Source organism: Mycoplasma sp. AC1221 (assembly GCF_054353815.1).
Window position 1 is genome coordinate 1 of the sequence record NZ_JBTHHH010000007.1, and the last position, 53,396, is coordinate 53,396.

The 53,396-nt window shown below is 27.4% G+C and carries 36 protein-coding genes; 21 read left to right on the forward strand and 15 right to left on the reverse strand.

Annotated elements, in window-relative coordinates; translation table 4 throughout:
- Positions 1-583, reverse strand: a 583-nt coding sequence (locus tag ACXYRK_RS01660) for a hypothetical protein (protein ID WP_458617769.1), incomplete at its 3' end; no start/stop codon positions are given.
- Positions 584-762: 179 nt separating this feature from the next.
- Between ACXYRK_RS01660 and ACXYRK_RS01665 the strand changes: the two genes are divergently transcribed.
- The 4 genes from ACXYRK_RS01665 (at position 763) to asnS (ending at position 5,134) form a co-directional block, all read left to right on the forward strand.
- Positions 763-2,178, forward strand: coding sequence for a hypothetical protein (locus ACXYRK_RS01665; protein WP_458617771.1), 1,416 nt, complete (start codon positions 763-765; stop codon positions 2,176-2,178).
- Between the two features lie 346 nt (positions 2,179-2,524).
- Positions 2,525-2,920: a hypothetical protein gene (locus tag ACXYRK_RS01670; protein ID WP_458617772.1), complete on the forward strand. Its 396-nt coding sequence runs from the start codon at positions 2,525-2,527 to the stop codon at positions 2,918-2,920.
- Positions 2,921-2,947: 27 nt separating this feature from the next.
- Entirely contained in the window at positions 2,948-3,679 is a 732-nt protein-coding gene (locus ACXYRK_RS01675; protein WP_458617773.1) for a hypothetical protein, read from the forward strand.
- Between the two features lie 102 nt (positions 3,680-3,781).
- The gene (asnS, locus tag ACXYRK_RS01680; protein WP_458617775.1) at positions 3,782-5,134 is read left to right on the forward strand and encodes an asparagine--tRNA ligase; all 1,353 of its coding nucleotides are present in this window, start codon (positions 3,782-3,784) and stop codon (positions 5,132-5,134) included.
- A gap of 28 nt (positions 5,135-5,162) precedes the next feature.
- Here asnS and ACXYRK_RS01685 read toward each other — a convergent pair whose 3' ends face one another.
- The gene (locus ACXYRK_RS01685; protein WP_458617777.1) at positions 5,163-6,896 is read right to left on the reverse strand and encodes a GIY-YIG nuclease family protein; all 1,734 of its coding nucleotides are present in this window, start codon (positions 6,894-6,896) and stop codon (positions 5,163-5,165) included.
- A gap of 243 nt (positions 6,897-7,139) precedes the next feature.
- Between ACXYRK_RS01685 and ACXYRK_RS01690 the strand changes: the two genes are divergently transcribed.
- The 6 genes from ACXYRK_RS01690 to ACXYRK_RS01715 all read left to right on the forward strand — a co-directional run bounded on the left by ACXYRK_RS01690 (position 7,140) and on the right by ACXYRK_RS01715 (position 15,849).
- The gene (locus ACXYRK_RS01690) at positions 7,140-8,663 is read left to right on the forward strand and encodes an MAG3090 family protein (RefSeq protein WP_458607418.1); all 1,524 of its coding nucleotides are present in this window, start codon (positions 7,140-7,142) and stop codon (positions 8,661-8,663) included.
- A 100-nt stretch (positions 8,664-8,763) separates the two neighbouring features.
- The gene (locus ACXYRK_RS01695; protein WP_458607419.1) at positions 8,764-10,131 is read left to right on the forward strand and encodes a glycine--tRNA ligase; all 1,368 of its coding nucleotides are present in this window, start codon (positions 8,764-8,766) and stop codon (positions 10,129-10,131) included.
- Positions 10,132-10,142: 11 nt separating this feature from the next.
- The gene (dnaG, locus tag ACXYRK_RS01700) at positions 10,143-12,062 is read left to right on the forward strand and encodes a DNA primase (protein WP_458617779.1); all 1,920 of its coding nucleotides are present in this window, start codon (positions 10,143-10,145) and stop codon (positions 12,060-12,062) included.
- Position 12,063: 1 nt separating this feature from the next.
- Positions 12,064-13,482, forward strand: a complete 1,419-nt coding sequence (locus tag ACXYRK_RS01705) for an RNA polymerase sigma factor (RefSeq protein WP_435129426.1) — start codon at positions 12,064-12,066, stop codon at positions 13,480-13,482.
- Complete coding sequence (locus ACXYRK_RS01710) at positions 13,482-14,273, forward strand: Nif3-like dinuclear metal center hexameric protein (RefSeq protein ID WP_458617781.1); 792 nt, start codon at positions 13,482-13,484, stop codon at positions 14,271-14,273. Before ACXYRK_RS01705 ends, ACXYRK_RS01710 begins: the two co-directional genes overlap by 1 nt.
- Positions 14,263-15,849 carry an APC family permease gene (locus tag ACXYRK_RS01715; RefSeq protein WP_458617783.1) on the forward strand — a complete coding sequence of 529 codons (1,587 nt, stop codon included), beginning with the start codon at positions 14,263-14,265 and terminating at the stop codon, positions 15,847-15,849. Before ACXYRK_RS01710 ends, ACXYRK_RS01715 begins: the two co-directional genes overlap by 11 nt.
- Before the next feature lie 11 nt (positions 15,850-15,860).
- Here ACXYRK_RS01715 and ACXYRK_RS01720 read toward each other — a convergent pair whose 3' ends face one another.
- The 5 genes from ACXYRK_RS01720 to pyk all read right to left on the reverse strand — a co-directional run bounded on the left by ACXYRK_RS01720 (position 15,861) and on the right by pyk (position 22,007).
- Positions 15,861-16,982, reverse strand: a complete 1,122-nt coding sequence (locus ACXYRK_RS01720) for an HNH endonuclease family protein (RefSeq protein WP_458607423.1) — start codon at positions 16,980-16,982, stop codon at positions 15,861-15,863.
- Positions 16,963-17,922 (reverse strand): adenine-specific methyltransferase EcoRI family protein, encoded by a 960-nt coding sequence (locus ACXYRK_RS01725; RefSeq protein ID WP_458617812.1) that lies wholly within the window; start codon positions 17,920-17,922, stop codon positions 16,963-16,965. The genes ACXYRK_RS01720 and ACXYRK_RS01725 overlap by 20 nt, the downstream gene beginning before the upstream one ends.
- 325 nt (positions 17,923-18,247) lie before the next feature.
- Positions 18,248-18,988 (reverse strand): hypothetical protein, encoded by a 741-nt coding sequence (locus tag ACXYRK_RS01730; protein WP_458617785.1) that lies wholly within the window; start codon positions 18,986-18,988, stop codon positions 18,248-18,250.
- Complete coding sequence (locus ACXYRK_RS01735) at positions 18,981-20,408, reverse strand: Eco57I restriction-modification methylase domain-containing protein (RefSeq protein ID WP_458617787.1); 1,428 nt, start codon at positions 20,406-20,408, stop codon at positions 18,981-18,983. The genes ACXYRK_RS01730 and ACXYRK_RS01735 overlap by 8 nt, the downstream gene beginning before the upstream one ends.
- Before the next feature lie 165 nt (positions 20,409-20,573).
- Positions 20,574-22,007: a pyruvate kinase gene (pyk, locus tag ACXYRK_RS01740; RefSeq protein ID WP_458597865.1), complete on the reverse strand. Its 1,434-nt coding sequence runs from the start codon at positions 22,005-22,007 to the stop codon at positions 20,574-20,576.
- A 256-nt stretch (positions 22,008-22,263) separates the two neighbouring features.
- Here pyk and ACXYRK_RS01745 point away from each other — a divergent pair, with 256 nt between their 5' ends.
- The 4 genes from ACXYRK_RS01745 to ACXYRK_RS01760 all read left to right on the forward strand — a co-directional run bounded on the left by ACXYRK_RS01745 (position 22,264) and on the right by ACXYRK_RS01760 (position 26,343).
- The gene (locus ACXYRK_RS01745; RefSeq protein WP_458597863.1) at positions 22,264-23,106 is read left to right on the forward strand and encodes a MurR/RpiR family transcriptional regulator; all 843 of its coding nucleotides are present in this window, start codon (positions 22,264-22,266) and stop codon (positions 23,104-23,106) included.
- A 79-nt stretch (positions 23,107-23,185) separates the two neighbouring features.
- Positions 23,186-25,180 (forward strand): PTS fructose transporter subunit IIABC, encoded by a 1,995-nt coding sequence (locus ACXYRK_RS01750; RefSeq protein ID WP_458615222.1) that lies wholly within the window; start codon positions 23,186-23,188, stop codon positions 25,178-25,180.
- Positions 25,167-25,448: a hypothetical protein gene (locus tag ACXYRK_RS01755; RefSeq protein ID WP_458597859.1), complete on the forward strand. Its 282-nt coding sequence runs from the start codon at positions 25,167-25,169 to the stop codon at positions 25,446-25,448. Before ACXYRK_RS01750 ends, ACXYRK_RS01755 begins: the two co-directional genes overlap by 14 nt.
- A complete protein-coding gene (locus ACXYRK_RS01760) occupies positions 25,441-26,343 on the forward strand; it encodes a type I phosphomannose isomerase catalytic subunit (RefSeq protein WP_458615221.1) in 903 nt (300 codons plus the stop codon). Before ACXYRK_RS01755 ends, ACXYRK_RS01760 begins: the two co-directional genes overlap by 8 nt.
- Positions 26,344-26,369: 26 nt before the next feature.
- On the opposite strand, the gene ACXYRK_RS01765 is transcribed toward ACXYRK_RS01760, so the two are convergent.
- The 3 genes from ACXYRK_RS01765 to ACXYRK_RS01775 all read right to left on the reverse strand — a co-directional run bounded on the left by ACXYRK_RS01765 (position 26,370) and on the right by ACXYRK_RS01775 (position 39,913).
- Positions 26,370-27,377, reverse strand: a complete 1,008-nt coding sequence (locus tag ACXYRK_RS01765; protein WP_458617789.1) for an ABC transporter ATP-binding protein — start codon at positions 27,375-27,377, stop codon at positions 26,370-26,372.
- Positions 27,377-35,386, reverse strand: a complete 8,010-nt coding sequence (locus tag ACXYRK_RS01770) for an ABC transporter permease (RefSeq protein ID WP_458617791.1) — start codon at positions 35,384-35,386, stop codon at positions 27,377-27,379. Before ACXYRK_RS01770 ends, ACXYRK_RS01765 begins: the two co-directional genes overlap by 1 nt.
- 180 nt (positions 35,387-35,566) lie before the next feature.
- On the reverse strand, positions 35,567-39,913 hold the full coding sequence (locus ACXYRK_RS01775) for a hypothetical protein (RefSeq protein WP_458617793.1): 4,347 nt from the start codon (positions 39,911-39,913) through the stop codon (positions 35,567-35,569).
- Between the two features lie 122 nt (positions 39,914-40,035).
- On the opposite strand from ACXYRK_RS01775, the gene ACXYRK_RS01780 reads away from it, so the two are divergent.
- The 4 genes from ACXYRK_RS01780 (at position 40,036) to ACXYRK_RS01795 (ending at position 44,491) form a co-directional block, all read left to right on the forward strand.
- Entirely contained in the window at positions 40,036-40,749 is a 714-nt protein-coding gene (locus ACXYRK_RS01780) for a hypothetical protein (protein WP_458617796.1), read from the forward strand.
- Positions 40,750-40,907: 158 nt separating this feature from the next.
- Positions 40,908-42,338, forward strand: coding sequence for a hypothetical protein (locus tag ACXYRK_RS01785; protein ID WP_458617798.1), 1,431 nt, complete (start codon positions 40,908-40,910; stop codon positions 42,336-42,338).
- A gap of 7 nt (positions 42,339-42,345) precedes the next feature.
- Positions 42,346-43,482, forward strand: a complete 1,137-nt coding sequence (gene thiI / locus ACXYRK_RS01790; protein ID WP_458617800.1) for a tRNA uracil 4-sulfurtransferase ThiI — start codon at positions 42,346-42,348, stop codon at positions 43,480-43,482.
- 1 nt (position 43,483) lies between these two features.
- Positions 43,484-44,491 carry a hypothetical protein gene (locus ACXYRK_RS01795; protein WP_458617802.1) on the forward strand — a complete coding sequence of 336 codons (1,008 nt, stop codon included), beginning with the start codon at positions 43,484-43,486 and terminating at the stop codon, positions 44,489-44,491.
- Positions 44,492-44,525: 34 nt separating this feature from the next.
- Here ACXYRK_RS01795 and ACXYRK_RS01800 read toward each other — a convergent pair whose 3' ends face one another.
- The 3 genes from ACXYRK_RS01800 to mutM are packed head-to-tail and all read right to left on the reverse strand — an operon-like array spanning position 44,526 to position 46,243.
- A complete protein-coding gene (locus tag ACXYRK_RS01800; RefSeq protein WP_458597839.1) occupies positions 44,526-44,870 on the reverse strand; it encodes a Smr/MutS family protein in 345 nt (114 codons plus the stop codon).
- Positions 44,860-45,399, reverse strand: a complete 540-nt coding sequence (locus ACXYRK_RS01805; protein ID WP_435128616.1) for a cysteine hydrolase family protein — start codon at positions 45,397-45,399, stop codon at positions 44,860-44,862. The genes ACXYRK_RS01800 and ACXYRK_RS01805 overlap by 11 nt, the downstream gene beginning before the upstream one ends.
- Positions 45,392-46,243, reverse strand: a complete 852-nt coding sequence (mutM, locus tag ACXYRK_RS01810; protein WP_458617804.1) for a bifunctional DNA-formamidopyrimidine glycosylase/DNA-(apurinic or apyrimidinic site) lyase — start codon at positions 46,241-46,243, stop codon at positions 45,392-45,394. Before mutM ends, ACXYRK_RS01805 begins: the two co-directional genes overlap by 8 nt.
- 128 nt (positions 46,244-46,371) lie before the next feature.
- Between mutM and ACXYRK_RS01815 the strand changes: the two genes are divergently transcribed.
- The 3 genes from ACXYRK_RS01815 to ACXYRK_RS01825 are packed head-to-tail and all read left to right on the forward strand — an operon-like array spanning position 46,372 to position 49,749.
- The gene (locus tag ACXYRK_RS01815) at positions 46,372-48,198 is read left to right on the forward strand and encodes a S8 family serine peptidase (protein ID WP_458617806.1); all 1,827 of its coding nucleotides are present in this window, start codon (positions 46,372-46,374) and stop codon (positions 48,196-48,198) included.
- Position 48,199: 1 nt separating this feature from the next.
- Positions 48,200-49,231 (forward strand): hypothetical protein, encoded by a 1,032-nt coding sequence (locus ACXYRK_RS01820; RefSeq protein ID WP_458617808.1) that lies wholly within the window; start codon positions 48,200-48,202, stop codon positions 49,229-49,231.
- A gap of 50 nt (positions 49,232-49,281) precedes the next feature.
- Entirely contained in the window at positions 49,282-49,749 is a 468-nt protein-coding gene (locus ACXYRK_RS01825; protein ID WP_458614794.1) for an L-threonylcarbamoyladenylate synthase, read from the forward strand.
- A 225-nt stretch (positions 49,750-49,974) separates the two neighbouring features.
- On the opposite strand, the gene ACXYRK_RS01830 is transcribed toward ACXYRK_RS01825, so the two are convergent.
- The gene (locus ACXYRK_RS01830; protein WP_458597830.1) at positions 49,975-50,646 is read right to left on the reverse strand and encodes a DUF402 domain-containing protein; all 672 of its coding nucleotides are present in this window, start codon (positions 50,644-50,646) and stop codon (positions 49,975-49,977) included.
- Positions 50,646-53,180 (reverse strand): MYPU_1760 family metalloprotease, encoded by a 2,535-nt coding sequence (locus ACXYRK_RS01835; protein WP_458617810.1) that lies wholly within the window; start codon positions 53,178-53,180, stop codon positions 50,646-50,648. The genes ACXYRK_RS01830 and ACXYRK_RS01835 overlap by 1 nt, the downstream gene beginning before the upstream one ends.
- Positions 53,181-53,396: the final 216 nt, after the last annotated feature.

Sequence of the window (53,396 nt, forward strand, 5' to 3'; positions counted from 1 at the left end):
TTACTTTATCATTTACCACATCCATAATTAGTTGATATAAATCCCCGTTATAATTCTTCATCGATACTTGTATATCAACATCAGGATTCGGCTTAATAAAACCAAACTCAGCCTTTGCTCAATCATTAAATTTTTGCTTCTTTGCTTTTCATAAACTTCGATCGACTCCACCATTAATTTTTTGATCAAATGCATCATTGATCTTACCAAAATCCCCGATGTTCATATAAGGCTTAGCAATATGTAATCTTCAATTTCTTACATCATCAGCATCATAGTTTTTAATGCTATAACCAGGGATTTTAAACCAATAATCCCAATCTTTTAAGAACGGATTATTATCTTTTCGTCCATCATATTTATAATAATTATCATTAATCTTATTTTCTTTTATAAACGACTCGATTGCTTTATCCCTTAATTCTTGTGGAGAAGGCTCGTGTTTTTTGTTCTTATCATCTGTTCCAGAATCACCCCTACCTGGTTTATTTGTATTAGCAGATGTAGTTGTTCCACAACTTACTGCGATAGTAGAAGTTGTTAAACTTGATAATATCAATAAAGTTTTTAATTTTTTGTTCATATAACCCCTATATAGACAAATTATAATGAATTATTTTATATAAGGAATTTATATCACAAAGAAATACCGAATCAATAATACATATACAACATACATATCATAAAAGTGAAATAAATTCAACAAATAAACCACTTATGTTGGATTCTTTGATAGAATTATTTATATGAGAAAGGAATAAAATGAAGAATATTATTTTTAAAATAGGTGATGTCACTTCTGGTTTGAACGGGTTAACTGGTATAAACAACAATGATGTAAAATTCGAAACAAGTTTTCCAAAAATTATGGAACACCCTGATAAGGATTTAAATATAGAATATATAGAAAAATTATCAAAAAATATATTTAAAAATAAAGAAAGTATACTAGATAAAATATCGGAAGGAATTATTAAAAAGAATAAAAGTATTAATAAACCAATTAGCGAAATTTCCTTAGATGATTATAAAGAAATAATGAATAATTTTTTGGATATTTATAAAACAAATAATCTGATTACAAAAGACCAACAAGAAAATATAAATAACTATCTTAACGAGACAGGATATAAAAAATTTAAGAACGAATTAACAAAGTCCTTAAATACTTTTAAATCTGGTGTACATACAGTTAAAAAAGAAGTAGCAAAGTTAAATAATAATGAATCTACAATACAAAGAACCGTTCTAGATGCGAATAATGGTTATGTAATAAACATAGATAGTAATGAAATGAATTCAAAAAATCTAACAAAACAATTTTTTGAATTTGAATCCAAATCACAAGATATAAAACAACTTTATATAGATATAAATGATAATATACTTTGGTATAACAATATAATAAAAAGATTACTAAATGCACAAATAGCGATGTCTGCTGTATCTATATTTAGCTTTTTTGCAGGTATTTTTAGCTTTGGATTAGGTTTTTTTGGTACTGCATTATCAGCAGGTGCATCCATTGGATTAAGTGTTGCAATTAGTATATTAGAATCCAGAAGGGATAAATATATAAAGAATCATAAATTATTATCAGAAATATTTCAGTTTCCTAAAAAAAGTTCGAAAGATGAAGCATTATCAGGTTACTCATATGGTAAAAATGTTATTTCTGGGTGAACTTGAAATGTTTTTTCTGCAGTAAAGAATTATAAAGGTAAATTTTGAGCAATTGAAAAAGTACCATATAAAACATTTTTCAAAAAATCTTTTCTACATACAGCAGGATTTGTTCTTGATTCAATTGATATCTATTTAACAAAAAGAGAAATCGATAGTATGGAAGAGAAAAATAAAAAGATAAATAACTTTTTATCAGAATTAGAGAATCAGTTACAAACAATAGCAATAAATTTAGAAAATATTAAAAGAGTTGAATGAGTAGTAGTAAAAGAAACACCAATTGATAAACCTTATAATCAAGGTGGTAAAGGAGGAAAGAATTTAGTTTTTAAAAATCTTAAAACATCTGAGGTATTAACCTTAGAACAAATGTTAGCAAAACCTGATTGAATGCTTTATGCATGAGGGAAGCAAAAGATATATAATAAAAAATTAAATGAATGATATATAAGAAAATTACCTAATAAAACAAAAACAGATAATTTAGGATAAAATGTTTGAATATGTTTTTATTTTATTGATAATTAATGCTTGTTTTGCGGTTATTTTCTATCCTGTTTTTATAATTGCATATACAAAAAGATATCAAAGTTTCTTTTTTATAGCAAAAGACACATACAGTAGAGATATAAGTCAAAAAACAAAAGAGTATCATATAAACTTTGTAAAGGGATGATATGAGTTTAGAAAGTATCTTATATCTTATAATAAGGAAATATTTTATTGAGTAATAGCAATAATTTTTCGTTTTGTTACACATATTATTTTAACAATAACATTCATCCTACTAGACAAGTATTTTAATACAAAAACAGCACCAGAAATGATAATAATTTTTATGGTAAACTTTATTACATATATCATTACTGATATTTTTACATTTCATTATTACTTTCAGTGCTTTCATATAGGAAAAAAAGTTAAAAAACACTTTGAAGAAAAAGTCAAAAATAGCAAAATAATCGATTGTGAATATATGCTTGATAATACTATTTACTTTAACAACGGGCTTACCACAAATAATTATATATATTTCAAAACAAACTTTTTTGATGTCAGGGTAAGGGTACTGACAACACAAAGAGTTAAAGAAATATTTAAAGAAAGTGCATATGATGTTTTTGCTTTTTTTATTTTTGATATGCACAAATCATGAAAAGATGAGCATAGTGAATATTATCAAGGTTTGTATTTTGATTATGTTAATTTTTTTAACGAAGAACAAAGTGATTAATATACATTTGATATTTAAGGAAGTTTTATGTCACTATTTTTATTTATATTAATGTGTTTAGGGGTGATTATATCAACAAACATCTTAGTGCTTTCTTTCATTATATTATTTAATACAAACTCATTCACTAATTTCATTATTTATAAGTGTCAAAAACTTGTTAGTATAACAGAAGCAAAACAAACAAATGTACTATTTAAAGAAGGAGGACAATTATATTTAAAAGAAAACAAATTTATATTTAAGAATATGATTATGTCCTTTTTTATTATACTCTTATTATTTTTTATAAACGAATTAATTGTAAATTTGGATGCATACAATAAACTTGCATCTCAAATAAAATTAGGTTATTTTAAAGAATGAAGATATGTAGATATTTTCTATGTATTTGCATTAGTTATAGAATTAGTTTTCATAGTTTTATATTATAAAAAATATAAATATTTATATAATAAATTAACTAAGATATTTGATTACTTTGAATATTCAAAGGAACAATATTATCTAAATAATGAACAAGAAGCAAGGTATGATGATAATAAGTTTTTATGTCATATTTATTATAAGAGTAATAAGATATTTTATATGAATTATAAGGTTATTGATACAGTTATAATAAGAAAAAGTAATAAATTAGCTATTTATTATTTCTTAATTTTTGGTTATCATTTTAAACAAATAAATTACGGTAATATAATTTATAAGGATTTATATCAAGCATTTTTATATTATAAAAATAACAATAAAACAAGGTAATTAAAAAACAAAATGAAATATTTAATTTAGAAGATATATAGAAATTAACAACTTTTAACACAGCAAAGAAGCAAATTTAGTATAATATAATAAAGGAGAAAAATGCATACAATAAAAAGTATTTTATTAAAACCTATTTTTTATAACGAATGAGATATTCAAATTCAAGGGTGAGTTACATCTAATCGTGGAAATAAAAAGATTCGCTTCTTAGAAATAAACGATGGGTCAACCATAAAAAACTTGCAGGTAGTGTTCAAAGGTGATTTTGATTTCGAAGTTCTTGATACTTTAAAACCCGGATCTGCACTTTCTTTACAAGGGATTTTGAGAACTACACCAGATGCACCACAACCTATTGAAATGACTGCTACCAAGTTAATTGAATATAAAAAAGTAGATGAAGATTACCCGATTCAAGCACAAGAAATGAAACTTGAAACATTACGGGAAATTCCACACCTGCGTCACCGTACAAATGTTTTAAAAGCAGTGATGTTAATTCGTTCAACCTTGGCACAAGAAATCCATAAGTATTTTATGTTTAAAGGATTTCATTATGTCACTACACCTATTATTACTTCTAATGACGGAGAAGGTGCGGGGGAAATGTTTAATGTGTCTGATTCGAATGTGGATGATCCGTTTTTTGGTAAAGGGAACAAATCAACCTTAGGAGTAACGGGGCAGCTTCATGGAGAAAGTTATGCAAATGTATTTAAAAATATTTATACATTTGGACCAACATTTAGAGCGGAACGATCGAATACTAAAAGACATTTAGCAGAATTTTGAATGATTGAACCAGAGATGGCTTTTTATGATTTGCATCAAACTATTTTATTATCAGAGGATTTATTAAAAGTTGTTTTAAGAAATACCGTAGCTAAACATCCTTTTGAAATGGAGTTTTTAGACAAACTAAGTGATGGAAACTTATTAAATAAAATCCACAATTTTTTAGATTCAGAATTAAAAATTGTGGATTATCAAGATGCATTAAAAGAACTTGAAAAAGTAAAAGATATATTTGAAGAAAAAGATATCCATTTTGGACTAGATTTAGCAAGTGAACACGAAAAATACTTAACTGATGTTGTATATAAATCTCCAGTTGCTGTTATTAATTTTCCTAAATCATTTAAAGCATTTTATATGTATCAAAATGATGATGGTAAAACAGTTGCGGCTTTTGATTTATTAGTTCCCGAAATAGGGGAATTAATCGGTGGAAGTCAAAGAGAAACAGATTATTTTAAAATCGTAAAACGAGTAAATGAACTCGGTATTGATCAAGCCGACTTACAATGATATCTTGATTTAAGACGTTTTGGTCATCTTAAATCATCTGGTTTTGGAATCGGATTCGAAAGACTTGTGATGTTTATAACAGGGATGGATAATATTCGAGACAGCATTCCATTCCCGAGAACCACAGGTAATATCAGGATGTAAAATAGTGTTTATCCGTTTGTGATAAATACTATTTTTTGTGAAAATAATTATAAACAGATTGGGCTCTACTTGTTCCAATAACATCCGTGAGATTCTCAAGCGATTGTTCTTTTATAGATGCATAAGTTCCAAATTTAGCAATTAATGCAGTAATAGTTTTTTTACCTATATTAGGGATGTTTAATGACCCTTTAAGTGTGTTTTTTGAATCAGCAAGTTGATGATAATATCTTTTCACATTTTTGTCTACATGTTCTTGTAAAGCAGAGAAATATAAAAAACTTTCATCAGATAATTGAATAGTTTTACCTAAATCATTAATAAGTTTTTGTGTCTTGTGATTATCGTTTTTTACCAAACCAAAAACAAGATTATTAAGATTGAAGTTTTTTAACGCTTCCTTAATCTCATTTATTTGAGCAATGCCGCCATCAGCAATAAAAACATCATTTGCATTTATTTTATTTTTATGCTTTTGTAAAAAAGAAACAGCATTATAGTAAGTAAATTGTACATCTGAATGCTTATCAATTTTTTGATTGAATTCTGATAATTTATTAAAAGTAGTTAAGTTTTTTATTTGACCCGTGATATCAAAACATAAAGAAGAACCAGCAACATCCTTTTGATAATTCTCAAAAGAATTATCAAAAATAATAAATTTATCTATTTCGGATAAATTTAATTCCTGTTTTAGTTTAATTCATAAAGCTACATTATCTTTAATTATATGTTTTCGTGCATATTCCTTTGCCTGGATTTGAGCATTTGATTTAAGGTTTTCTAATATACTTTTATAAATCCCTTTTTGTGGATATAAGATTCTTTTAGTAAGGTTGTCATCAAAAATAAGGTTTTCAGATTTATAAACAAAATCTAGCAAGATTTTGCTTTTTATATCTGGTCGTTTTTTATAGTAATCATTGATAAATTTTTCGATAAATTCAGTTAGTAAACCTTGAAATTTGCGATTTATGTTTTCAATATAAGTGGTAGAACCGTGTTGGTAAGATCGGATTGAAATAAAAATGTTTTGATTTACTTTTTCAAAAGCAAAAAAATCAAGTGATTGTGTGTTACTAATTTGCAGAATTTGTGTTTGTAATAATGATTTAATAAACACAGAAGCATTTTTATAAACTTGTGCAAATTCAAATTCTAATTTGCTGCTGTATTCTGCTTCTTTTTTTGCAATTAATTTAATAAATTCAGGCGATTTATTTTTGAAAATATTTTTAATTTCTTCAAGGGCATTTAATCAATACGATTCATCTTTATTGGTAATTTTAAGTCCTTTATAATATAAAAACTGATTACATAAAACATCGTAAAAAGCTGAAAATTGTGATGTAGGTGTAAGCGGACCAAAATAATATTTTAGATTTTTTTTATTTAGATTGTCACTAATATCTATATGTAAACCATTTTTATCAATTACAAACATAAAATAAGGATATGTATTTTTGTTTGTAAGTTTTATATTATAGCGAGGTTGAAATTGTTTTATAAATTTTAATTCTGTTAAAAAAGAATCTCGCTCAGATTTACATATATAGAAATCAAAATCATTTATTTGATCAACCATTACTGGTGTTAATCAAGAATTATTATGTCCTTCAAAATATTGCTTAAGTCTTTTCTTTAGATTTTTAGCTTTTCCGACATAAATAATTTCGTTGTTCTTGTTTTTTCATAAGTAAACACCACATTCATCTGGAACAATTTGATTAATTTTCTCCAATATATGTTCTTTGTTATTCATTTTGCCTCGTTTATTTTTCTTTTTTTGCCTATACCATAGGAAAAAAAGAAAAAAATTACTTTTTCTTTGCTTATTTTAGGAAAAAAAGTTGAATTTTTACTTTTTTTCCTATTTTTTAGGAATAAAAATATGTATTTAGCAATATCTGCTGTGGTAATAATATTATATAATATTAACAATTATTTCTAATATTCTTATTTGTAAGCAAAAAGTGAGGAAAATTAAAAAAATTAAAGGAAGAATATGAAACGTCTATTATGTTTATATAAACCAGCATTAAATAAAAACTATCCATGAGTGCTTAAGCACCCAAAAGTAAAAGATGCATTAGCTCAATTTAAAACTCGTAAAGATGCGATGAACTGATTTTTATCACTGGGATATGATTGTGCAACTTGATTCCAAACAGATCAAAAAGTATTTGGGGGAATTTTCATTTCAGAATGAAAAGAAGGTGTTGATTTTTACGAAATCAATGTTGATAAATTTGATGGTAATGTAGTTGAAAGTGATGTATTATCTGAATTCTTTATTGATTCAAAAACAGGAGCAAGAAAATCAGATGAGGCTCGTGATTACCTTGAAAGACTAAACGATTTTAAAGTTCTTAGAAAACATGAAACATACTTCCCTGTTGATGATGAATTTATTATTGAAAGAAAAAAATCTGCTAAAGATTTAGAAATCGAAAAACTACAAAGACTAAACGAAGAACTTCAAAAACAAGGTCAAGCAGCACCGGTAATAGTTCAAGAAGTAAAGCAAACTGAGCCAGAAGTTCAAGTTGTTGAAAAAATTGTTGAAGTGGTAAAGGAAGTTGTTAAAGAAGTTCCTGTTGAAATTATTAAAGAAGTCGAAGTCATTAAAGAGGTACCGATTGAAATCATCAAAGAAGTTGAGGTTATTAAGGAAGTACCGTTTGAGGTAGTAAAAGAAATTGAAGTAGTTAAAGAAGTACCATTAGAAGTTGTTAAGGAAGTAGAAGTTACTAAAGAAGTTCCTATCGAAGTTCAAGTTATCAAAGAAGTAAAAGTACCAGTTGAAAAAGTAGTCGAAGTTATTAAAGAGGTGGTAAAAGAAGTACCTGTGGAAGTAGTAAAGGAAGTTTCTACGGGTTCAAAAGAACCTATTAGATTCGAATTTATTGAAAATCTACAACCTACTAAACAACTTGAGGCTCTAGCTGTTTATGCACAAAGAATTTCTAAGGTTGCTGAATTTTTCAAAGAAGAAAAAACAACATCTGAGCAAGATTTAACAAGAATCAAGGAACAACTGAAAAATGTTTTAGTAGTTACTAAAAAACTTTCTAATAAATTTACTGATGATAAAAAAGCACAAAAATTATTCGAATTAGTCGCCGCTTCATTGGCAACATCTGTAAAATCATTATCTGAAAAAATTGTTGGTAAACCTGAAATCGAATTCAATCCAGAAACAGCCGTATATTATCGAAAAGAATGTGGTAGAAATGTATTATTAGTACACTGATTATCATATCTTGTGTTCGAAGGATTACATTTAGCATTTGTTCCACAACAAGCATATCACTATCCTATTATCGCAGCTGAAGTTAAACCACAAACTAATGTTGTAGTATTTTCAGATGTAGCAAAAGGACAACCAAAAGAAGAAAGCGAAGTTGTAGTAACTGAAGAACGTATTCCATATATGTTCTGAACAGTATTATTTGCTTCTTTAGCACTTGCAATACTATTTGTTCTTGTGATTTTATTATGAGTAGGTGTAATTCCACCGCTTAACTAAATTTAAAAGTCTTTTGACTTTTTTATTTTGCATTTTTGTAGAAAGTTATAAAATAGCAAATTTTTATATTTAAAAAATATAAAAATAGTATAATAATAAAATGTTTAATAAAAATAATAAAGAATTTATGCAAGTTTTAGTTAACCATCTTAAAAGCACTGGGTTTATTTTTCAAGGCAGTGAAATTTACGGAGGTCTTTCAAATACTTGAGATTATGGTCCGTTAGGTTCTTTATTAAAAGATAACATCAAACAAATATGAAAAACAGAATTTATTTTAAAAGAAACTAATAATTTTTTAATCGATTCAAAAGTTTTAATGAACCCAAAAGTTTGAGAAACAAGTGGACATGTCGGGAATTTTAATGATCCACTAATTGAAAACAAAGTGAACGGAAAAAGATACCGTGCTGACAAATTAATCAATGAAATTAATTCCAACATTATCCCTGAACAACTTAGCAATGATCAAATGCGAGAATATTTAAATCAAAATTTACCTGAATATGATGGATGCAAAGCACAATGAAGCGAAATTAAGCAATTTAATTTAATGTTTGAAACTGCCCAAGGAGTAATTGAAGGAAATAAATCAAAAATTTATTTACGTCCAGAAACAGCACAAGGAATTTTTATAAACTTTAAAAATGTGCAAAGAACAACTCGTGCTAAATTACCTTTTGGAATCGGACAAGTAGGAAAAAGTTTTCGCAATGAAGTTACTCCAGGAAATTTCATTTTTAGAACTCGTGAATTTGAGCAAATGGAATTAGAATTTTTTAGTTATCCTGAGCACGCGCCAAAATGGTTTGATTATTATATCCAAAAAAGTATGAAGTTAATAAAAAAACTTGGCATAACAAAAGAAAATGTTAGGATTCGAGAACATACCCCAGAAGAATTAGCACATTATTCTGATGCAACAACTGATATAGAATTTTTATTCCCGTTTGGTTGAGGTGAGCTTTTAGGAGTAGCGAATCGAACTGATTTTGATTTAAGAGCACATATGCAAGCAAGTGGAGAAAGTTTAGAATATTTAGATCCAGAAACAAATACTAAATTAATTCCTTATGTGATTGAACCAAGTATTGGTTTAGATCGTTTAATGCTTGCTATCCTTGTAAATTGTTATGATGTTGAGAAAGCGACAGAAAGTGATGAAAGAATAGTTTTAAGATTTCCAAAAGAAATTGCACCTTATAAAGTTGCTGTACTTCCGTTAGTTAAAAAACTTTCTGAAAAAGCATTAAAAATTTATCACCAATTAATTGATTTAGGAATCTCGACAAGTTATGATGAAAGTGGCTCAATCGGAAAACGTTATCGTCGCAATGATGCAATTGGGACATATTGATGTTTAACAGTTGATCATCAAAGTTTAGAAGATGCAACTGTTACATTAAGAAATCGCGATACAATGGAGCAATTTCGCATTTTGATTGAGCAAATTAATGAATATATTTAGTTTGGAGGGTAATGACACAAGCAATTTCATATGAATTGATTAAGGAAATAACTTCTTCAAACAATATAGTGGATATCATTTCTGAAGATGTCCAATTAAATAAAAAAGGTAATAATTATGTAGGACTATGTCCGTTTCATAATGATAGTAATCCTAGTTTCTCTGTGTCAGCAATAAAACAAATTTATAAATGTTTTTCTTGCGGAGAAAGTGGTAACATAGTTACTTATTTAACAAAAAAAAGACAGATGAGTTATACTAATGCAATTGTGTATTTAGCAAAAAACATCGGAAAAGAACTAGATTTTAGTTCTTTAAATAAATCCGAGTTAGTGGAATATAATGCACAAGAACAAGAACAATTAGAAATTTTGCAAGCAGCAAACACTTTTTATAAATTGCAACTACTTAAAAACAATGCAGCTATCAACTACTTAAAAACACGTAATTTATTTGATAGCGAACTTATAAGTTATTTTGATATAGGATTTGCACCTGATTTTAATTTATTATCAAAACACTTAAATGAAAAATTAGGTTATGGATTTGATAAATTATATAGCAGTGGTTTGATTAACGAAAACTATGTAGAATACTTTCGTAATAGGGTTGTTTTTGGGATAAAAAATCAATATGGTCAAATAGTAGGTTTTAGTGGTCGCACAATAACCAATGAAGTAGCTAAGTATTTAAATTCACCTGAAAGTAATTTATTTAATAAATCCAAAATTCTATACAACTACTTTAATGCAAAAGACCACATTCAAAGCAGTAACGAAGTTGTAATTGTAGAAGGTTTTATTGATGCGATTGCATGTTATAAAGCAGGGATAAAAAATGTTGTTGCTTTAATGGGTGTAGCACTTACTAATCAACATATTCCACTCTTATATAATTATAAAATTAAATTATTTTTAGATAATGATGCAGCAGGGATAAATGCTACATTAAAAACTATTAAGACATTATTATCGAATAAAATTAATCGCATTGATGTTATTATAAATCCATACCAAAAAGATGCTGATGAGATTTTAAATAAAGAAGGAGCAGAAACCTTAAAACAACTGATGCAAACCACACGGGGAGCAATTGATTTTGTTTATGATACATTAAAAATAAATTTTGCTATAACAAAAAATTCTGATTTTAATAAAATCAAAGAATTTGTAATTGAATTTAATAGTTATTTATCATACTTATCAAACGAAAATAAAGCATATTTTAAAAATAAAATAAAGAGTGAATTTAACTATGATATAGATATAAATAATATTTATGTTGATTATCAACCTAGACAAATTCAAAAACATCCCTTTGATATGAATTTTGAATTTCCTGTTAATCCAAAATTTCAAATAAAACCGAATAAAAAACATTTTTTTGATGAAATAAGCAAATTCAAGCGATTAAAGATTTTGATTTTTATGCTTTGTCGTAATGATTTTTCAAACTTATTTTATAGTGAACAAGGTTTAGAAGTCATTTTTAGCCAACCTGCACAACTGCGAGATTTATATACTGAAATAAAAATGTTCAACCTAAAAATTAATGAAGTAATTGAGCAAGATATCTTCGAAAGTGCTGATAAAGCAATCGAAAACATTAACATCGAAGCAAAATTAACAGAACTAAAAGAACATTTATATCAAACCTTTTTGAAATTAAGTAAATTTCAAAGCGACCAGCAAAGTTATTCATATTTTCAAGAATATATGCAGCAATGTCAAAATGATATAGATTTGCAGTATCAAAATGCAGCAAAAAATGATACAGTCGAGTTAAATTTACTTCCATATGTTAAGGAAGCGGCACAAGCAAATGAGCAATTTTATATTGAAAATCAAATTAAAAACTTTCGTCGTAAAAGTGAATATCAAAAAGAATTAGCCAATATACAAAACAAAAAAATAAGAATAGAAAAGAGGTAAAATGTCAGATTACAAAGATGTTATCAAGCTTTTAAAAACAGAGATGAAAAAATCTAAAACAAATCATTTTTCTCAAGAAAAAGTGTTTGACATTTTATTAAATCATAATATATATGTTGATGCAGAAGAAAACGATGATTTTTTAGATGCTTTATTTCAAGCAAATATTTTAGAAAACCACAGTGATGCAGGTGATTTAGATGCAGTTAGCAGAGACCAAATCGAAGAAGAATTGGAACCTAATTTCAAATCCGATACTCTAGATTTAGATGATGTAGATTTTCCATTAGATGAATTTGATGCAGATGAAGATTTTTCAGAAGACACCGAAGAACCTAATTATGATTTAGAATCATTATCAACAGATGATGAAGAAGATGAAGAAAAAGATGAAGAACCTGAAGAAGAAGATTCGATGTTTTTTGATGATGCTTCTGATGATGAATTTAGTTTTGGTGACTTTGATTTAGAAACCTTAGGTTCACAAGCAACTTTGCTAGAAACCGAGAATAAAAAAGCACGTAATTTAACTAACAAACTTACTGAAACAAATGATATAGTCAAATGATATATGCGTTGAATTGGTAAGTATGGAAAACTATTAACTGAAGAAGAAGAAGTACAATTATCCAAAGAAATGGACCGTGGTGGTTTTCGTGGGAAAAGAGCTCGTGATAAATTAATTTTAAGAAACCTACGTCTTGTGATTAATAATGCTAAAAAATATAAAAATCGAGGACTTTCATTTATTGATTTGATTTCTGAGGGAAATCAAGGGATAATGAAAGCAGTACAAAAATATGATGTTAATAAAGGATATAAGTTTTCAACTTATGCAACTTGGTGAATTAGACAAGCTATCACCCGTGCTGTAGCTGATCAAGCACGAACCATTAGAGTCCCAGTTCATATGGTAGAAACCATTAATAAGGTATCTAAAATCGAACGTGAATTGCAACATGAGTTAGGTAATGAACCTACCTTAGCACAAATTGCCGAGCGTATTGGTGGTGATTTCACTGCTGAAAGAGTTGGTTACATTAAAAAAATAAATATTGATCCTATTTCACTTGACAAACAAGTAGGAAAAGAAAATGATTCATCGTTTAGTGATTTTGTTAAGGATGAAGTAGTTATTAATCCAGTGGATTTTGCGGCCCACGAGGAGTTACATACTATTTTGCTTGATATGATTGATAATTATTTAGAAAAAGAAGAAAAAGAACTTATATGTCGTCGCTATGGAATAGGATATGATGAAAACGGACAACGGTATCGGATTCACTCCTTAGAAGAACTGGCAAAAATGCGTAACAATGTTTCAAAAGAAAGAATTAGACAAATTGAAAACAAGATTTTACGTAAATTGAAAGGAAATCCTAAATACGGTAAAAATTTAAGGGATTATTTAAGATATTAATGTCCGTAAATACTATTATAGAATATCTAGAAAGTCTATTTCCTTTGTCTAATAAAGAAATATGAGATCCATCTGGATATGCTTTAAAAGCAAACAAAAATAAAAAAGTAACAGCAGTTGTATTAGCTATTGATTTAACATCTGATGTTTATAACTTTGCATTAGAAAATCAGTGCAATTTGATTATCACCCACCATCCGTTTTTGTTTGAAAAAACAAAAACTGATATGCTACAAAAAGCAGAGTATAAACAGAAGATCAAAAAAGGGTTGGTTAAAAATAAAATTAGTGCATATTCAATGCATACAAACTATGATTTTGATGTAAATGGAACTTCATATCAAATTGCAAAAGCGATAAATTTATCAAGCTATGTAATTTCTGAAAGTCATAGATACACAGCGATAATTGCTAAAAAAATATCTATTTCAGATGTGCAAAAACTTTTTTGGGAATATTTAAATTTATCTAACTTTCAAAGCAATGCATCTGATTTAGAATATAAATACTCATATTGTGTTATTTTAGCCGGGGCAGGTGATATTATAACAATCAATCAGTTAGCTAAAAAATATCCTAATTCATTATTTATCACATCAGATGTTAAATGAAGTGATTGAATTGCATATAAAGAACATAAAATTGCTGTTCTAGCAATCCCACACCTAGTAGAACAGGTGTTTACAAACCATATACAAGAAATTTTGCAAGCAAAATTTCATAATCTTAAAATACATATATACAAACTAAAAATACCATATCAAAACATAAAAGGAAGTAATGAAACATAAAAAAATTGGTTTATTTTTCTCCTTAATGTTAGTAATCGGTTCTGTTGTCGGAATTGGTATCTTCTTCAAAAATGGTTCTATTTCTAGGACCACAGGAGGAGATGGAGTCACTTGATTACTAGCATGAATAGTAGGAGGTTTAATTTCACTTACAGCAGCATTATCATTTGCTGAAATTGGATCATTTAAGAACACAAAACTGACAGGTTTATCAAATTGAGCCTTTAAAGTAGGTGGTTCGCGACTTGGATACTTTACATCCATATCATTTTCAACATTTTACTTTGGTGCTTTAAATGCACTACTTGGAATCTTTGGTTCTGAAGTATGATTCACCTTCATTGGTGCTGCTTCAAAACTAGATACTTCACATATTCATAGTGTGGTTCATATTATTATTGGATTGTTATTTATGATCGTGTTTATGCTACTAAACTATGCATCAACTCGAACATCAGGGCAATTACAGTCATTTTTTACTATATTAAAATTTGTACCTATTTTAGTAGCACTATTCATCGGAATTGTGCTACCAAATGTACATAATGCAGGTGGAGTAAATGCATTTACCATTATCAATAAATCATTTAGCATCAAAGGATTGGTTGCTGCTTTACCTGCTGTATTATTTGCTTACGATGCTTTCTTAGGTAATGCATCAATGTCACATAAGATTAAAAAACCGAACAAAAATGTACCGAAAGCAATTTTCTTTGGAATGGCTTTTGTGGTGGTAATATACACCTTGATAGCACTTTCATCAATTTTACATAATCAAGGTAACATCGGTGGGTTATTATCAGATACTTTACCTAAATCAGTTGCAGCATACATCAGTCCTATTATTTGATTCTTTATTTTAATCTCAACATTTGGGGTTTTAAACGGACTTAGTGCAGCATTTATTAATGAAACCCATAATACTGTAAAATCCAAATTATACTTTGGAGCAGGTGCTTTGATTAAACGTTTTGGATTACAAAAAACATTTTGAATTTACATCACAATTATTTTTGCATTTTGAGGTGTTTTAATTTACATCCCAGCAATTATATTAAATACTGATATCTTAATCGATGCAGTATCAAATTATCCAACCTTATTCTTCTTTAATATTTATGCACTGGTAATTTTATTATATGCAATAAAAAGACATAAAATCAGTGAAACTAATAAGATTAATAAATGAGTATTTTATATTTCTGCTGCATTGGCTGTCACAGGAATAGCAGTTGCTGAAATAGTATACTTAGTAGTTATCTTTACATTCTTAGGTTCAAATACAACCAATCCAAATGGATGGGGAGTATTCTACGACCAAAATAAAGGTGGATTGATACCCAACTACTTACCTGTTTTATACTACTTTTTAAACTTAATTTTATTATTTAGTCTACCAGCAATTAATTATGCATTAGAAAAAGCAGTATTCAAAAACAATTTAGTTAAAAACTTTAGCACCTTAATTATGTTAGATGCACAAGAAGAAAAAGAAGAACAAGAAGTAGTAGAAAACAAAGAAGAACAATCTGATTCACAAACAGATAACGTTATTTCAAATAGACTTATTTGATAAAGAAAACACAGTTAAACTGTGTTTTCTTTGTTGCCTTTAGAACTATTACAACTTTTGCAAAGTAATTGAGCATTTGATAAATTAGTTGGGCCACCTAAACTCCATGGAATAATATGATCCATTTCTAAATTAGATTTTTCAAATTCATTTAAACATTTAGCACACTTAGCAACAACTAAGTTGCTATCTGGTTTATTTATTTTATTTTTATTAAATAAAGTTTCCTTTTCTTCTAGATTGAAGAATCTTCGTTTATCTACATCCGTAGTTTTTAATTCAAGAAGTTCGATGAAATATTTCTCTTTTTGTTTTGTATCGATTATTTTCATTAAATCTTTATCTTTATAAAACAATGTTATTTGTGCTTTTATTTGCACTGCATTTTGTAGAATTTGAGATTGTTTATCCTTATATTTATCTGCAAGTTTTAAAAGAAGAGGGATATCTTTATATTTATTGTTAATCTGTGGGAAAATTTTCTCGATAAATCGTAGCATTTTATTTATGTTTATACTATGATTGCTAAAACTTTCTTGATTCTTCATTCATTTTGCTATATTTTCCACATTAGAAAGTTTAGAAACAAGTTTTAAAATGATAAATTGATATTTTCCTCTTGAGTTTGTTTCACCAAAGAGATTTCTTAATTTTTTGTTATCTTTTACATATTGGTTTAATTCTTGGATGAATTTGTTATCTACCAATCCGTTTATAACTTCAAACTCACTTAAAGGAACACCACAAGTGTTTATTCGATAAAAAGCGGTTCGTTTTTCTTCTTCGGTTCCTGTATGAATTACAGCGCTAATTTTCATTTTACTAAATTCATCTTGCTTAGCTTTGTCGCTTTTACCAAGTTCATTAAAATTTTGACCATTTCAAGTAATTTCGTTATTTATATATTTCTTTATAGAATGAATTCTTTGTTTTCCATCGATTACTTCTAACTTATTATCATTTAATTTTCACAAAATAATAGGAGGAAGAACAAGTTTTTTCATCAAAGTATCTATAACTAACGATTGTTTTTCTGAGCTATAAATAATTTCTCTTTGTAATGTTATATCACTTATAATATCACCTGAATTAGTTTTATCAACTAATTCTTTTATGTTAAACTCTTTTGTTTCCATTATTCACCATCCTTTGTGGATTTTTGTTTTTGATTATTATTCTACTATATATTCTTTTTTTATTTATAAAAGGGTAACCTAATTCAAATTCATCTAATTTTGTTGTAGACATTTTACCAATGATCTCAAATTGGTCTGGATTGTATTTATCTAAAAATGTAATAGGTACTCCAATAGCTCCATCATAATCATATGGAATATCAATAACTTTATTAACATTAATTGCATTGTAGTTGTCATATTTTTGATAATATTCGGGGTTTTCTGCTCAACTTTTAGATAACATTAATTTAGTTTCTCTTGTTGTGTTTTCAATGTTAGTAAATCAACGAGTTAAACCTTTAAGACTTTTTGTTGGTTGTTCACCTGTAACAAAGTCCCCGGGACTTGTAATTCCTAATCAAACCTTATTTTCTTTTATTAATTTAAAGATGTCTTTATAAGAAATTCCATTTTTATTACCAATAATAAGGAATTTCAAATTATTTTCAATTAGTAAATTTATAAATTCTCTTAATAGAGAAAATGGAGGATTTGTTATAACTACACCATCAGGATGTTTTTTAGCAAATTCTGGGATGCTTGTTTGAAAAGTAGTTCCTTCATTTGTTTCTGGATTATAACTACTAAAATGTAATATATTATTTCAACCTTTATTAAAATCATTTCCTTGATTTTTAGCATTGAAAAAGCGAGAAAAAGCAAAATTATCATTAATACCATTTACAAAACCTTTTTCTCGATATTCTTGTTTTTGCGATTCTTTTAAAGTATCGTAATCATAATCACAAGGAAATAAAATGTGCTTATTTTGTAGAAAATTTTCATAATATTTTATTTCATTCGCTACATCTTCATATAAAGTGAAAAATTCATCGTTTTTTGCTCTTTTTGCCGAATGAAGATTATTGTTCTTATTTTGGGAATCTGTTATTTTAATAACACACCCCCTTTAACTTGCTAAATTTATATAGAAAACAACTTGTATTAAAAATACAAGCTGTTTGAATTTTTAGCAAGTTAAAATATTTAATTACACTTCTATATATATATATATATATGAGCAGTACTTATAAGTTTCATATTTTAACTTCCTTTCTTATTTTTTATGTTTAATACTTTGTATTTAACATAAAAAATATTTATATAAATTATAAACTAAAATTTCTAATTTCGCTGTTACATTGTCTAAAAGAGAAAATTTATAGTAAAAATACATTTAAATACCAAAGAAGTTTCAAAAACAAGGTTATGATACTTTATTATTAAATCGAAAGGATGTGAAAAACAACTTTTTGAATAAATAATTCATAATCGTTTATTATTAAATTTGAATCTGCTTGTGTATTTTTATCATATGAAGGTATTTTAGAGAAGGAGAATTTGTTATTATGTTTTATATCAAGGAAAAATGTAGAAAAAGTTTCATAGTCTTTAAAATCTATATTATCATAATTAAAATCAATAATACCGATAAATATTTTTTCAGGAGAATGAAAATATATTTTTGTATTATCTTTACCTAATATTCTGTATTTTATTAAGTCATTTTCAGTAACTGTTTCTCATTTTTTGATAATACCAGCATTCTTAGAAAAGTAAGGAAGTTTTTCAGGTATAAACAAGATTTGATAATAAGGAATATTTGCACTTCGGATGTTTGCTACTTCCCCTAATAAATTTTCAAAATAATTATTTTTATTTTGTTTAAAATTAGACATAATAAATTTTACCCCGACTGCAGCGAAATTTACATCGTTTTTCTTTATCAATATATCAACTGTTTTATCCATATATCTACCACAAATCTTCTCTTCTTTGCCATCTTTTAAATCTAATGAAACAACTTTGTAGATATCATTTTTATCTTTAAGTTGTTTTAATTTGTTAAATATATCCTTTGCGATCTGACTATGTAAAATTCTTAGCTTCCTATTACTTCTTGAACCATTGATAATATAAGAAACAAAACTCTCTTTTAAAATTTCTAAAATCTTATTATTCATTATCATCCAAACTTTCTGCATATAGTTTATAACATATATATTTTTTTAAATCACTAGTTGAAAAGGTGTAATAACCTCCGTTTTTGTATTTACCTAATATTTCAATGTATTTAATAAAATATTCATTTAATATTTCTTTTATCTTTTTAAAAGAAATATCGCCGGTAATGTAAAGTCCAGAGTAAATTGCAGTTCCAGGATCTATAATATTTAGTTTAATATCTTTTTGTGCTTTTATCAGGGTGTTTATGGATATTTTTTTCTTATATACATCTTTTATACCTTGTGTCCTTCCGAAACCATATCAGATGCCATTTTTTTCTATACTTCGTGCATTAAGAACATCCTTGTTGTATAAAAAATAATCTTGCAAATTCTTTTCAAAAGAAGAAAAATTTTTTAAATTACCATTGATATCATAAGGAAAGATTATACTTTCATAATTACCTGTCGAAGCTTTGTATGCAGGGATAATATATTTTGAATCAAATAAAAATTTTTTACTAATAAATATTTTATCAGCAAGAGTTGCTATTCCGTTTTTTACAAAAAAGTTTTTGCATTTTTTATCCGGAAATGTCAATATCTTCTTAATGGTGTTTAGATTTTCTATGTTCGAAAAATAGAAGTTATTATTAATAAAATAAATATTTGGACTTAATTCAGATATAAATTCCTTTTTACCCAAACCTGATCATTGAAAATATTTAGTTGTTTCATTCTTTTTTGATTTATTTAAGGTAAATATACCAGTATAAGCAGTAATGCCTTGAAAAGGTTGGTAATGCTTAAGGTTGATAAAACTTTCAAAATGAAAATTATCGATAATATATTTTCTGAAATTTGTTCCTGCTCTGCTGTTTGTAATAGATGTAGGTGTTATATAACTTAATATTCCAATATCATTAAGCATATTAATTCCTATTTCATAAAAAACTATAAATAAATCTGTCATCCCTTTGCTCGAAAACTTCATCGATTTAATAGCATCATAATTTTCCACTAGATTATGGATTCTAACATATGGAGGATTTCCGACAACATAATCCATTTTATTGTTATATTTATCGATTTGTATCGCATCTGCATTTAATATATCTCATCAAACTTCTTTTATTCTTCTTTCTTTTAAAATAGAATCTAAATTATTTATACATTGTTCAACTTTATCTGTTTGTATCTCGATACCGTGTATGTATTTAGATAAATCTTTTTCTATATTATCATAGCTACCGTTTTTTTGATAATAAGCATCACAATACCGATTAACAATTTCTTTTAAGAATGCCCCATCACCACAAGAGTTATCAATAATATGTTTGTTAAGAATAATGTCATCTTTATAAGATATATTATCTAGCATCATATCAACAACATTCTTGGGTGTATAAACTTCTCCTAAATATTTTACTTTGCTCATATTTTTATTTTATCATTAATTGATCATTCTTATATAATAATGTTAAGTGATTTAAAATATATAAAAAAGCAGAGTATAGTGATAATGTCATACAAAAACACTGTGTATTACGATACACTGTGTTTAAATTCATCTAAGTATAATGTTTCTTAATTATAAAATTTCTTATTCCACTGTATGTTCGGTAAATTTCTCGTTTTCTACTACTAAGAATTTATCACCTTTTTGAATTCCGTAAGGAACTAAGGCTAATTGAGCTTTATTATAATCCGCTTTGATTTCATTAAATAGTTTCTTTGAATCTACTGATACAAAGACACCTGAGTAGATACCGAAACCATTTATAAGTTTTTCATTATCTACCAATCCAATAGTAATTGTATTAGGACGGAACTTAGAAACATGTTTTAAGAGATGTCCAGTTCTTGAAAGAACTACAACATATTTATAATCTCCATCTTTTACTTTTTTTGCTATGTGGTAAGCAATTTGGGTTCTTTTATCGTGTTGATTAGAGTTATTTCAAACACTTTCAAGTTGTCTTCCATAGTAGTGTCTAGAATAAAATTCTTTTTCAGCACGTTTAGAAATATTAGTCATTGTTTTAACAGCTTCAAGGGGGAATGATCCGTTTGCACTTTCGCCTGAGAGCATTGTTGAATCGGTTCCTAATTCAACTGCATAGTAAACATCTGTAACTTCAGCACGGGTCGGATGTGGTGAATTTTCCATTGAATCCAGCATTTGGGTTGCTACAATAACTGGTTTACCTGCTTCCCGACACTTACGAATAATTTTCTTTTGGTAATATGGGACATCGTAGTAAGGGATTTCAAGACCTAAATCACCACGAGCAACCATGATTCCATCAGATTCCTTGATAATATCATCGATATTAATGCATCCAAGGTGTGATTCGATTTTTGAAATAATTTGAATGTGACTGCCCCCATTTTCATCTAAAAGTTTTCTTAGATCTTTTACATTTTTTGCTGTATTAACAAATGAAGCTGCTATATAATCAACATTTTGTTTAATCCCAAATTTAACATCTTCAATATCCTTTGTTGATAAAAAAGGTAGTGAAAAGTCTACACCAGGCAAATTAACACGTTTGTTAGTCTTAACTTTATGAGTATTTTCTGCACGGACTTTTACAAATCCAGTTCCTACTTCAATTACAACTGTAGTAAGTTTTCCATCATCGATTAGAACTTCGTTACCAACACATAAATCTTGTGACATATCATATGCAACTGTTATTTCAGTTGGAGTCCCTTCGAAAGTTGCATATTTATCTGCTGTGGTATGAATTAAAACTTCACTACCAGCACTTATCACTTGCATCCCATCTTTCATTTTTCCGATTCTGATTTCAGGACCTTTGGTATCTAACATTAATGAAATAGGGATATTTAATTCCTTAGATACTTGTTTTGCAAGATTAAATTTATTTAATTGTTCTTCATATGAACCATGACTAAAGTTTGCTCTAATGGTTGAAGCACCATTTAAAACAAGAGAACGCATCATTTCCAAATTATCGCTAGAAGGACCGATTGTAGCGACTAATTTTGTTCTTTTGTCGGTTAGTTTCATTTAATTCTCCTTGTTATTGATATACTATTTATTGTACCAAAAATATTATATTTTTTTAGAAGCATTTTTGCTTTATTGCAAATTTATGCAACTTTTTGAACAAATATAAATATAATTTTGTGTATTTTTTATAAGATTATGTTTATATACGGATGTTTTTGCTATATTTTGTAGTAAAAAATTTAAATTTGCTTAATTTATTAAAAATATTTCCATAAACACATTAAAAAAGCAAAACTTGCAGTAAAATTACATTATGAAGCAAGAATCAACATATTTTTCTAAAAGACAACTTGATGAATTAACTAAAACCGAAATGAATTTAATTGAATTTGCATCGTTATATCCTGATGAGTTTTATAAATCATCAATTAAACAACTTAGTAATAAAACTGATATATCTATTTCGGTAATATCAAAACTAGCTAAAAAGCTTAATTTTGATTCATTAAAAGATATGCAATTTTTTGTTTATCATAATTATTTAAATACTGATTTAAATTCCAATGAAAAACAAGATTATCCAAAATTTATTCTAAAACAGTTGTTTTTGTTTTATAAAGAAAGTATTTTTCGAACATCACATTTAATCAACTTAAATGATGTTAATAACTGTGTACACAACATAATACAATCAGATAAAGTATATTTATATGGAGCAGGAAGTTCTTATTTATCTGCATCTGAATTAGGGATAAATTTGCAGAAAATAGGTGTAAATGCTATTGCATTTAGAGATTTTCATTCACTATTATTGATTTCAAGTCAAAAAGATATAGAAAATAAATTTGTGGTTTTGTTTTCTAAATCGTGTGATACCAAGGAAATTAAATTTGCAGTTGATTTATTTATGCAAAACAATATTAAATTCGCACTTATCAGTGCAAATAAGCAAGCAAAAGAAAAATATGATAATGTAATTTTGTATTCGACACTGGAGCAAAACAAACGATTTATTTCAATATCATCAAAAATTAACCAACAATTTATTGCTGATTTAATTTTCTTGTTAATTTCACATCTTAAAGTTAAAAATTATGATTCAAAATATGCTGAAAATATAAAAATTCTTAATGCATGAAATAAAAATAATTTCTAATTTTTAATTCATATAGAGAAATTTTTTTCTTTTATCCTTCCTATAAATAACAAAAGATAGAATTATTACAGGAGGAAAAATGAAAGTATTTAAATCTGAATACATCTTTATAGATAAATCATTTAATGATAAATCAGAAGTATTCAATTTCATCGCAAATAAAGCAAATGAACTTTCAATTTCAGATTCTGTTGAAAAAACTTTTGCTGCATTACAGCAGCGAGAAAAAGAGTTTTCAACAGGAATGGAAAAAGGATTTGCAATCCCTCATTGTCAATCTGAAAGTATTTTGCAACCTGCTTTGTTTTTCATTAAATCAAAGACACCAATTTCATGAGATACCTTAGATAAAAGTGATGTACATAATATGTTTGTGATTTTGATTCCAAACGAAAATAAAAATAACTTACATATGCATACTTTAGCTAAGGTTTCTACTATTTTACTTGATTTACAAACAACCGAAGAACTACAAACAAGTAATGATGTCAGCCGAATATACAATATCATCGATTCGTATTTAGAAAATAAAGATTTAGCAACTACAGCATCAAAACAGGGCAAAAAAGTAATCGGAATTACATCTTGTGCAGTCGGTATTGCTCATACATATTTATCAGCAGAAACACTACATAATAAGTTAAGTGAATTAGGATATCAACCTAAAATAGAAACACGAGGATCAGTCGGAATTCAAAATCAACTTACACAGCAAGACATCAAAGATGCAGAATTTGTAATTATTGCTTCAGATGTTAAAATTCCTTTAGAAGATTTTGATGGTAAAAAAGTATATGTAACATCAACAAAAGAGGCAATTCACAATCCAGATATTGTTATACAAAAAGCATCGCTGGCACAAATCTATCATAATGAAAATAAGGTAGAAAAAAGTAAAGATGATACCAAACAAGGAGTTTTAAAGCATATTATCAAAGGGATATCATATATGATTCCGTATGTTATATTTGGTGGTATTATGATAGCGATTTCCTTAGGATTAGGTAAAGCTATTTATGGAAATAATACATCTGCTCCAAAAGGAGATTTCCTATGATGGCTGCTTGAAATCGGGGTTGTTTCATTTACCTTGATGATTGGTGCATTAGGTGGATATATAGCATATTCAATTGCAGGACGAGCTGCAATTATGCCTGGTTTTGTAGTATCGTTTATTGCTAATAAAAATGATTTATTCTTTAGCATAGGTGGAATTTCAGCAGCAACCCCGATGGGGTTTGTCGGAAGTATTCTGTTTGGATTATTAATAGGTTATACTGTTAAGTGGATAGCTAATTTAAAAATTCAAAAATCCATTTCTGCTATTATACCTATGTTTGTAATACCGATCGGAGTAACTTTATTTTACTCTATGCTGGTAATTTTTGTCATAGGCGCTCCAATAGGTTATGTGATGGATCGCTTTATTGAAGCTTTAAAACATATCTTTACAAAAGATTCTAACATCGGAATATGAATTGCATTGTTGCTTGGTATTTTATTAGGAGGAATGGCTGGTTTTGATATGGGTGGTCCGATAAATAAGGTTGCATTTTTATCATCATCTGCACTTGTAACACAAAGTATATTTGAACCTATGGGTATGGTAGGTGCTGCAATTCCTGTTGCTCCACTTGGAATGGGTTTTGCTACCTTGATTTTTAGAAAGAAATTTAGCAATAATGAAAAATCACTGGGTGCATCAGCTATTTTGATGGGATTTATTGGTATTTCAGAAGGGGCTATTCCATTTGCTGTTGCTGATCCAAAAAGAGTTATTACAGCAAATGTAATTGGTTCAGCAGTAGCAGGGGGAATTGCAGGTGCTTTATCAGTGACTAATGCAGCAGCGCATGGTGGACCAATTGTAGCAATTTTAGGTGCAGTAGGTTCGAATGTACACGGAACTGGACTTGGTATTCTATTTTATTTTATTGCTATTATCATCGGAACTACTATTACAGCATTAATTTATGGTTTTTGAAAAGACAAGGAAATTAACAAGGATTCTAAGTTTGCAGCAGCAATAGCAAAAATAAATTTCTGAAAGAAAGGTAAAAATGCTAAAAACTAAGTTTTTAAAATATAAAGATTGAATAATCCTATATACTATTATTTTTGTTGCAGTAGTCTTGCTAATTGTAGGTATCACTTTAACTGCTCTCGGAGCACCAGAATATAAAATATTTGTTGCTAATGCAATTACAAAAGGAAAAAGTGTTATAAACATTTCACAATTTATCTATGGGATATTCTTGTTAGTTCTATCAGGATTATTACTTATTTTATTAGCATTATTTGCTAACTCTGCTTTTAATAAGAAATTAAGAAACAATGAATAAAATTATCTTTTTAAAACCTTATTTTAAACAAACATTATGAGCTAATAATAATATTAAACAAATGTATCGTTTGGATTTTAATGCTGGTGAAGCGTGATTGATATCAGCAATCAAAGATTGTGAATCTGTAGTTGCACATACAAAGCAAACCTTAAATGAATTTATCAAAAGTCATTCAGAATTTTTCGGTTTAACAAAAAAGCAAGCTCAATCATTTATATATCCGAATTTAACTAAGTTTTTGGATGCGAGGCATCCATTAAGTATCCAAGTACACCCTGATGATAACTACGCAAAAGCATTTGGTTCATTAGGTAAAAATGAGTGTTGGTATGTTTTAAAAAACAATCATCAGCCCTTTATTTTAGGGACGAATACAGATCAAAAAGAAAAGATATCTAAATCAATTAATTCTTCGGATATTGAACAATATTTAAATAAAGTGGGTTTGCAAATCGGTGATTTTGTTTTTATTCAAGCAGGATTAGTCCATGGAATCCCATCTGAAACAATGGTATATGAATTACAACAATCTAGTGATATTACATATCGGCTTTATGATTACCAAAGAGTCGATGAGAACGGAAAAATGCGACAAATACATAGCGATCAATCACTAGAAACGATGAAATTGGAACTTCAACCAAAAATTCAAAAATACCAAAAAAACGCCTTATATAATGCGGCAAACTTTAATTTATCGGTATATGATTTAAATAATGAAGAGATAAAGATCAAAAACAAAGCAAAGCATTGTTTGGAAATAGTTGTTTATTCAGGTATTGGTTTTATTAATGATGTTACTATAAGAGCAGGGGATGTTTTACTTGTTAGTTATGCTTTAAAAGATGTATTAATAAAAGGTTCTATGAAAATATTTATTAATGTGTTATAAAAACCTATCCATAAAGATAGGTTTTTTTAAGTTTCTCAGTTAATTGTGGTTGGGTCAGTTGGATTTGGATTGATTTTAGTTCGTTTGATTTTTCCATCTTGTACATGGATTACTCGATCTGCAATTGCTTCAATTGCAGGGTTATGAGTAACCATAACTATGGTAGTTCCATATTTTTTATTAATGTTAAATAAATATGACAGCACAATTCCTGTAGTTTTTTCATCCAAAGCAGCAGTAGGTTCATCAGCAAAAATAATAGCTGAATTTTTTGCTAAGGCACGTAAAATTGATATCCGTTGTTGTTGTCCACCCGACATCTGTGATGGGTATTTATTCATAACTGATTCCATATCAAATTCTTTAAATAATTCGTTGATATCAAGTTTTTTATCTGGATCTTTTTGTAAATAAGCACCAGTTTGCACATTATCATAACCTGATAGGTTTTGAAGTAAGTTGTAGTTTTGGAAGATAAAACTTACATTTTTTCTTCGAAATAAAGTAAGTTTCAAATCGCTTAAATAAGGTAGGTTTTCATCACAAACTATCACATCTCCACGAGAAGGTCGATCGAGTCCGCTGATTAAGTTTAGCAAGGTAGACTTACCGCCACCAGACTTACCAAAAATCATTATAAATTCACCTTTTTTGATGTTTAATGAAACATTTTTAAGTACACGGGTTACTTTATAACCAGATAAATAATATTTTGAAACATTACGAACTTCGATGATATTATCTTCAGTGTTTTTTAAATCAAAATGTTCGTCCCTAGGGCGTTTTTTATTTGCAGCAATTTTTAAAATTCGAGCAATTTTACGATCTACAATCATTTCCTTAGAATCAGATTCAGCATCTAGGATTTCAAAAACATTTTTACGGTTTATTTTAACATCAGAAACTTTTTTAGAAATTGTTGCAGGTTCTTTGGGTTCTTGCATAATTTCTTGAGTTTTTTCTTCAGATTCAATGATTAACTGTGTTTTTGGTTCTTGATCATTGTTTTGCTGATTTGGTTGTTTTTGTTTCATTATTTACCTTTCAATAAGTCAATTGCCTTAATTTTATTAATGTTGTATCAAGATAGAATTGCTGTGATTAAGAATACACCAAATATGATGGAAGCTGTGAAAATAAAGTTTAACGGACTGATAGATAAAGGGATAGCAATAGCAGCACCAGTAGTAAGGAAGTTAGCAAAGAATACCATTAATCCATAAGCAAAAGGAAGTGAAATAATAATAGAAATAATAATAAATGGGATATAGATACCAAAGAACATTTTAAGTTTTTCCTTGTTATTGTATCCTAAAATAGATCAAATTGCGATGTTCTTCTCATTTTCGTTAATTAGTATGGTTGAAATAATAATAAGAATTATTATCGAAATTAAGAAACTAAGGATGGTAATAATTGTGACAATGATTTGTACAGTTCTTGAAATTCCTTGTGTGAAAGAAATTTCAATTTGTTTTGAATCAAGTCCAGTAGCAACAGGGATAAAGAGTTGGTTATCAAATTCTTTAGCAAACTTTTCAATTTGTATGTCTGCTAAATTACGTTGTTTTTGATAAAACTCTTGTAAAGGTGTATCCTTAGGATTATAATCTGGATCTAAGAATTTGGCTATATCTAAGTCACTATATCCCATCGCAGCCATTGCTCCATCAGCAGGAGAGTTCTTAACTGTGTTTTTTGAACCGAAAATTCCATCGAATAAGTCTTTTTTGTCTTTTTCTGTTATAGATTTAATAGAAAAAGAAGCAATCGATCCAGAGTAACCTGAAACAGAGTATAGGTTAGCAGATCAAATAAGTTGAATTGGTAGTGGATTAGTTGAAAGAATACCATTAAATTTGTATGCATCATCATTTTGACCATTAAATTCTTTATCGACAAGTGAATCTAAACCAATCAGCATATCAGCAGCTTTCTTAGGGATAATGAATTCATCTTTGATATAAGTTTGATTGATTGCTTTAACAACAAAGTGATATTTATGTGGTGTTATAACTGGTTTTCCTAAAACTTTATTAATACGATTTTGGTAGCGATAGACAAGGTTTTTAGGTTCTAAATTAAGAATTGAACCAATTGCTAAATGGTACTTACGTGCCGAAACCTCGTTTATAACAAGCGGGATATCTTTATTCAAATCAAAATTATTGTTAGCAAAGTCATTATTGATTTCTGTTAATAAGTTTTGATCACCGTTTTTAATAGCAATTTCCTTAGAGTTAGGACGATATCCATATAGACGTATTTTTTCACCATTAGGTAGTTGGCTATCGACATAGGTATATGTTTCATCATATCTAGGATCAAGGTAAACTCCATTAAAAACGATGTCAAAATCATATATCCCTTGTTTTGCTAGTTGTTCATAACCATTTACCAAGAAAGCACGATATTCATCGCGGAAATATGTGGTTTTAATGACATTGTGATTATATTTACCATCATCATCGCTTCAGTTCATTACAAAGAATTTTCCATCGATGATGTTATCTACGCTCGGAACATATAAAAAGAAGTTATTTAAACCAAGTTGATGTGCTTTTTCGAAATCAACATTATTTGTTTGTTTGCCGTTTTCAACTTTGAAAGGGAGTCCTTTTTGTGTTTTAGTAAGTGCATAACCAATTTGATCACGACTTTGGATAATTCTGGATTTTTGTACATCAGGCAAGGATTGAAATACAACACTGAATGGATCAATAGAAATTGACGAATCAATTTTGATATTAATTGAAAACTGAGTAATAAGATGTGGATCTTTGAATGTAGGTTCTCCGTTTTTATTTTGCACATTAATAGCAGTTGAATAACCATTTTTAAAGTAATCTGCTTGATATGCATTAAGTTCTGTTGCTCGACCAATTGGAACATAAAGTGAGTTCTTTACATCTTCTGGATTTAAAATCTTTAATGAACCCCCTTCAGTAGTTGGTGTTGTTAAGTCTATTTTATAGTTATATTTGCGGTTTTCGTATGTTTTATCAATTGTTTTATTGAAGATTCCAAAAGTTGCAAAACCAAATGAAGTAGTAATAGATGCTAAAATAACTGATATTCCAAAGGAAGCAAGTTTTCAAAAACTGTTAAATATAAGCGATGCACCAAATTTAGTTTTAACACTACGGTTTTTAAATACTTTAATATATTTTTGATAACTTTCACCAGTGCTTACATCAACAATTCCGGACATTAAGTCAATTGATTTATATCTTAGCGACCTTAATGAGACAACGATGATTAAAATGGACATTGCAAGCAGCGGCACTATAATATTAACTAAAAAAGAAATAATAGAGAAATTAAGTGTTTCTATCGGAACAGTTCAATAATTATCAAGGATTTTTATTGCAAGTGATTGCATCGAAAATCCAGTGATATACCCAAGCAAGTTTCCGGTAAAAATAGTAAAGAAAGCAAAGGTTGTCATTGAAAGTGAAATTTGAAGTGGTGTATATCCTTGTGCAACCAAAATTCCAATAACTTTGTTTTTGTTTGCGATATATCTTTTGATAATAAATGTAACTGAAATGGTTACTAAGAAAACCAAAATTGCTAGAATAACATTTGAAACATAACTAAGGGTGGTGATAATAGTTTGAACTGAAGAAATACGGATGCTACGCTCCGGGTTAATCGGGTCTAATTCATTATATAAATATGTTCTTTGTAACTTCGATGTGTCATCAATTTTACTTTGTACATATTTTTCAATAATGTTCTTAAGTTGTTCATTGGTATATTTAGAAGTGTTTTTAACTGTTAAATATTCTTTAACTAAACTACCACGATAAGCTTGATGAATGCGATCGAATCCTTTGTTATTTACATAAACAATAGCTTGAGATTTAGTATCTACTTGTAAGTTGTTTTCATCTAAGACAGGATAAAAGTAATCAAAAGAGATGTCATCACCTATAATTAAGTATTTCGAACCATTTACATTAATTTTATATTTTTCAGGTAAACTGTCGATTAATTGTAGCATCTCAATCGGATTAACTGGTAATTCACCATCATAAATTTCTTTATGATTATGCAACATATATGCATAATTTACTTTTGCTAAATATGAAGCAGATTGGTTAAATACAAGAATGTTGTCAATTTTATTAAACCCAGTTAGTGAGTTAAGTAGGTTAAAGAAAACATCACCAAGGTTAATATCAAAAAACTTGTATTCGCTTGGATTTTCAGTTACTGCATTAAGGATGTTCACGAAGAAATCATTATCAATAGAAATTTCCCATACAAAGTCATTTTCAATAGAAGGTACACTACCACCGATAACTTCTGATTGTGAATTATTTGCATCACCACTTTCTTCATTTTTATTTTTTACCACTAATGGAATACCTAATAATGAATTAATAAATTCATAAGTGTTTTCTTTACCAGAACTAAGAAGTTGTTCAAAGTCGATAATCTTATTAATTAAAAAGTATCCAACATTTGAATCATTTTCAGATGGTTTTCCGATGTTGTTTTTATCAGTTAGTAATCAAATAAGTGCTTGTGGATGTTTTCGGATTAATATTTTATTGGTAATAAGCGGTGGTATCCCGATTTGATCGAGAAATTGTAGATTTGATGAATATTGGTTAAAAAAGTTGTTAATTAAATAATAATGTTTAATAATATCATCGGTAATAACTTTATTAACAAAAACGTCCTGCATAGTAGTAAATAATGTATTATATTTTAATTTGATTCCATCATATTCCGTGATTTCTTTATCAAATGGTGCATATTGTTCTTCTGAAGCAATATATGAAAAAAGTTTTGTGATTTCATATGCATATGTACTTAAGAAGTTTTCAAATTCAGGATTTTGGTCAACAATATTTTGTAAATCTTTGTTAGAATATTTACCATTTTTATCTTTTGCAAAGAAAAGTCTTTGCATTTGTTTTGGATTTGCAAGCGAACGAGTAATACCAAATTTTGTATGTTCAGAACCAACTATATTCTGAGTTGAAGGCAGAAAAAGTTCAAAACTATTAAAAGAATCAATAGTGTCTTTTTGATTTGCTAGTGCTAGCAAGTCATTAGCAAATTTTTGTTTTTGCTGTAAACTACCATTGATTTTTGGATTAAATAATTCTCATCATACTTTTAAAAGTGGAAGAATATCAATAAGGTAGTTATAATCTTTATAATTCAAAGTTAAAAGTTTTGAAATAACACTATATGAAATAGTTAGAAAAACATTTGAATCTAAATTAGGTTCTTGATTAATATATGCATTAGCAAGTTTGAAAAAAGAATGTAATGAATCAGATTTTTTGCTTGTTTGTTCTCCAAAAGTGTCAAAGAAGTAACGTCAAATTTGGACGATGTTATTAATTTTCTCCTTATTTCAAACTTGATTTTTATTAGTTAATCCAAGATATTTATATGCAAGAGACAAAATATTACTTGGTATTTTTTGTCAATCGATACTGTTTAATTGCGAGATGTTTTCAATTAAGGTGCTTAAGTTTGGTGTGCTTGCAGTTGGTTGAGTTGATGTATTTTCTGTAGCTTGTGAATTGGTAGGTGAGCTAACATTACCTTGTAATAAATCTAATAAATCAAAAAAATCTAATTTATCATCATCTTTTGCAGGTATAGTAATATATTGACTATCACCTATTTCAACACTCTGTCCTTTAAATGAAAGATTTAACATCTTAGCTAGTGCAGTCTTGATGACACGATCGGAACCTGGAACATTAAATCATGCTTTTAATGTGGCATAAGTTAAATCACTATTAGTTAAATATGAAAGTGCTTGATATTCTTTTAGTTTAATAACATTCTTTTGAATATCTAATTCTGATCGCTCTGTTTCAAAATGAGAAATTTTTAGGTTTTCTTCTAATGTTTTGATAAACACATCTGTATCAAATGCACGAATAAAGAATTTAATCCCGTTTAAAAATCTTGTATAGTCTTTGGATTTTCCGTCATCAGAAAGAAAAATAATATCAGTGAGTTTTTTAACGAGGTTTGTACTTTGTCCTAATATCGAAGTGAAAATATTATTTTTTTCTCCGATATTAAGAATAAGTTGCGGGTTGATTGTATCGAGAAGAGAAATTAAAGCAGTTTTAAATTGATTTGAATCAATTGATTTTAAAAGTGCAATAATAATATCAAAAATACTTAGTTTGTGTTTACCATCTTTGCTGTGTGTATCAGGGAATGCAGGATTTTTGATAGTTTTGTTATATGAAGTTTCAAAGAAATTTTGAATAATATCGGTAAACTTTTTAAAATCAATAGTCTTAATTATATTGATAAATGCTTTAATAGTAGCTTTTATATCATTTGAAAAATCGATAAATACATCTAAATCAAAAGTGTTTTTTATATCTTTACCTGTAATTAAATAAATAAAATTAAAAAGTTTTTTAATTTCTGTTTTAATAAATTCTTTTGGTGTTTGGTGGTTTTGTTCTGCTTTTTCGATTAAAGAATAAATTTTTTCAAAGATATCAACGAATAACTTTTTAGCAAAATCACCATTTGGATCGTGTGACATATAATACAATCCGTCTAATACAAGTTTTGGCAAAATATTAAGGTTAATTAATCCACTAGAGAAGATAGAAGCAAAATCGTTTTTATCAAATGTATATGTTGCTGCTTGAACAATAGAATATATAGTTTCTTTTTGAATAAAACCTTGAGTAACTAAGTCAGTGTTTAATAAAGCTTGTTCAATACGTTCAACACCAAGTTTCAGTGATTTTTCAGCAAATGCTTGGTTTAAGACATCTGTTTGCGGAGCCCTGTATCCAAAAGGGATATAAACAGTATTAGAAAATTGATCAGATTTTTCTACATATGAAGAAGTATTCAATTTAACCTGAACGGTAAGATTGTTTGTAGTTAGATAATTTAATATTTTATCAATTGGGACCTTGCCATTAACAAAACCAGGTATTTCTACATTGATTCAATTTAAAATCTTTTTATTGGAATTATAAACAGGTTTAGTTAAATAAAAATCATTTTGATTCAATCATACAAAACCTAAATTAATAAATTGGTTATATTGATCATCTCTTAAATCATCGCGACCTTGATAACGTGTTAGATGGTAAATTTTTTGATTTTCAATATTATGAATATCACCATTTAGCGAGTTAACGATTTCTAATGGAGCATATTCGCGATCTATATGAATATATTTGTCAATGGGTTCGACATTAAATCTGAGTTGAACAATAATTTTAAAAGCAATAAAAGGATTTACTTCTTTTGTTTTAAAAAAAGAAGAAATTTCATTATTTGAATTATCACCTTTAATATTTAAAATCTGTGTTGGTCTACTTTGCTCATTAACTAATTTGTCAATGTTATTAGCAATACCATTAATTTCTTGATTCCTATCACCTAAATTAACAAAATGAAAAACATTTTTTCCACTATCTTTTTCATCAAAAGAATCAACTGTTATGCTTTGACGAATCCCGATATCAGAAGCAGGAACATATTTTTGTATTTGATTATATATTTCGTGCTTAACAATATCTAAAGCCCCGTTTTTTATAATATTGAAACGATCCCCTAAAATATTTTTGTTAATTAATTCATTAAAATTAGTTTCACCAATAATTTGGTTTTCAATTTGAGCAATGGTTTTTGGTTTGTCAAGAATAAAAAGAATTTTTTTAAAAGGTGTAGGTTGATATTCATCAGGAGCTAATGAAAGTTTACTATGGTTTATTTCATCTAAGGAAACAGCAGGATTGTTACTTCTAATTAAAACCTTTTGTCCTAGTTTAACATCATTTTGTGAATCAACAAAAGGGATGTTATAAATAAGAATTTCCTTTTCTCAAAAACTAAAGTGTTTTAAGTAACTTGGAACTTCTCCATTATTTTGTTGGATTTGATTTTCTAAAAAGGTTCGATATGATCCAGTTCACTTTGATTGATTTTCTTTATCGTATGTAATTTCATATTCTTTACGTAAGAAAAACGATTCAATACGTCGGATTTTGGCTCATTTATTCGGAATAAGATAATCAGCATTTTTGGTAAATTCAAATTTTTCTTTTTTTGATACAGCAAAAGATGGAGAAGAAAATAAATCTGAGTAATTAAGGTTAGCCTTTATTTCTTTACTTATATATTTTGTAATATCATCATCTTTATTATGTGTATATAGTGTAGGTTTATTTGAACCGTCAATAATATATACATACGGATTATTCCCTAAAGGTACCAAACCAAGCAACTTTGCCAACTCATTATTTTCAACCTTAACAACTGCATCAGTTAATTCTCATTGTTTTCCTTTAACAAAATCAAAGGTGGCCTCATGTGTATCAGCATTAATATATAAAGCAGATAATTGTGAAAAATATATATTATTTTGATTTTCAGAGTTAATAAATGCAATATCAGAAAACTTGTATTGTTTATCAAGGTGAAATTTATCAAAAATATGTAGTTCTTTTGTAACAACACTTTGAGAAAAACTACCATCATCATTTTTTTGGTAAAGATTAATCAAATAATTCTTTTTAAAATGCATCTTCTTTTGTGGTTTTGTATAATCTAAATCCAAAAATTCTGAATCATCTGATGCTGAATATGTATTGTAAAGAGTAGAGAAATCATTTTTGAGAATATATTTATGCTTATCACTTTTGTCATTAAAGAAGTTTGAAATATTTATATAACGATCAGTTATTTCGTTAAAATCGATGATTTTCTTATTTGAAAATGCATCGTCTGAGACATAACGAATTCCTTTGTCATAACCTGCACCACCAGTAAATTTGGTTTCACCATTGATATAATATCCATCATTAAATGCTTGTCCAGAAGCAGGAAGGTTATAATCAACAGTTAAATCGTGTGCAACAGAGATTTTTTTATAGTTATTAAATTGAGTTCGCATCGCTTTTGATGTATCATATAATACAGTAAAAATACCAGATGTTAAAAATATAAGAATACTTAAACCAATAACAATGGCTTTGTTTTTAAATAGCGATCGAAAAACTTCTTTAAATAAGTTTCACATATTTCTCCTACCTTATTATATAAACTAAAACAATATAATAGTTTAATACAAAGTATTAAACAATTATATAATATTTTTAACAATATATTAGTTTATTTTTTCACTACGATAAAGCAGGATTTGTAAGAAAAAAACGGAAAGTAAAACAAAAAGTTGCAATTTAATCTACAACTTTTTGTTTTACTTTTTATCTTGATAAAGATTAGTGAAACTTTGTGGATATAAATATGCCATTTTTGAAACAACTTCTTTAAATGATTGTGGGTTCATATCATCTCCGCTTGCACCTCAGTATTGGTATTCTTGGGTATCAAAAATAGAGAAATTACTTGATGTTCATCTACTGCCTTTAGCATCCAATCCAACAATTTTACCTTTCGAATCATAAACACCACTACCAGATGAACCATTAAATCAATCGTAATCTTTCACTTGTCCTCATATCGCAGGACGCTGTGTGTTATAATTTGAAACAAAATAACTTGTTTTTATTGGATTATTTCCAATAAGATATTCGCGGTATCTTAAACCAGGTGCAGAATCTGCATTACCATTTGCTCGGTTTTTTGGAAGGGTAGCCATATAAAAGTTTAAGTTATCGAACGAAGAAACATATAATGATAATGTTGAAAAATCGATTGGTTTAAGGTTTTGAAAATCTAGAAAATGCTTGATAGCAGCTTTTTCCTGTGTAGTTAATTTTTTGTTATCGTGTGTATAAGTATCTAAGTTTTGATAATTAAAATGTTTGAAAATAGGAGCAAAATCAACTATTGCAATAATTGTATCAACATTTGCATTGTTATTTTTGTTATGATCACTAGCATTTGGATCTTTGCGATCAACTACTTCACCATCGGTGTTTTTAAATTCATCATAATCATTTGCAACATTAGCAGAAAGATCTAAGAAGATTTTGTATGTAATACCTGCTTCATTTTCAGGGATTTTAAAACTATAAATATTACCAGTTGGATTAATATCACCTGTAAGTTTTGTATCGTGATAAAAATCTTCGTTATTGGTTGAATTTATTTGTGTATATACAGGTTGATATCTATCAACCGAGTTAGGATTAACAGGACGATTCATTAAAGTTGGTGCAATAAGTTTTGCATCATGCACGGTAATGATTTTTGCACCAGAAGCATCGGTAGAAACTTTATATAAATCCTTATTTATATCAGATGTATTTGTATGTCATACGTGATAATTAACAAATGCATAAAATCTATAGTCATCTTTTTTGTCGCTTACTTTACCAATGATGTTTCAGGTTCCATCAGCTTGATGGTTGATGCTAAAAACTCTGCTTCTAGCTTCCTGGATAGGTGCTACATTATCTTCTTGATATAATCTTTTGCTTCGTTCGTTTCCTTTCGGTGAATCTTGTAAGAAGTTTGTAGTTGGTTCTCCATGATCTGTTGAATCAGCAAGCACCTTAACATCATATTTATCGATGTAACCTTCTGATGATGTTAAAATAGAGTTTTTATCAATTTGATGTTTTTGTTTAAATGTTATTTTAGGTGTGCTATCAGTTATGCTTTGAATTCAATTAACAAAAACATCGAAACGGTTTATAAATGCAGAGCGACTGTTTGAGTGATTGTGCATTGATAAGATGTTATTAAATTTAGTTCCGTTTTTAGTTTTTAAAACAAGTTTGAGTATGTTGTTTTCAAAGTGTAAAGCAAATGTTACATTGTTTTTAATTTTAGCAAATAATACTTGCTGCAAGGACTTTTTGCCTGAAACATAATCAAACATAAAATCAACATTTGATACATGTTTATGTTCTTTAATATTTTTTAAGGAAACAGGAACAATAACCTTAGAACGAATATCTGAAACTTCATTAATATCACGATATGCAGCAGTATTCATATCTAATTCAAAAACCAATCAGATGATAACATCTTCATCAGGTACTCCGTTTGTATTGATTTCACTAAGATCTTGGGTAAATGATGCAGATGTCTTATCTTCATTGATTTTGAACAATGAGTTTTCAAGGTAATTACGAGTTTTAAATCAATGAATATTTTGTTGTTGATTATTTTTATATAAAACAAATTTTGTTTCGCTCTTACTTTCCTTAGTATTTGGATATCTATGGATAAAATTATAGAAGTTATTATTATAGTCTAGCAAAGTGTTGAAGTTTTGTGGAGTAAAACTTATTTTGGTGTTTTTGTTAGCTTTCTTGCTTTCAGCAACTAAATCAGATTTGCTAATAGTTTCGGCATTTTTTAATGTTCCTGTACTTGTATCGCTTCCACCTGATAATTGGTTTTTTAAGTCAATGCTTTGATTTCAGTTGAAAATGTATGAAAAAGCAATGTTTTTAGATGCTAAATCTTTTCTTTTTAAAAAGTTTACATTACTACCCGAATTAACAACATCGAGATATTTAAGTTTATATTTAATTTGCTCTTGAAAACCAGATAAAGAGAATTTATGCAATTGATTAAAAGGGATATAAATTTTCTTAGTTGCTGGTATAGAGTTACCAGCATCAAAATTTTCGTCTGCATTTAAAATTTCACTTTGACCACCACCAAAAATATCAAGTGTACTTGAACTATCTGTTGATTTCTTTTCGGTATATACTTGTTTTTCAACATCAAAAGTAAATACAAAAACTTTATCTGAAAGAATCTTTACTTGATCTGATGTTCAATTAAATGCAGCACTACCAAAAATTTCTTTGCTACTTTCGTTTTTATAAACAGTCAAACTAGTTAAATCAAGTGAATTAAAAGCACCTTCTGGTAAACTAAATTTATATTTTTTTTGTAAACTAAAAGGAACTTTATAAGAATTATTAAAGGTTGCTTCGGTAATAACATATTGATTTTGATAATTGCTTAATAAATTACTTTGAAAAGTTCAATTACCTGAATTTTTGGTTAAATCAATATATTTACTCCATTTATTGTGTTGGTCAAAACTTTTAACTAAAACTTTTGCAGTAGTGATGCTTGCATCATTAAAAGTTATTGTAATGGTTGAATTATTTTCAGAAATACTTGAAATATCTGTTGTTTTTGTCGAATCAATATGTAATGTTAATTCGACATCATTAGATGTACTTTTAGCAGTTGGTGAAGCTAGATAGTTAAAATATGTACTTCAGTTATCTTTGCTATTTAAACTGCTTTGTTCTAATTCAGAAAAGTTAGTAGAATTATGAATATTTAACTCACTACTTTGGATAGCATCTGCATTTTGTAAATCATATGCATTTCCATAATCGCTAATTTGGGCTTGAATTTGTGGAGTTGTATCTTTTGATGCTTCTGCTTCTTCTTGTCCAGCAGAAAGGGTATAACCAGGATTTTGTGAACTTTGTGAATTGTCTGGTTCACTTGGTTTATTTACAGGTTTATTTTCATTATCCTGGTTATTTTGTCCGCTGTTATTTGTTTTACTTGAATCAACTAAAGTTTTAAAACTAAGGTTTAATGAACCATCAGCAACTTTAAGTGATGTATTGTCATATTGAATTTCTGTGATTTTGTAATTTGTATCTGAACTTAAACCACTTAAACTAACAATAGCAGTATCTAGATTATTAGTATCAAGTTGCTTAGAGATTGTAAAATTATCAGAAGGATTTAACGAAATAGATAATTTATTTATATTAAAATCTGAAATATTATTTAATTTAATTTTTAAGGTTGCAGATGTCGAAGTTATGTTTTGTGTCGAAATGTTATTAATAGATATGGTGGGTTCATTTTCTTTTTGTGGATTTTGGTTGGAGTTATGTTGCTCTGGTTCAAGGGTTTTGAAAGTAAAATCATTACTATTATTATAAGTTGATTTTATTGAGACATTATCATATTTTATATCTGAAATGGTATATTGGGTGTTTTGATTCAATCCACTAATATGCACGATAACCGAATTTGGATCGCTGCTATCTATTTGTTTGCTAAATGATGCTCCATCAGATGGATTTATGGATACATCAAACTTGTCAACTTCAATATTAGGAACATTTGATAATTTAACAGCAATATCTACAGAATTTTTTGTAATATTCAGATGACTTATATTGACGATGTTAGCATCAGTTTTTGATTCTTTAGGTTTACCATCACTTGGATTTTTATCAGATGGAGTTTGATCATTATTATTTGTATTAAGTGTTTTAAAACTTAATTGTGACTTATTTATACCATTAATATAAGATATATTATTTATAGATATATCGGTAATTTGATAAGAAAAATTACTTTTCAAATGATTTAATTGCACACTAATGGTATTTAAAGTTACATTGTTTTTAAAAGAAACATTTGTTATATCATTCAAAGTTAATTTAAATTTAGTTAAATCAAGATTTTTTGATAAATGATTAAACTTAATATTAATTTTAACTGAATCAGAAGATAAATTTGAATAACTTATATCTACTACTTTAGCGTTTTCAGTTGTAGTTTGATTAGAACAAGCAACTGCGATTGAAAAAGATGAAGCAAGTAAGATAGAAGAAAAAAATTTCATTTTCTTTTTCATAAAAACTCCTTTATATCTTTATTCTACTACTTTTTATAGTAATATTTCAAGTATTTGATTGTAATATTTTACCAAAAAATAATTTGTAATATAATATTACTAAATAGTAATATAGGAGATCGATGAAAAAAATTTTTACAGCACTTACTTTACCAATTATTCCGATAACAGCAATAAGTTGCAATCAAAATAGGGATCAAGAAGACTTAAACATAAACAATGAAAATGCAAATATTTTAAAGGTTGCAGAATATTTTAATATCAAAAATCCTAAACAAGATGAACATTTAAACTGAAGCGAATTTAAAAATCAATTTTTACATGTGCAAAATGACGAATCAAAATTAAGTGAATTATTATCAAACAACTGAATGAGTTTTTTAAGTAATTTAGATAAATTTAGTTTTAAATTCTCAAAATGATATTTATTACCACAAACAAGCGAATATGGACATTCAGCATATTATTTACATAATCTAGGTTTATCTAAGTTAAATGAAGCGAATTTAGCACCACATACACATACAAGATTTCCTAGAATTTTTGGTATTGGTTATAACAATTTTTCTAGAGCAATTACAAATGTAAAGGATGGTATCAAAGAAATTAATTTATTCTTTGGACATTTTATTATCAAACTAATTTATAAAAATAATAAAGTTGTTGTGTCACCTGAATTTTTATATCTTGTTACCAAAAGAATTCAAAAATCTACCGATGCAGTTTATCAAAAATTATTATATCCTGGAAAACCAAACCAATATAATATTAATCAATTTGAAAAAGTAGCATACGAAGTAGGGATACCGGCAACCGTTAACTTAATTTTAAAATAATACTCCAAATATAATTATTTCTTTATAATATATATAGGAGTAAAATGCATATAGTTTTTTGAATTGTAATATCAATTTTAATTACTTTAATAACATTTTTATTTGTCCTTTTTTTAAGGTCTGTTTTTTTTATTTTGATGCATAAAAACGCCCAAAATATGGATTATAAAATATCATCATATCAAAATGACAATATCAATAATTTAAAAAAAGTAAACACTTTACAAAATAATGTTTATGAATATATAAGTATTTATTCTGATTTAACCGAAATTCAAAAAACATTGAAAACAATAAGTTCGGAATTTAAAGAACAACAAAGTCTATATAATATTCAAAATGAACATCGAAAGCTTATTAAAACATATGGTTTTTTTCTTAAATTAAGAAAAAAATATAAGTTATATCTAAAAAAACAAATGTTATTTGATAAAAAATCGCAGCCATTTACGACTAAATGAAATGATATTGAGCAAAATGTAGCAGTTTTTTTAGATGTAACTGATGATTTAATTATTTCATTAAACAACACAAAATATAATGGAATCCAGTTTCATCCGTATATTCAAAAGAAAATAGAAGATATAAGAACAACTGTGACTAAAGCTGATAAACAAAAAAGATTTGGTAATTTTGAAGAATTAAGAAGTGTTTTTGATAATTTAAGACAATATGGAAACAAACTTATAGAGTTTTTTTATGCTTCTGAAAAATTAGATTTTGCTTTATATGCACATTTATCATCTCTTATTAATAGCAAAATAAACCAAAAACAAGATGTTGATTTTTATACTAAATTAAGTAAAAGTTGAAAAAAGCAAACAGAAGAGTGAAAAAAACAAGATACATTAGTAACAATCGATAAAGTAAAAAAGATTTATAAAGTAATGTTTATTCATGAAATAGAGACAAATAAGAGAAATTGGATTAAGTCATATTTACTTGATAATAAAGAAAAAATTCAAAACCTTTTAGAAAATATTAATCAAAAACTTTTGTCGCTTAATTTAAGTGGTAAAAGTAATAAAGATGATTTTTCAAATTTAAAAACATCTGTTGAAAACCTTTATAAAGATAGCAAGAGTGCAGATGACTTATTAGAGAAAACATCAGAAGTTTTAAAAAAATTTGAACAAATACAGATAAATATTTACAGACAAAAACAAAATCAAAGAGAAGCAAAAATATATGGATATAATAAAGAGATTATACGAATTCAGAATATTTATTACTCTTTAATGGCTAACGAAAATTTACCCAAAACAAAAAGTATTCAAATCAAGAAGGAACATATAAGGCAAGAGTTTGAACATTTTAACAAAAATAAATTTAAACTTATTTATACTGATGAAAAGCAAAGATGAAACAACTGAATTAGTTCTATAATAAATTTAATAAAAGTTCTTTCAGAAAATTTGGAATATAAAAAAATGTATGATGCTTTATCGATATATATTATGGAAAATCCAAGATTTGAAAATAAAAAAAATGAATCAAAAAACCAATTATTTAACCTTAAAATTAATATAGAAAACAATGAGTATAAAATTTCTTATTTTAAACTGAAAAACTACATAAAAACAAGTTAGGAGATATATGTATAATAAAATTTTAATTCGGTACGGAGAGTTAGTTTTAAAGAAAGGTAATCGCAAGTTATTTATCAATCAACTTTCAAATAACATCACACATATAGTTGGTATAAAATCTGAAGTAGAATTTGATCGAATGTATCTACCTTATAGTGAGGAAAATATAAAGAAACTAAATTATGTATTTGGTATTAGTTCGTATTCTCCTGTTTTGGTAGTAGAAAATTCGTTAGAAGCATTTAAAGAAGCATCATTAAAGTTATTAAAACCTGATTCTAAAACCTTTAAAATTGAAGCAAGAAGGAATAATAAGAAATTTGAATATAATTCAGCACAATTAAATAACTTATTAGGTGGATTTATTTTAAGTAAAACAAAAACAAAAGTAGATGTGCATCATCCGAATCAAATAATTTATCTAGAAGTTCGCAATAAATATACATTTGTCTTTTCTGAATATATTAAAGGATTAGGAGGATTACCAGTAGGGATATCTGGTAAAGTCTTGCACTTAATTTCTGGTGGATTTGATTCTCCTGTTGCTGCATATTTGATGATGAAGCGAGGAGTTAAAGTTGATTTTCTTACTTTTTTAACTCCACCACAAACTGATAAAAAAACTGTTAATAAAATAATATCACTTGTTAAAGTTTTAAATAAATATCAAATAAGTTCACATTTGATTCAGGCAGATTATTCACATCTGATGAACTATATTTCATTTGTGTCAAAACCTGCATACAAAATCAATCTAATGCGACGCAGTTTTTACCGTATTGCAGATAAGTTAGCACAAAAATATGGGTATTTAGGTATTTCTAATGGTGAAAACTTGGGACAGGTAGCTTCACAAACTCTAGAATCAATGTATTCAATTGGAAGTGTTACAAATTTACCTGTTTTAAGGCCACTTTTAACCTATGATAAAAATGAAATTATAAATATAGCAAAAGAAATAAACACACATGATATTTCAGTTATTGCAGCTAATGAAACCTGTGAACTTTTCGCTCCAAAAGATCCAGTAACTAAACCGATCTTAGCACAAGCACAGTCTTTAGAAAATGAGTTGAATAGAATTGCAGAACTAGAAGAAGAGCTTATAAAATCAAAAATAGAAATTTTAAAAATAAAGGAATAATATGGAAAAACAAATCTTTTTTATTGATTTTGAAGCAGTTACAGTTAATTATTTAAATATTCACAAGAGCAAACTTAAAGATAGTGTAAATTACCATAAAGATTTACCTTATTGTTATTCTATCGGAACTTTTAAGGGTGGTAGTTACAAAAACAGATTTGGAATCATCCGTTTTAAAAATATCACATATAAAAAAGCACTAATTCAACTTAGAGAGAAAATAACAAAAGATATACAAACATTGATTGGTGATAAAGAATTTATCCCTGTTGCATCAAATTGTGTATTTTATGGTTGAGGAGCTGGACCAGAAAATTGAATTATGGAGAAACTTTTTAAAATATCTGTTAAAAAGTTTTCAACTATTCAGGTTAAGCTTGATAATGTAGTCCCAGATTCAATATTTTCTACTTCTAAGTATTTTGAAAACATTAAAAACATTGCAAAAACTATAAAACACCCTGTTTTATCTATGATAAAACAAAATACCGAAGATGGTAGAATTGCCTGTTGATATGGTTTAGCAATGTTATTAGATGGAAGAAATATATATCATATAGATGCAAAAGTTAAAAACCAGATGCATAATGATCTCAGAATATATAATCTTGATGACAGCAAGAAATTAGCATTTTTATATAAAAATAAGTTTACAGCACATAAATTAATAGGTAAAATTTTTGATATACGTCGTGAAATTCAGTCATTAAATGCACAAATATTAACCTATGATAAATATATCGAATATCTAAAAAGTTTAACTAATAAAAAAAATCCGCCCTTATTAATAAAACACGATGATATTCATAAAATTAAAGGTTCGCAAGAAATTCCGATTGAAATTTTACCTTCACTTAGGTTATCTAAGAAAATATGAAATGATAGAGTAATGCGCGACTTATTTTTAGAACAAATGATTTTTATTGTTAATAAAAGAAAAGAAGAAATTCAAACAAAGAAACAAGAGTTAAATGAGAAAATTTTATTGCAACGAAATAATTGATATTAAAATCCGTTTATTCCTTGTTTATAGTATAAACGGATTATTTCTTAAATTCAGAAACCATTTTATCAAAGTCATCTGAAATTCTTTTTTTAATTGCATTATAATAATGATATTCATCATATGAAAATCTATCTTGTTGTTCTAAATAAATAAGATATGAACCACCTTGATTTATAGTTTTATAAACTAACTTTATTTTATGTGTTTTGTTATAGTTTCGAATAAAATCTTCTAAAGTAGTTTGCAAAGCACCACTACCTTTACCGGTGATTATTTCAACTTCTGATACTCTTAAATCTTCTAAATCCATTATCATTTCTTGGATTTTAGGTTTTGCATCTTGTGTGTATGCACCGTGCAAATCTAATGTATTATTTTTCAATTTTAATCCCTGCATTTTCCATGAGTTTTAAAGCATTATTGTGCATAATGCCCCCATTATGCTCTGGAGTATCAAATGTTTCAACAGCACTTGAGATAACTGAAATCTTTTTGTCACTGCCAATTTTATTGAATCATGTTTTTAAACTAAGAACAAACTGTAATACACAAATATCGGTGCAGCAACCTACGAATTCAAATTCATCATAAAGATCCCAAAACTTTGGATCAACATCGTAAAATCCGTTTGTAGTAGTTTTATAAACAATATTAGCATTTTTAGAATCTAAATATGGTTGGAGTTCGTCAACAACTTTTGCCTCATCAGAACCTTTTAAACAATGTATAGGGTATTGCTGCATTTCTAAATCATTTTCAGAATGAGCATCACAGACAAACAAAATATTTTCAGAATGTTTCAAAACATTAGCAATATTAGGAATAATCGAATTAATTCTTGGACTAGATAAAGGACCAAATTTTGTAAAACCATTAAGCATATCAATAACTAAAGTTAATTTTTTAGACACTTTTCTCCTTTTGGCAAGTAGGACAATATGATGTTCCTCTACCGTTTTCTTTAAAATCTAATTTTACTTTTATTATATCTGTTTTCTTACATTGTAAGCATTGCTTCTTTTCTCTTCCGTAAACATATAAATCATTTTGAAACTTACCAGTTATCCCATTAACAGAAGAATATGTATGAACACTACTTCCACCTTTTACAATCGAATCATTCATTATCATTTGAGCATTCATCAGCAAAGTTTTAAGTTCTTGTTTACATATTTTATTAGCAGGGGTCATAGGGTATATTTTAGAACGATGTAAGGATTCATCAGCATAGATATTACCGATTCCTAGAACAAGTGATTGATCAAGTAGAACCTTTTTTATACTAATGCTTTTGTGCTTTAGTTTTTCGAATAGTCTATCCACATCTGTATCAGCAGGAAGTAATCCAAGATTTTTAATTTGATATAAACTTCTTTTGTCTGTATTTTCAATTATCTCAAAGGAACCAAACATCCGCGAATCGTTATATACTAAGACTTTATTTTCTAACCGAAAGTATATACAATCATGTTTATAAGCATATAAAAGTGGGTCGTTTAATTCTCTAATAAAATATTTACCAGACATTCTCAGATGCGAAATTAGTCGACTTTTATCATTAAAATTAAATACCAAAAATTTACCAAAATTTTCTACATTGATAATTGTTTTATTAACTAAAAAGTTAATAAAATTTTGTGTATCAGTGTTTTTAATCAGTTTGGTAATTTTTACTTCAACCTTAGTTATTTTTTGATTTTTGATGTGTTTGTTTAAAGATTTTTGTACAACTGTGACTTCTGGGTATTCTGGCATATATAAATTATATATACAAAAGATAAAAATATAGGTATTTTTATAGTAAATTTATTAGTCGAAATTGATTGAATATAATAATTGTAAATAATTTCATATAAAAGAGTATAATTTTATTAGGAGTTATTATGAAAGTCAGAAAAATAATAAAACAAGTAATTGCTTTAATTGGTATTACATTTATTCCATTGACAATGTCTGCTATATTTAATAATCAACCAAGAAATATTAAGAAGTACGACACAATTTTTAAAACTTTATGGGATAAATTAGGAATACACGAGAGGACAGATAAAAAGATAAAAATCGGTATAATAGATGCTGGTTTAGTTGATTTTAGAATGATGAAATTCAACGGCAAAACAACTAATAACATTGATCAGCAGGTACCTTTAGATAACTATAACATTATCAAATATGCAAATGATCAAAATTTAATTAATAGCGATAGAGTTATATATGATTCAAGATTAACTGACGAAAAAATATTTAAATTTGAAAACAATAAATCTACATTTTTGAATTATTGAGAAAAAAACGAGCATTCAACAAATATAGCATCAATAATTGCTGGTGATGGTGGTTTACTTAAGAATGCAGAAATTTATTCAACAAGCTTTAAAAGAAATTATGCAGCAAGTGATTTAGATATATTAACTGAAAACCTAGAATTCTTCCGAAAAAACGGCGTTAAATACATTAATATGAGTTATTCTGATAATATTTTAAATTATTTGAATGATGAAAAATTGGAAGATTTTATAAAAGAAAAGAAAACATCAAAAATTAATGATATAATAAAACAATTAAAAAAGATTATAAATAAGGATTATTCAGAAGAAGCTGCTTTGCTAGACAAATATGCTTTTGAAAATAATATGAAATTTTTTATTTCTGCAGGTAATTTTGGTGCTGGAATAACAGAAAAAGTTAAAATATTTAAGGAAACATTATCAAATTATATAAACAAAAAAAAGATAGACATTGAAATAAGAAATTTGTTAATAAAATTTAATGAACTATTGGATATAAATAATGAATTTTGAAAAAAACCCAGTCAAATTCAAAGAAGCAAAAATACATTTATAATAGGGGCATATAATTTTTATACAGATAAGATAAAAGATTATTCACAAATAAAAATAAAGAACTTTGAAGATTCGCCGCTTGGCCTAGGTCCAACAGAGTTTTCTAATCAATCGCTTTTATTAAATGATGATTGATATAATACAGATACAACTCTTGATGATCCTGGTGTAACTAGATGAAGCGGGACAAGTAATTCCACTCCAGTTATCCTTGCTGCTTCCGCTTTACTTGAAACAATAAAAAGACCAGATTCAGAATTTGATGTTCCAGAGTTAAAAGCAATTTTAATGGCAAGTTTTGATTTAAGAAAATATGGAGACCATATATTTGATTTACCAGACAATATTGGTGCAGGTTTTTTTAATTGAGAGAGAATGAAATTTTTTGCAGATAATGTTCATAAGCAAAGCATACGAGATCTTTATACAAATGATAAAGGAATTAATTATAAGACATTAATTTCTGGAAGTGATAATTTTCTTGCTGTTTATTCTAGTTATTCTGATTTATTTCAAATAAGATATCGCGAGCGGGAAAAACTTTCAAAAGAAACCATTCAAAAATATGTAAATATATTTGATGTACATATAAAAAGTGAAATATATGCTACTCCTGAATGAATATATAAACAGTATCATGTTTCTACAATGAAATCTAATTATAAATCCTTTTCTGATGATTATGGTTCTGCAACAAATCGAATAATGCTTTCTAATCAATATTATAAGGATTGACCCTATGAAGCAACACTGCAAATAAAACTAAGAAAAAATTTTACAGACATATTTTTACAAACTAAATATATGTATTATATCTTAACTGATAGAAATGCAATATATGAATCAAGAAGTAAATTAGAGACATAGTATGTTAGACAAAAAAATAAAAATTTTCTCTAGTTTCCTAACTGTTAGCATTTTACCCACATCTGTTGCATGTAGTAAGTATGAAACTATTGAAGAGGAAAAAGAAACAGAACTTGAAAAGAAAAATGATTTATATATAGATTCACTAAAAAAAGAATTATCAATAAATAATTTTATATTCACATATGATAATCTTAATTTAGATAAAATTATAGACAAAGAAAATGCATTTTATAAAGTTATTACAAAGGATTCAAATAAAAAATTACCATTTATTAAAATAAAAGATTCATATAATTTCAATTGAACCTATGATAAGATTAAAAATATATTCTCTGATAAGGATAAAATATTTTATAACAATAAGAATAACATGGTAGTGGAAATACTACCTATAAAAAGCACAAATAAATTATTAATTAATCTTTTATTTGTTCGAGAATTAGATAAATCAGATGTCAAACATTCACCTGATTATAAACCCAGTACTAAATTAACCGAACCTTGATATGATTTTTCATATGATAGCAATTTACATTGATATGTTTTTAATGATAAATTATATTCAGTTATTAATAATAGTGTTGATAAAATAGATATAACTAATAATAAAATATTAATAGATATAAAACAAAAAGAAAGTAAAATAAGCAACTTGACTGAATCAATAAAATTACACAAGAAAATAGCTGAATCAGTTATAAAATTAAAACCTTATAAATCACAATACTTTTTTAGCAAAAATATTCTTGAAACATTTAAAAAACCACATACAATAACAAAAATGCAACAAAGAAGTTTTAAAAAATTTGAAGATTTAATCCAGAATAATCTAAACAATACTTGAATATGAGTTAAAGATAAGAAAAAGTTTTATGATCCTACAAGAGAAGCGATAAAAATAATATCTGGCTCATTAACTAAAACATCTTTGATAAAATTATTATCGAAATCATATTTAGTTGATTTAGGTGATCAAAAACTTACTTTTGATTCTAAAGGTGATCCGAATATCAAATTTATATTAAAGTAGAACAAGGGTATCCTTGTTTTTTATAGTAAAATATATTTAAGGAATGTGATATGAATTCAGTTTATGATGAAATGTTTATATGTTCAACAGATACAGTTGTAGGACTCGGTGGACCCGTCCGAGATGACATCTTAGAGCAAATATATAGACTTAAGCAAAGAAAAACAGACAAAAAAGTTGTAATCTTAATTGGTAACATTGAACAAGTAAGAAAGTTTAAACAGTGAAATAAACAAGCAGATGATATAGCAAAACAAAAGTGACCCGGAGCAACTACTATAATTGTAAATAACCAAGGTTTCAGAATTCCAAATAATAATCAATTAATTAATTTTCTTATTAAAAATGGACCAATGTATGTATCAAGTGCCAATATTTCTGGACACAAACCGATAAATATAAAAGATGCTCAAAAAGTATTTCCAATGATAAAGAATGTTTATGATTTTGGAGTAGGAAGCGGAAAACCCAGCACAATAATTAATTTAGATACAAAACAAATTATTGAGCGTAATTAGTTTTTTTTTGAGTAAAATATTTATTTTTTACTTATTTAGTTTTATAAAAATTACATAAAGAAATTTAAAAAAAGAAACCAAAACAATTTTTAAATAGTGAAGATATAAATTTATTGCAGTATAAAAACGAAAGGATGTTGATAAAAAACGTAGCAGTTTCAGTTACCAAAATGAATTCTATTTATACCGAGTTATTGTTGATGCTGAAAGTAAAATAAAAGCAAGTTATACTTGCTTTTTGTATAATCTTTTTACACTGTAGTTGCTAAGTTGTTTTAACATCTGAGTTTCTTCTTGATAATTTTTATGATACATTTTATAAAAACTCATATAAGTTTTTTGATCAATTAATTTATCTTTTAACATAATTTCAAGATAATAAAGAATTATTTCATCATTAAAGAAATATTTATCGTTGTTATATAAATTAACAACTTCAGTTATTTCTTTATAAATCATTTCTTTTAGCTCTTTGGGATATTTAAACTTAGCAGAATTGGTTTTAAATTCTTCTTTATCAACTATTTGTAAATCTTTGTTCGGATAACTTTTTAGATCTAAATCATAATCAATAAATTTAATTGTATCTTCTTCATAGATAGGATATGATGCTAAATTAGTATAAAAAGAATTACCCAATCCCTTCTTTAATAAAACAATAGTATTGTATAATGAATTTTTAGGTATAAATCAGATAGCATCATCTTTATACTTTCATCCTTTTCCATTACTTTGTGATTCAGTAACCTTAGTCCCTTTTAATGAAAGCACAATATGTCTTTTATTATGAAAAATCACCTTGGTATTAGATCACTGACGGTATAAAAATCCATCGTGTTTATATGCTTGGACATTGACGATTGAACCCACCTTTAATTCGTTGAAATCTCACTGCATTAGGCTAATCTAATATAAACCTTTCCATCTGCATTTTGTGATAACTTAAACTTTTTAAATGCTGGTTGACTAGTATTTCAGGCACGACCAGATGTAACTCATCTGTTTTTTGGTAAACTAATATCAGAAGTATTAAGTTCATCAGATTGTACTTGTCCATCATTGTTTTTGTCTTCTCATAAAAATACTTGTTGATCAGGTTTTACACTAACAAAATCCTTAGTAATATAACTGTAATATGCTCTGTTTAATTCTGGCATCGATGTATCATTACTGTGTCCAGGATAAATACGATTAGCAATTTGTTCCTTGCGATCATCGGTTATATACCCGTTTTTAACTACTGTTGCACCTGTATCAAGAGTTTTATGTCCAAAGAAAGAAAATGTATCATAATAGTTGAAATAAGCTTTGGTATAGTTTGTAGAGCTAGGATCTTTTAAAACTAAACCTGTGTATTTTTTAGTCGGAAGAAAACCTGAGAATTTGATTTGGTTTGCTTTAGTCTCATCGACATAAACTTGCTTATTATTTCAACCCCATTGGTTTTGATAAAACATCTGATTAATTGATTTTCCGTATCCCATAGTCGCTAAAAATAAATCATAAAACTTTTGAGAACGGTTGATTGTTTTTCTTTCAGGTAAATGGTAGAGTCTTTTTTCATAAACTGGTTGACCTAAAATGTCATAACCTACCGGATAATCTCTTTCAAAAATATATGGTCGTATATCAAATACAGAGTTAGGTGTCATAGTCGCATTTACTACTCTAGTGTCATTTTGTCCATCTAAAGTTCGATATCCATTCAAGAAAGTTCCTTGGCGATAACTGCTATCAAAGTTGTTCATATATACTTTTGATCAATCTTCAGCTATCGCAGAAGGACTGAAGTATTTTGAAATATTTCCGTTTCCATCGTTTTTAAAATAATGAACACCGAATCAGTTAATTGTTGCTTTTTGTTGTGTGTCATTATATGCGGCTTGATTTGGTGCATTGATTGAAAAATATGATTCAAAAGCATATTTAGAATATTCACGTGGAACCAACTCGGTTAATGAATAATTATATTTTAATCTCCCATAATCAAGTTTAAAAGCTAATGATGGTGAGTAGTAAAAATTATCAACACCTTGAAATCTTTGTAATCTTCTTGGTGCATTTTCATCATTTGCTATTTCTCAGATGTCTCGAGGAGAAAGACGTCTAAATAGGAAATTATCTAGATTATCCATAAATGTTCCATCATTAAATCTGTTAAATATCGCAGCATCTTCATCAGAAATATATCCGATTTCATCAACATCATAATTTAATAGTTTATAGAAATTATTAGCAAAATAAGAATTTCAATATTGTTTTAGTCCATGTGAGTGACTGTTGTCATTTTCTTCAATATTTAAACCTGGATTATAGTAAATGATAGTAGCAAACTTAGTGTTTTCTCTAATTCTTTGATCTATTAAAGCAGTTGGTGTGCTAGGTAAGGTTGCCTCAGAATATGAATCTGATCAATGGTGCATATATTCATGGAAAATAGTTGGCATTAGACCACCAATTATTTCATATTCATTAAATCCCTTTTCAGCATAATTACTACCGTTAATAAAAATATTTTTAATATTTGGAATGTATAATCCGTTTGCCTGTGCATTGATTACATTAAAATCATCAATATTTATAGCCTGCAAATCATATACTTCTGGGCCAAAAGGAACTTTACGTTTAAATTCTTGTGCTAAAGCAATCAATCCGTGTCTTCCGAGAAGGTATCTAAAATCTTTTGTCCCTTCGATTGGATATGCATAATCTCTAAATAAAACATTAGTAAAAGGATCTTGGTATTCTAAATATTTTCTTCCTGTATTATCTGTTTTTTCTTTGATATCTTCAATGTTAGAGACTGAAGGTTTATTATAAGCATTTAATGCAGCATCCTTTTGTTCTTGACTAAGTCCGTTTGCTCAATAAACTTCATTAGGTTGAATTTTAAGGATGTTACCAAAAAGAAAATCTTTTTTTTGTAAAGGTGTTGGATTTTGCATCCCACCACTTGTTTCGTTATCAGTTTTTGATTTAGGTTGCTCCGGTTTTTGCTTTTGTTCTTGTTTTGGAACAGGGTTCGGATTTTCAGGCTGTGTTTGTTGGTTATCAGAAGGACTTTGTTTATTTTCACCGCCTGATTTTATAGGGGGTTGTTTTTCGCCATCATCAGGTTTTGTATCGATAGGTTTTTGGGGTTCTACTGGTTCTGTTGGTGTTGAAACATTTTGCATTGGTGGTTTAATAGTTCCAATAGGTTCGACAGGTTGATTAGGATGAGGAGGATTTTCAATTGGAGATGGAGCAGGAAGCGGAGATGGATTAACAGGTAAGGGTTCGGGATTACCCTTAATAGGAATAACACCAGGTTCTTGCTTATCTTGTTTTTCTGAATTTAATAAATCACAACCAGATGCTGCAATGGTTGTAATTGGTAAAACAAAAACTGTTCCTTTTAAAATACTTAAATAAAATTTTTTCTTTTTCATTTTAACCTCTTAATTAGGATATTTTATAACAATTTAACATTTAAGTAAATGATTATATTACTATATTATGATATAAATTAAATACTTAATTATTTTGTGTTTGGTGAATTAAACAAACATTTTTTCTAACAATTTTTTCTTAAGATTCTTGAGCATAGTTAACTTACGCTGATGAAGTGAAAGGATGGAGTCTAAAGAAGTGAAAAGTTGGGAGAT